Origin of the sequence: Chromohalobacter sp. 48-RD10 (assembly GCF_029889785.1) — a bacterium.
GTDB lineage: Bacteria > Pseudomonadota > Gammaproteobacteria > Pseudomonadales > Halomonadaceae > Chromohalobacter.
The window spans coordinates 56,843-114,513 of record NZ_JARANX010000004.1 but is presented as its reverse complement, the minus strand read 5'-3'; the positions used below and the strand labels follow the sequence as shown (position 1 = coordinate 114,513).

The window sequence follows — 57,671 nt, the reverse complement described above, 5'->3', positions numbered from 1 at the left end:
TTACGGTCGCGGGCCGTGCGCCGAATCTGCTGTTCGACCGAGGTTGCCAGATACACCACCGCGCCCCGCTCGCGCAGCGCCTGGCGGTTATCCTCGCGCATCACTGCGCCGCCGCCGGTGGCGAGAACAATGGCCTCGCGGCCGGCCAACTCCCGCAGCATGAGAGTTTCACGATCACGAAAGCCGCGCTCGCCCTCGACATCGAAAATCCAGGCAATATTGGCACCGCAGCGCGCTTCGATTTCGTCATCGCTATCGAAAAACTCGCGCTTCAACTCGGCTGCCATCAGGCGTCCGATGGTGCTTTTCCCCGCGCCCATAGGGCCGACGAGAATGATCGTGGGCAGACCCTGCATCAGCGATTCGCCTATTTGTCTCCGATGATCTTGGGGGTAATGAAGATCAACAATTCTACCTTTTCGTTGGATTCCTGGGTATAGCGGAACAACGAACCGATGAACGGCAAATCACCGAGCAGCGGTGTCTTGTAGAGATTGCGCAATTGCTCGGAGGTCAGTATGCCGCCCAGCACCACCGTTTCGCCATCGTTCACCAGCACCTGGGTCTCGATGGAATTGGTATCGATCGCCGGCGCACCGTCGCCGTAACTAGTATCGGAAACGGTATCGTTGTTGATCAGCAAGTCCATGACGATACTGCCGTCGGGGGTGATCTGCGGCGTGGCCTCGAGCGACAGCACGGCCTCCTTGAATTCCACATTGGTCGCCCCGGAGGACGTCGACTCTTGGTAGGGAATCTCCTGGCCTTGCTTGATCACCGCCTTCTTCTGGTTGGCGGTGATGATCTTGGGCTGGGAAATGGTCTGGCTCTTGCCCTCGCTTTCCAGAGCGCGCAATTCCAGGTCGAGCAGCACATCGCCGGAAAGATAACCGAAACTGAATGCCGAGCCGCTGCCGTCGCTATCGCCCAAGTCGACGGACAGACCGGCGGAGGCGCGGTTGGCACCGCTGGGGTTGCGATCGACCACGCTCCCCACGCCATCTTCATCGAAGGTGACACCCTGGCGTTGCGAAACACCCCAGTTGACGCCCAACTCCTGAGAGGCGGTGTCACGGGCAATGACGATACGCGCCTCGATCTGCACCTGGCGCACCGGCACATCGAGTTTGTCGAGCATGTCACGAATACCCGCCAGTTGATCAGGCGTGTCACGCACCAGCAAGGTATTGGTGCGCTCGTCGACCGTCACGCGGCCACGCTCGGAGAGCAGCCCGAACCCTTCGCTGCCACGCAACATCGTAGCCAGGTCGGTGGCCTTGGCGTAACGCACCTGCACGTATTCCATCTTCAACGGCGCCAACTGCTGGGACTGGGCACGATTCTCCAACGTCTGGCGCTCCATCTGCGCCAGCTCATCAGCAGGCGCGACCACGATCACATCCCCCTCGCGACGACTCGCAAGACCATGACTCTTGAGGATCAAATCGAGCGCCTGATCCCACGGCACCTGCGTGAGATTGAGCGTCACGCTGCCCTGGACGCTATCGCTGGCGACGATATTCACCCCACTGAAGTCGGAAAGCACCGATAGTACTTCGCGCACTTGTATGTTCTGGAAATTGAGGCTGACCGGCTCGCCGTCATATTCCTGCGTATCGCCCTCTAACGCACGTGCATCATCATCGCGCGGCTGCACCTCCACGATCAGTTGATCGCCGCGCTGCGTGACCAGATGCTGAAAAGCCTCGCGATTGTCGAGCGTCAGCGTCACACCCTCACCACTGGAGCGTGGCACGATGCGCGACACTGGCGTATCGAAATCGCTGACATCGAGAATACTGTTCAACTCTTTAGGCAGTCGGACACCGGACAACGTGACCGTCAAGGTGTCACCTTCGGTGTCCGTTTCGGGCGTCACGCCACCGTGGTCGAGCGTGACCACCAAGCGCCCACCGCCGTTCGTGCCGCGCCGAAAATCGAGATCGCGGATGCGCGTCAACGCAGCGGAGCGCTCAGCGGCATCTCCGCCCAAGCGCACGCGAAGCTGCTCTCCCTGACGCTGGGTCGAATAAGGCAAGGGCTCATCAAGACCGAATACCAGGCGCGTGCGCTCGCCCGTCTCGGCCACGCGGACTTCCTGCAGGCCGTCACGATCGATACCGAAGCGACGCTGCTCGAGCTGGTTTTTCGTTTCCGGCAGGTCGACGACGAGCTGCGCCGGCGAATCGCTTCGGTAGCTATGCGGCTCGGGTGCCGGACCATCGAACGCCAACCGTGCATCGATTCCGCCATCCCCGCGCTGGGCGAACTCGAGCGATGTCAACGTCGCCGCCTGTGCTTGAGCACAGACGACCAGCCCCACGAGGCAGAGCCCGCCCATCAGCCAGTCGCACAGCGTTCGCATCATGTGGTTCTCCAATACCTGTACATACCGCCATCACTCGGCGGCTTGCGATGAATCGTTGAATTCCAGGGTACGCTGTCGCTGACGCCAGGTGCCGCCCTCGCGCACCTGCTCGACCAGCTCGACGCCGGCGTCCTGAATCGCCGTGACACGTCCGAAATCGGTCCCCAGATAGTGACCTTCGAAAAGACGGTAGACGTTGCCGTCGGGCGCACGGATCAAAGCCGATGACTGACCGCCTACCGTCAAGGTTCCCACCAGCTCGAGTTGTTCCAGCGGAAAGCGTTCCAGGGGCTCACGCGGACGCTGACGGTCTGGGCCATCGCCCTGCGAGGCTGTCACGGCACCTTCCTGCGTGCGGTGCTCGGCCCTGAACGGACTACGCTGCTGGGCCTGCGAATAATGCGCCGTGCGATACACCGGCGCAGGAGGAAGCGACTCGATGCTACCCTCCGGCTGCTGGCGCAGGGCATCCAGGTGCGCGTCCAGCGCAGTCATCTCGGCATCGCGACAACCGCCTAGCAACACCACCCCGACCAGCCCCGCAAGCAGGACACGCCAACGCCGGGAGATCGTCAGCCCTTCAGTCATCGCCACGCCCCTCAGCCTTGGGATCAGTATCTTCGCGATAGCTGTAAGTACGTGCCAGTAGCGACAGGCGCAGCGTATCGCCACCGTCCACCGGCGACAGCGAAAAATCATGCAGGGTGACGATACGCGGCAACGCCGCCACGCTGGCCAGGAAAGCGGCAATGTCGTGATAGCCGCCCCGTACCTGGATATCGAAGGGCTGCTCGATGTAGAAGTCTTGCGGCACCGGCGAGCGCAGCCGGATCGATTCGATGGCGAGACGATGGGCCTGCGCTGCATCGCTGATGTCATCCAGCAGCGCAGGGATCTCTGTGTCGGCGGGCAGCATTTGCAGCAATGCCTGCATGCGCGTGTCGAGCTCCGACATCTGCATGCGCATCTGCTCGAGATTGGCCGCCTGATAAGCGCGGGTTTCGTATTCCTGGAGCAGCTCGCCCTCGCGCCCCTGCAAGCTGGCCAGGGTTGCCTGGCGCGGCGCAGCGACGTACCACTGGGCTACCCAGAAGACGGCCAGAAACAGCGCCACCAGGCATATCGCCTGCAGCAACGCCGGCCACGTACCGGCTTCCTTGAGGTCCAGGTCGCGCCACTCGACCTCGCGCAACTGTCGCCACTGTGAGCGCAGACTCATGGCGCCTCCTCGGCATCACGGCGAGGCGTAAGCGCCTCGACACTGAGGTTGAAACGCTTCAACGTCGCATCGCCGCCACCCGACTGCACATCGGCAAGCGCTGGCGTGCCGAACACAGGCGAGGCATCGAGCTGCCGCAACAGCTCGGACACACGTCGATTGGAATGCGCCAGACCACTGAGTTCGAGCCGGTCCCCCTCCCGCACCAGGCGGTCGTAATGCACGCCGTCGACCAGTGTCGCCGCCAACTGATCGAAGATGCGCACCGTCTGCGGACGGCTGAATTGCAGCTCGCGAATCAGGCCGATCTGTTCGAGCATTCGCCCCCGCAACCCGCGATAGTCCTTGACCGTGTCGATATCCTTTTCCAGCGCCTCCATACGGCGCTCGATCAGGGCCAGGCGACCACGCTCGGCGTCGATCCCCGCCTGATACCAACGCGACACCCCCAAGGCGCACAGCAGTGCCAGTGCCGCCACGCCCACCAGAGCTATGTAAAAGCGCCGCGTGCGCCGTTGTCGATGCGCTTCACGCCACGGCAACAGGTTGATTTCGATACTCATCGCCGCCCCCTCATCGCCAGGCCGCACGCAGTGAGCATCGCCGGTGCATCGCTGGCAAGCGCCTGCACGTCGACGCGTGACGCCACCCGCATACGCTCGAACGGGTTGGCCATCACTACCTTCAGCCCGCTTTGCGCCTCGAGGCGTTCACGCAGCCCCGGAATGACACTCGAACCACCCGCCAGAATCAGGCGCTGGATATCACGCGGCTGTCCCGAGGTATGATAAAGCTGCAGCGAGCGGCCGATTTGCTGAATCAGCATGTCGATGAACGGCGTCACCACCTCATGCCCGTAGTCTTCGGGCAAACCACCGCGTTTCTTGGCCAGTCCCGCCTCTTCGAGGCTCAGGCCGTAGCGCTTTCGGATCTCCTCGGTCAAGTGACGACCGCCCAGCACGTTGTCGCGGGTATAGGCGATGCGCCCGTCGATGAGCACATGGAAGGCGTTCATGTTGGCGCCGATATCGACCAGCGCAGCACACTCTCCCGCCTGGCCAGACGGCGTCTCGTCACGCAGCAGCTCGCTGGCCGCACGCTCCATGGCAAAGGATTCCACGTCGACCGCGGCGGGCTCGAGGCCGGCACGGCGAAGAACGTCGGCAAGATGGTCGACGTCCTGCAGGCGACACGCCACCAGCAAGACATCTTGCTGGTCGGGGTAGCGAGCGTTGAGTCCCACGCGCTGGAAATCGAAGGCGACTTCATTGAGCGGAAACGGGATATGGCGCTCGGATTCGAGCTGAATGCGGGCCTCGACCTCATCGTCGCTGAGGGTCACCGGGTAGGTCAGCGTCTTGGTGATCGTGGCACTGGCGGGCACTGCCGCCACCGCGTGCCGTGAATACGGACGCGCATGCTCGACCGCACGCGTCAACGTCGCGGCCACCTCGTCGAGATCGCGGATGCGCCGCTCCACTACCGCGCCTTCACGCAATGGGCGCACGGCGTAACTGGCGATACGCTGGCCCGCCCCCGCATGATCGAGCTCGATCAATTTGACGGTGGCCGAGGTTATATCCACCCCCACCAGGCCCTGCTGGGATTTTTTAAACCGCCACACTGTCATACCCCTGCAATATTCTTCGGCATGGCGTGGCGCTCGGTATTGTCGTTCATCGAGCCAACCCGCTGCCCCTGTAACGGGCAAGCCGCTTTGTTATCAGCGTGCCACACTATCGTATGAGGCACGCCACATTGCGTAAGGTTACATTATGTATACTGCCGTGACAGTCGATTTGCATCAACGCTAGCCCCCATGCGGCTGCGTTCTTATAATGCCAATGGCAAAGGATTGCACCATTCATTGCGGCCAGACCGCCACCCGAGACGACGGAAAACGCCTTTTCATGAAGCTTTTCAAACGCTTGTTAACGTCCATCCTATGGCTAATTGTGTCTTTGGGGCTGGGCTGCGTACTGGCCATCATCGGCGCCGGTATCTATTTCGCCCCGGGCTTGCCCGATGTTCGTCAATTGCAGGACTTCGAACTGCAGACACCGCTACGCGTTTACACGCGTGACGACAAGCTGATCGGCGAGTTCGGCGATCAACGCCGCATGCCGGTCAGCTACGATGACATTCCCCAATCCTACATCGACGCGCTGTTGGCGGCCGAAGATGCCAGCTTCTTCGAACACCCCGGCATTGACCCCAAAGGGCTTGCTCGCGCGGCGATGGAGCTTGCCACCAGTGGCAACATTCAATCGGGGGGTAGCACCATCACCATGCAGGTAGCGCGTAACTACCTGTTGACGCTGGACCGTACTTTCACGCGCAAGATTCGCGAGATCCTGCTGTCGCTGCAGATGGAACAGGTACTCGACAAGCAGGAAATTCTCGAGCTCTACGTCAACAAGATCTATCTCGGGAATGCCGCCTACGGCATCGGGGCGGCCGCCGAAGGCTACTACGACAAACCGCTTGCTGAGCTCGACTTGCCGCAACTGGCCATGCTCGCCGGCCTGCCCAAGGCCCCCTCGGCGCTCAATCCCCTGAACAACCCCGAGCGCTCGTTGATTCGCCGCAACTGGGTATTGCTGCGCATGCGCGAACTCGGCTTCATCGACCCGATTCAGTACCAGGCCGCCGTCAAGGCCCCGGTCACGGCTCACCGAGCGCATTCGCAGTTCGAAGTCGAGGCTCCCTATGTCGCCGAAATGGCGCGCCAGTATGCCGTGGAACGCTTCGGTGACGATGCCTATACCGACAACTACCAGATCAAGACGACCATCGACAGCCGCATGCAGGCCGACGCGCGCGACGCGTTGGTCAACGGGCTCATCGATTACGATACTCGCCATGGCTGGCGTGGCCCCGAAAAAACCGACATTCCCTCCAGCTTGGTGGAAGCCCAGGACCGCACGGATTCTCAAGGGCTCGAAGAAGAGTTATCCGAATCTCCCGAGGTCATGGAAACCGCACGCCAGGCTGCCAAGAGCAGCGAAGAGTCGGTCGAGGGAATCGACGGGGATGTCAGCAACTGGGTCAAGGTGCTCGACCGCACCTCCCGGCATGGCCCACTGGAGCCGGGTATCGTCGTGGAAACCGAGGGTCGCCAGATGCGCGTCCTGACACGCGAGGATGGCGTGGTAACACTCGGCTGGGACGGGCTAGACTGGGCGCGCACGTACCACAGCGCCGAGTGGCGCGGCGAGACACCGGACAACGCCGAAGCCATCGCCCAGCGTGGCGACCTGATTCGCGTCATGCACACCGAGGATGGCGACTGGCGTCTCTCCCAGGTACCAAGCGCCCAGGCCGCGATCGTCATCATGGATCCTCAAACCGGCGCTATTCGTGGCCTTCAGGGTGGTTTCAGCTTCTCGTCGAGCAAATTCAATCGCGCCATCCAGGCGCAGCGCCAGGCAGGCTCGATCTTCAAACCCTTCATCTATCTCGCCGCACTACACAACGGGATGAACGCCGCCACGATCATCAACGATGCGCCTGTGGTCATGTCCGATGTCGGCGGCGACTGGCGTCCCGAAAACGCCGAGGGCAAATTCCGCGGCCCCACACGATTGCGTGTCGGCCTCTACCAGTCGCGCAACCTGGTCACGATTCGTGTGCTGCAGTCGCTAGGCCTGGATAACACGCTGGAATTCCTGACGAACTTTGGCTTCTCCAAGGACCGGCTGCCACATGGCCTTTCGCTCGCCCTGGGCAGCGCGTCGCTGACACCGCTGGAAATGGCCAATGCCTATGCCGTGCTGGCCAACGGCGGCTTCAAGGTCGCGCCGTGGTATATCCAGTCGGTTACTCATGGCAGCAAGAACGCGTTGGTTGAAGAGGCCAACCCCGTGGTGGCATGCCAGGAGTGCGACCCCGACCAGAAGACCGTCGCACTCGACGGTGAAACCCGCCGCATCGCCGAGCGCGTAGCCACGCCCGAAGAGATGTACATCATCCGCGACATGATGCGTGACGTCATCGAAAAGGGCACGGGACGCGGCGCATTGGATCTCAACCGTCCTGATATCGTCGGCAAGACCGGCACCACCAACGATCAACGTGACGCCTGGTTCTCGGGCTTCAACGACGACCTGGTGGCCACCGTTTGGGTCGGCAAGGACGACAATTCCACGACCGGTGAATACGGCTCGCAAGCCGCCTTGCCGATCTGGAAGTCGTTCATGGGGCAGGCGCTTCAAGGCCAACCCGAAAGCATGCCCTCGCGCCCCGACGATATCGTCAAAGTCCGCATTGATCCCGAGACCGGACTGCGCCTGCATAACGACCAATCGGGCGGCATGCAGGAAATCTTCCGCAAGGACAATCTCCCCGACTACAAGCCGCGTTCGATCCAACCCGAACTCGAGGACAGCAGCGGCTCACAAGGTACCGGCACTTACGATGCCATTTTCTAGTCGACACTCCATGGGTGGCCTTGCAGGCCACCCCCATGAACGCGCCAGCTCCCACGCCACTGACCGACAACCGTTTTTGAAAGGGAGTCCATCATGCTCGTGTCGCGAGACTCGCGATGGCTATTGCTGATCATGCTGTTCGGTTGTGCCATTCCGGTGCACGCCGATCTGTTCTACGCACCGCCTGCACCGCAGGACGATGCCCCCAAGATGAGCGGCGAGGCCGAACTCGGCTATACGCACCTCTCCGGAAACAGTAACAGTCAAACATTGCTCGCCAAGGGACGCCTCACCTGGCTGACGGGTCGCCATACGCATACTCTGCGTGGCGAGACGCGCAGCGTTCAGGAAAACGATGAAACCAGCACCGAGCAGTACCTGCTGGGCGGCCGCGAGCGTTATGAGCTGGAGGGCCCTCACTACCTGTTCGGTTTCGGACGCTGGGAAAAAGATCGTTTCAGCGGTTACGACTTCCAGTTCACAACTATCGGTGGCTATGGCCGCCAGTGGCTCGACGGGCCGACGCACACACTGTCCACGGAATTCGGCCCAGGCTATCGTCACGATGCCTACCAGGACGGCGATGAAGACGATCTGGGCTTGGCCTATGCTGCACTCGACTATCGCTGGAACATCTCGGAAGGCGCCTACTTCGAGCAGGCAGTTTCTGTAGAGGCGGCCGAACCCAACACCACGACGCGCTCGATTTCGTCGCTGACCTCCCAGCTCAATTCGCACCTGGCGCTCAAGATGTCTTTTGAGGTCAAGAACAACACGAATCCACCGGATGGCGCCGAAGCCAACACCGATCGCACTACCTCGATGTCACTGCTCTACAGCTGGTGACACCGACCAACGCAGCCCCACAACTACTAAGGGCCGCTCCCCTGAGCGGCCCTTAGCTATCATGCCTGTTCGGCGCGCGACTATAGCGGCCCGTAAACGTCCTTGATGCTGGTCAACGGATAATGTGCCGGATAGGGTTTGCGTGCCACGCCGCTATCTACCGCCGCTTGCGCCACTGCCGAAGCGACTCTGTCGAGCAACCGGGAATCCAGCGGCGTGGGAATGATGTAACCGCGCCCGAACTCCAGCGATTCGATGCCATAGCCATCCAGCACCTCGCGGGTCAACGGCTCACGCGCCAGGTCCTTGAGGGCATGCACGGCCGCCACTTTCATTTCTTCATTGATACGCGTGGCGCGAACGTCCAACGCGCCACGGAAGATGAAGGGAAAGCCCAGCACGTTATTGACCTGGTTAGGGTAATCGGAACGTCCGGTGGCCATGATCACATCATCACGAGTCTCGTTGGCCACGTCCGGATGAATCTCGGGGTCGGGGTTGGAGCAAGCAAAAACCACCGGACTTACCGCCATTCGCTCGAGCTGCTCGGGCTTGAGCAGGTTGGGACCGGACAGCCCCACGAAGACGTCGGCGCCCTCGATGGCATCATCCAGCGTACGCCGCGACGTCTCGGTGGCGAACATTCCCTTGTACTGGTTGAGATCGTCACGCTCACTGTGCACCACGCCTTTGCGATCGAGCATATAGATATGCTCGGCGCGAGCGCCACACGAGACCAGCAGATTCATGCAGGCGATGGCCGCCGCGCCCGCGCCCAGGCAAACGATCTTGGCATCTTCGAGGGGCTTGCCAGCAATATCCAGGGCATTGAGCAGCCCTGCGGCCGTGACGATGGCCGTGCCGTGCTGATCATCGTGGAAGACCGGAATATTGCACTGCTCGATCAACGCTTGCTCGATCTCGAAGCACTCCGGCGCCTTGATATCCTCGAGATTGATGCCGCCCCAGGTATCGGCGATACGTGCCACGGTATCGATGAAGGCCTGCGGGCTCTCGGCATCGAGCTCGATGTCCACGGAGTTGATGCCCGCGAAGCGCTTGAACAGCACGCCCTTGCCTTCCATGACCGGCTTGCTGGCCAAGGGGCCTAGATTGCCCAGACCAAGGATTGCGCTGCCGTCGGAGACCACGGCTACCAGATTGCCCTTGCCGGTATACAGATAGGCGTTTTCCACGTCCTTGGCGATTTCGCGACACGGCTCGGCCACCCCGGGGCTATACGCCAGGGCCAGATGTTTCGATGTCTCGGTGGGCTTGGTCAGTTCGACGGATAACTTGCCGGGAGTTGGCTTGGCGTGATACTCCAGCGCTGCCTGTCTTTTTTCGTCACTCATGAGCTTTTTCCAATCGTCTGCATGGAGGCATGATCGCCAGAATATAGAAAAAGACTTCGCCAAACAACTTGTGCCAAGTTCGCGACATTAAAGACTTTTAAGCGAACTTTTGAAGCAATTGCCATCCATTTATTGAAACTTATGCCCGACTAACCAGGCATAAAACAAACCTTATCAGAGCGTCGTTTTCGACTTTTCAAAAATAAAAAAACCCGCCATTTGGCGGGTTTCTCGAACGTCGGCGATAGCGCCTACATAACGGCTTCTTGAATCAGCCGCGCTTGATCGCTGCACCGAAACGCTTGTTGAAGCGCTCGACACGACCACCGGTGGTCGCCTGCTTCTGCTTGCCAGTGTAGAACGGGTGGCACTGCGAGCAGACATCCAGGTAGAAGTCGTCTTTGGCCGTGGAGCCCAGCTCGAAGGTCGCGCCACAGGAACAGGTGGCGGAGACCTTCTTGTATTCGGGATGAATCGCTTGTTTCATTTTGCTGCCTCACGCTATGGTGCGCCGCCACCTGGTCGATGCCAGGCACCGCACACGGGTTGATAAAGATGCAACCGATTGATTCGGCATGCGACCCTGACGATACTCGCCTTGGCCCACAGCCGAAGGGGCACATATTATAGCAGCGCCTTGACATCGCTGAAAAGGCACGTAGCGCCTGCAACGCCATGTGCCGCCACCCTTTCGGAGGACTCTTGTCGAGCACCGATCATACGCCGCGACTACTCAGAGTTGCCCTGCCCACGCCGTTGCGACGCCTCTTCGACTATCGCCCCTGTCGCGAGACTCCCGCCTGTGGTTGGCGCCCAGGGCTTCGCGTCAAGGTGCCATTCGGACGTCGCCAGCTCATCGGCGTAGTGGTCGAGTGCCCCGAACGCAGCGACGTGCCGGACGCACAGCTCAAGGCCGTGCTGGCGTGTCTCGACGATGCTCCCCTGCCCGGTGACTGGTGGTGGTTGTGTCGCTTCACCGCACGCTACTACCAGCATCCGCTGGGCGACACCATCACCCAGGCACTCCCTGTCGCCTTGCGCCAGGGACGGCCACTGCAGGCCCGTCACCAGGAGCGCTGGATAGCGCGCGACGGCGATACCGGCACGCTCGAACGCGCGCCTCGCCAGGCCGAACTGCTGGCGATGCTGCGCCAGCACCCACGCGGCTTGATAACTCGCGCGGTCACCGCGCAAGGCTTCACCCGCGCACAGCTCGAAGGCCTGCAGGCCAAGCATCTCGTCGAGTGCCACGAAGAGCGACTGACGACCACCGAGGAAGAATCCAGCTCGCAGCTCGCCGAACCCTCGTTGCCACTGACCCGCGAACAGGCGGGCGCCCTTGCCGAGATTCACGAAGGTCTCGAGCGTTATCATCCGTGTCTGCTGTACGGCGTCACCGGCAGCGGCAAGACCGAGGTCTACCTGCAGCTCATCGAGGCGGTGCTCGCGCGAGGCCGCCAGGCGCTGGTGCTCGTGCCGGAGATCGGCCTGACACCGCAAACACTGACCCGTTTCCGGCAACGCTTTCGAGTCCCGGTGGTCGCTCTGCATTCGGGACTCACCGACCTCGAACGTCTGGATGCCTGGGATGCCGCGCGTACCGGCCGAGCCCCGATCGTCATCGGCACCCGCTCGGCGGTCTTCACTCCCCTGGCCGCTGCCGGGGTGATCATCATCGACGAGGAACACGACGGCTCCTTCAAACAACAGGAAGGCCTGCGCTACCACGCCCGTGACTTGGCCATCGCCCGCGCCCACCGCGAGAACATCCCCATCGTGCTGGGCAGCGCCACACCAGCACTGGAGACCCTCGCCCAGGCCCGTAGTGGCCGCTACCGCCATCTGCGTCTGACGCAACGCGCCAACCGGCATGCCCCGGCACGTCTGGAGCTGACCGACCTACGCGGACGCCATCGTCAGGGCGGCTTGATCGCCCCCGCCATCGAGGCAATCCGCCAGACCCTTAACGCGGGCAACCAGGTGCTGGTTTTCATCAATCGGCGCGGTTTCGCTCCCTCTCTGGCATGCCACGCGTGCGGCTGGCTAGCCGAGTGCCCACATTGCGATGCTCGCATGACGCTGCACCGTCAGCCCCAGGAACTGGTCTGCCATCATTGCGACTTTCACCGCCCGCTGCCCGATGCCTGCCCGGAGTGCGGCAGTGGCGACCTGCGCCCACTGGGCAGCGGCACCGAACGCACCGAGGAAACGCTGGCCGCCTTATTTCCCGAGACGCCCGTGCACCGCATCGACCGTGACAGCACTCGGCGCAAGCAAGCCTTCGAGGAGATCCTGCGCGAGATTCGACGCGGCGAGCCCAGCCTGCTGGTCGGCACCCAGATGCTCGCCAAAGGCCATCACTTGCCGCATGTCACGCTGGTGGTCGTGGTCAACGCCGACGCTGGCCTCTACGCCAGCGACTTCCGCGCCCTCGAACACAGTACTCAACTGCTGGTGCAGGTCGCCGGTCGCGCTGGCCGCGCCGAGCATCCTGGACGCGTGCTGGTCCAGACCCTGCATCCCGACGACCCCAACCTGCGCCTGCTCGCCGACAGCGGCTATGAAGCGCTCGCCGGCCAACTGCTGGAAGAGCGTCGCCTGGCCGGCCTGCCCCCCTACCGCCATCTCGCCTTGGCACGTTTCGAGGCGGCACGCGAGACGCACGTCGCCGACGTCGCCGGCAACGCCGCCGAGGCGCTGCGTGAATGGCTGGCCGCCCAGGGATCGACCGTCACCTGCCTGGGCCCGGTACCTGCGCCCATGGAGCGCCGCCAGAACCGCTACCACATGCAAGTGATGCTCTCCGACACGCGACGCAGCAGCCTGCACCGCGCCTGCGCCTGGCTCGTGCAATGGCTGGAGAATCATCCCGATGGCCGACGCGTGCGCGCCTCGCTGGACATCGACCCGCAAACCTTGAGTTGAGCCACCCCCGACAGTGCGTCTGCCTCCGCCGGCGGGTATGGCGCGCTTGGGTTTAAAGGCGGCGGCCAATCGCCGATAATGACCGACCCAACGCTCTTAGCGCAGCCTGGCGCTCGCCGGCCTGTCGCGCGCCAGACACAGGACATCGGAATTTCATGAAAGAGACCATCATCGAGCTGCTCGAGGCCGCCGGCACGCAGCTCAAGCAGCAAGGCATTCTGCCCGCGGACACCCCGCTGACCGTCAAGGTCGAGCCTACCAAGGACAAGGCCCATGGCGACTACGCGAGCAACCTCGCGCTGACGCTGGCCAAGCCAGCCGGCCGCAAGCCACGCGAGCTGGCCGAGGCGCTGGTCGCAGCGCTGCCGGAAAGCACCGCCATACGCCAGGTCGACATCGCCGGCCCCGGATTCATCAACTTCTTCGCCGCCACCGAGGCCATCGCTCAGGTCGTGCCCAGCATTCTGGATGCTGGCGATACCTTCGGGCGCAGCCTGAGTGGCCAGGGCCAACAGGTGCAGGTGGAATTCGTCTCCGCCAACCCCACCGGGCCGCTACACGTCGGCCATGGGCGTGGTGCCGCCATCGGCGACTGTCTGTGCCGGCTTCTGGAAGCCACCGGCTTCGATGTCACTCGCGAGTTCTACTACAACGATGCGGGTGTCCAGATCCACAATCTCGCCCAATCGGTGCAGGCCCGCGTGAGAGGTCTCACGCCAGAGACCGCCGAGTGGCCCGAGAACGGCTATCGCGGCGCCTACATTGTCGATGTCGCCAAGGCGTATCTGGCCGGCGAGACGATTACTGCCGATGACCGAGAAGTCACCGGCAAAGGAGATGCCGACGATCTCGATGCCATCCAGGACTTCGCCGTTGCCTACCTACGTCGCGAGCAGGACCTCGACCTCAAGGCGTTCGGTGTCGCGTTCGATGTCTACTTCCTGGAGTCCTCGCTGTACAACGACGGCAAGGTGGACGCCACGGTGAAAGCGCTCGTTGACGGCGGCCATACATATGAAGAAGACGGCGCGACCTGGCTGCGCACCACCGACTTCGGTGACGACAAGGATCGGGTGATGCGCAAGAAAGACGGTGATTACACCTACTTCCTGCCGGACGTCGCCTACCACCACGACAAGTGGCAGCGTGGCTTCACCACCGTGATCAACGAGCAAGGCGCCGATCACCACTCCACGGTCACCCGGGTGCGGGCCGGCCTCCAGGCGCTGGAAACCGGCATCCCCCAAGTTTGGCCGGACTACGTGCTGCATCAGATGGTGCTGGTCACGCGCTCCGGGGTCGAGGTCAAGCTCTCCAAGCGTGCCGGCAGCTACGTGACCCTGCGCGATCTAATCGATGAGGTGGGCCGCGATGCCACCCGTTTCTTCCTCGCCGCACGGCGTGCCGATTCGCAGTTGACCTTCGATATCGATCTTGCCCGCTCACAGTCCAACGACAATCCGGTCTATTACATCCAGTACGCTCATGCGCGCGTGTGCAGCATGATGCGCCGCGCCGAATCCGACGCCAAGGCCTTCGATCATGCGCTGGGCATGCAGCATCTGAATCGGCTCGACACCGGGCAGGAGAAAGAGCTGATGAACCGCCTGGCACGCTACCCGGAAGTCGTCGAACGGGCCGCCCAGACCCGCGAGCCACAGCAGGTTGCCCAGTACCTGATGGACCTGGCCTCCGATTTCCACACCTGCTACAACGCGGTCAAAGTCATGGTCGACGACGATGAATTGCGCAATGCCCGATTGGCACTGGGCCTGGCCACGCGGCAAGTGCTGCGCAACGGCCTCGACCTGATGGGCGTCAGTGCACCCGAGGAGATGTAAGCATGGCTCGTCGCCCTGCCCAGAAAGGAAAAAGCAATTCTCGCGCTACGTCACGCGGCGCCACCAGTCGCAAGCGCCAGACCAAGTCATCGCGCGCGGGACTCCCTGGATGGCTATGGGGCGTAGTCGGCTTGATCGCCGGCTTCGCGCTCGCCCAATACTTCCAGCAGTCGGCCCCGGAACCGGTCGCCACGGTAATGCCCAAGTCCTCCAATAGCGCCTCGTCCGGCAGCGATTCGGCGGGTAATACAGGCGATGGCGCCTCATCAAGCGGTACTGCCAACGAGGACGCCGCCGAGTCGCGCATGCCGACCTTCGAGTTCTATACCTTGTTACCGGAATCGGAGGTCATCGCACCCAAGGTGGATAACACCGCAGTGCCCAGTCGCGATGGCGAGAGATCGCCGGACACCAGCGACGACCGTGCTGACGACCGTGCTGACGAGGTGGTGGCCGATCCTTCAGCCGATGGGCTCAAGTACATGCTGCAGGCGGCCTCGTTTCGCAAGGTCGCCGATGCCAAGCGTCTCGCAAGCCGGCTTCAGGATCTCGGACTGATCGCCAAGATCACCGAAGTGCAAACCTCCAACAACGAAACCTGGCATCGTGTTCAGGTCGGCCCCTACCAAGACACGAATGAGCTGACGCGCGCCCAGGATCTGATGGTGACACAAGGCATCGAGCCACTGCTGATCAAGCTGCAGAACTGAAGGAGTGACCGGGCGGCTTGATTTCCCTGTTTGCCGCCCGCATTACCGTAAGCACAATGGCATGCGTCGCCACCGTTTTATCGCCTGGGGGCCACAGGCGCCTCGGCAATCAAGTCATCGGGTGCCCGACACCCCACAAGGAGCTCCCATCCATGACCACGATCGTATCCGTACGTCGCGGCGAACATGTCGCCCTCGCCGGCGATGGTCAGGTTTCGCTCGGCAACACGGTGATGAAGGGCAACGCCAGCAAGGTACGCCGCATTCACCATGGCAAGGTGCTGGCCGGTTTCGCCGGCGGCACGGCCGACGCCTTCACCCTGTTCGAGCGCTTCGAGGCCCAGTTGGATAAGTACCAGGGACATCTGGTCAAGGCCGCCGTCGAGCTTTCCAAGGAGTGGCGCACCGACCGTGCCCTGCGGCGTCTGGAAGCGATGCTCGCCGTGGCCGACAAGAACGCTTCGCTAATCCTCACCGGCAATGGCGACGTCGTCGAACCCGAACGCGGAATCATCGCCATCGGCTCCGGCGGCCACTACGCCCAGGCCTCCGCACGCGCCCTGCTCGAGAACACCGAGCTCGACGCGCGCGCCATTACCGAGAAGTCGCTCGAAATCGCCGGCGATATCTGCGTCTTCACCAATCAAAACATCACCCTAGAGGAGCTGTGAGTCACGCTCACCGCTCCCGGGCAGCATAGGGCTTCGTCATGACACAGATGACTCCCCGCGAGATCGTCCACGCACTGGATCAGTACATCATCGGCCAGCAGGAAGCCAAGCGCTCGGTGGCCATCGCCCTGCGCAATCGCTGGCGCCGCATGCAGCTCGACGACAGTCTGCGCGGCGAGGTAGTGCCCAAGAACATCCTGATGATTGGCCCCACGGGGGTCGGCAAGACAGAGATCGCCCGCCGCCTGGCCAAGCTGGCCGGGGCGCCATTCATCAAGATCGAGGCGACCAAATTCACCGAAGTGGGCTATGTCGGCCGCGACGTCGAGTCGATCGTCCGTGACCTGGTCGAGATGGCCATGAAGATGGTCCGCGAGCAGGCCAAGGAAGAAGTCGCTCACAAGGCCGAGGACGCCACCGAAGAGCGCATTCTCGACGCACTTTTACCCCGGCCGCGCGGCAGCGAGTACGACCATGCCCACGACGACTCCTCGACACGTCAGACCTTCCGCAAGAAACTTCGCGAAGGTCAGCTCGACGACAAGGAGATCGACATCGAGGTCACGCCTCAAGGCGGTAATGTCGATATCTCTGCGCCGCCGGGCATGGAAGAGATGACCAATCAGCTGCAAAGCATGTTCTCCAACATGGGCAAGCAGACGTCGGAGTCGCGTCGCGTGACCGTCGAGGAAGCAAGGCGATTGCTGCACGACGAAGAAGCCGCCAAGCTTGTCAACGAAGAGCAAATCAAGAACCGCGCCATCGAGGCGGTCGAGCAGAACGGCATCGTCTTCCTCGACGAGATCGACAAGGTCGCCAAGGGGGGTGACTCAGGCAGCGGCGGCGATGTCTCCCGCGAAGGCGTACAGCGCGACCTGCTGCCGCTGATCGAGGGGTCGACGGTGTCCACCAAGCATGGCATGGTCAATACGGACCATATCCTGTTCATCGCCTCGGGAGCGTTCCACCTCTCCAAGCCATCGGACTTGATCCCCGAATTGCAGGGGCGCCTGCCGATCCGTGTGGAACTGCAAGCGCTGACGCCGGATGACTTCAAGCGCATCCTCACCGAGCCATCCGCAGCACTGACCCGACAATACCAGGCGCTACTGGCCACCGATGGCCTGGAGGTGAACTTCACCGATGAAGGCATCACGCGCATCGCCGAGATCGCCTGGCAGGTCAACGAAGGCACCGAAAACATCGGCGCCCGGCGTCTGCATACGGTGATGGAACGCCTGCTCGAGGAGCCATCCTTCCAGGGAGGCGACATGGCAAGCCCGCTGACCATCGATGCCGCCTATGTCGACGAGCAACTCGGCGAACTAGCCACCGACGAAGACCTGTCGCGGTACATTCTCTAAGACGCGGCTACGCCGCTCGAAGTCGGAAGACCGGCGCTTCGCGCCTCGGAAGAAGGAAGAGGAACCTCTACCCTGACGTACCTCTTCCTTCTTGCTTCTTCCGTCTTCCTTCTCACCGGAGGTGTTCATGTCCGCACCCGTTCCCACACGCATCCATTACCACAAGCAAGCTCGCGAGCTAGAGCTCGGCTATGCCGATGACACATCCTACCGTCTGCCGACGGAGCTGTTGCGCGTGTTCTCGCCCTCCGCCGAGGTTCGCGGCCACGGCCCGGACACCGCTGTCCTGCAGGTTGGCAAGAAGGATGTCGGCCTCCAGAACATCACCCAGGTCGGGCGTTATGCCCTCAAGCTGCACTTCGATGATGGCCACGACAGCGGCCTGTACAGCTGGGACTACCTCTATGAAATGGCCCACCATCAAGAGCAATGGTGGGCCGATTACCTGCGCCGTCTCGAGGAAGCCGGTGCCTCACGCGAGCCTTCCACCATCACCATCAAGGAGTTATAAGACACCCCGGCGTGGCGACAAACGCCGGGGCCGACGTTACAATACAACTCCACTTCCACGCACCGCGCGGGCACTCCACGCCTGCCCAAGGAAAGGTCATGGACAAGCGCACGACCCACTTCGGTTATCAGGAAGTTCCGATCGAGGAGAAAGCCGACCGGGTGGCGCAAGTCTTCCATTCGGTCGCCGCCCGCTATGATGTCATGAACGATCTCATGTCGTTCGGCGTGCATCGCCTCTGGAAACGCCTGACGCTCGAGCGTGCCGGTGTCCGCCCCGGCCATCACGTGCTCGATATCGCTGGCGGTACCGGCGACCTTGCGCTCAAGTTCTCGCGCCTGGTCGGTCCTCGCGGTCGTGTGGTCCTCGCCGACATCAACGCCTCGATGCTGCATGTGGGCCGCGACAAGCTGCTCGATAACGGTGTCGGCGACAATGCCGAATACGTGCAGGCCAATGCCGAAGCGCTGCCCTTCGCCGACAACAGCTTCGACTGCATCACCATCGCCTTCGGCCTACGCAACGTCACCGACAAGGAGGCCGCGCTGCGTTCCATGGCGCGCGTGCTCAAGCCTGGCGGCCGCCTGTTGATACTGGAATTTTCCAAGCCGGCGAGCGCTGCGCTGTCGCGCCTCTACGACGAATATTCCTTCCGCGTCTTGCCGCGTATGGGCGAATGGGTCGCCCAGGACGGCGAGAGCTATCGCTACCTGGCCGAATCGATTCGCATGCATCCCGATCAGGAAACCCTCAAGGCGATGATGGAAGACGCCGGGCTCGAACGTGTCGAGTACACCAACATGACCGGGGGCGTCGTCGCCCTGCACCGTGGCATCAAACTATGAGGCCGTCATGCCGGTGATGCTCACTCCCCTGCTGGCCAGCGCGGAAACGTTGATCAACGGGCTGCTGGCACACGATCCCGCTTCGCCCTCGCGCTTGGAACAGCTTGCCGGACAGTGCATATCGCTGCGTCTGGAACGCCCGTCCCTGGCGGTGCTGGTGTGTTTCGACACCCACGGCATCACCCTGCTCGCCCAGCACGATCCCGACGAGGCCGATAGCGACGTGGTCGTCGAGCTGGATGTCGAGACCCTGGGCGCGCTGCTGAGTGGCGAACGTGTCGAGGCGCTGATGTTCGCCGGGCGGCTGTCGGTGCGCGGACGCACACATGTACTCGAACGCGCCAGTCAGTTGCTCAGTGATCTGGAAATCGACTGGGAAGCCGAGCTCGCAAACTGGCTAGGCGACATGCCCGCGCATAGCCTGTCGCAAGGCTTGCGACGCCTGAACCGCTTCGGCCTGCGCACACGCGGCGAGTTGCGACGCGACGTGCATGAATACCTGACCGAAGAAGCACGGCTACTGCCCAGTCGTACGCAATGGGAGATCGCCCGCGAGCATCTGACGCAACTAGGCCTGGCCACCGACCGACTCGAAGCGCGCCTGGACCAGCTGGTCCGCGAAATCGAACGTCGCCGACAGGAGGAGCACGCGTCGTGAGTTTGCGGTTGTTTCGTATCGGCTGGGTGATCGCGCGTTTCCGCCTCGACACCCTGATTCCCGCAGCGCGCCTCCCCGGCATACTGCGCGTGGCGATGAAGCTCTCGCCACTGCGCTTGCTGCCCACCGGAGCGCATACTCGGGGCAAGCGCCTACGCCTGGCGCTCGAAGACCTGGGCCCGATTTTCGTCAAGTTCGGCCAGATGCTATCCACCCGCCGTGATCTTCTACCGCCGGATATTGCTGACGAACTCAAACGTCTACAGGATCAGGTACCGCCGTTTCCCGGCGAGCAGGCCCGTGCGCTGGTAGAAGAAGAACTCGGCATGGACATCGATGCCGCCTTCGCCGAGTTTACTCGCGACCCGCTTGCCTCGGCCTCGATCGCCCAGGTGCACGGCGCGCGCCTGCACAGCGGCGAAGAGGTAGTGGTCAAGATCATTCGCCCCAACATCGATGGCGTGATACGCAAGGACATCGGCCTGCTGTATACCTTCGCGCACCTGCTCAAGCGTGTTCCCGAAGCCAAGCGTCTACGTCCCGTCGAGGTCGTTGCCGACTACGAGGCCACGCTGTTCGATGAACTGGATCTGCACAAGGAAGCGGCCAACACCTCGCAACTCAAGCGCAACTTCCGCGATTCGCCGCTGCTTTACGTGCCGGCGATTCACTGGTCGCTGACACGCAAGCAGGTAATGGTTCAGGAGCGTATCCACGGCATTCCGGTGGCCGACATGGACGCCCTGCAAGCGGCCGGCATCGACTTGCGCCGACTCGCCGAGCGCGGTGTGGAGATCTTCTTCACCCAGGTGTTTCGCGATAACTTCTTCCATGCCGACATGCACCCCGGCAATATCTTCGTGTCCGCCGACAATCCGCACGATCCGCAGTACATCGCCATCGATTGCGGGATCGTCGGCAGCCTGACCCGCGAGGACCAGGATTACCTGGCCCGCAACCTGCTCGCTTTCTTCCGCCAGGACTACTACGAAGTCGCCGTATTGCACATCGAATCGGGCTGGGTCGGCGAGGACACCCGCGCCAACGAGTTCGCCGCCGCCATTCGTGCGGTCTGCGAGCCGATTCTCGAGAAGCCGCTCAAGGACATTTCCTTCGGCCAGGTGCTGCTGGGGCTGTTTCAGACCGCGCGGCGCTTCAACATGGAAGTCCAGCCGCAGTTGGTGCTGTTGCAGAAAACGCTGCTCAACATCGAAGGGCTCGGCCGCCAGTTGTACCCGGACCTGGACTTGTGGAGCACCGCCAAGCCTTACCTGGAACAGTGGATGAAGGAGCGCGCCGGGCCACGCGGCTTCTGGGACGCCTTGACCAAGCACGCGCCCGAACTCTCGCGACAGTTGCCCGAGCTGCCCGTGCTAGCCCACCAGGCCCTCACCCGCAATGAAGACAGCCACCGCCAGCAGCGCCAGCAAACCGAGGCGCTCAATGCCTTGCGGCGGCGCTTGCGCGGTGCCGGAACACGGGCGCGACGGCTACGCTTCGGAACGCTGTTGGTTGCCATCGCTTTAGCTTGGCAGCCTCTCTGGGAATGGGCGCATAATCAGCCCTGGCCAGTGCTCACCGCCGCCGCGCTCGGCCTGCTATTGATTGCCTGGCGTTAACATCCCCTCTCAGCGCGCAATGTTGCTGCTATCATCTACCCATCATCCTCTTTGTCTCGGAACCGTCACATCATGAGTGATACGCTTTCCCAGCTATCGGACGTCCTGGCCGCACGCCGCCATGCCGCCCCCGACAGCTCGTACGTTGCCAAGCTCCATGCCCAGGGCCTCAACAAGATCCTGGAGAAAGTTGGTGAGGAGGCTACCGAAACCCTGCTTGCCGCCAAGGATGCCGAACACGGCGACGATAAAACGCGTCAGGCATTGGTCGCCGAAACCGCCGACCTGTGGTTTCATAGCCTGGTGATGCTGTCGCATCTGGACATCGATCACCAAGCCGTTCTGGACGAGCTGGCCCGTCGCTTCGGCGTCTCCGGCCTGGACGAGAAGGCGGCACGACAATCACGCTAATCGGCTCGGCCACATCCGAGCATGAAGGAGAGCTCCCATGTTAGGTGGAATCAGTATCTGGCAACTGCTGATCGTTCTCGGCATCGTCATCCTGATCTTCGGTACCAAGAAGCTCCGCAACCTCGGCAGCGACCTGGGAGGCGCCGTTAAAGGCTTCAAGAGCGCCGTCGGCGAAGAGGAACAGCAAAAAGCGCAAGACGACGAGGACACGAGGCAGCAGCGTGTCGAGCATGAGGCAAACGACGAGACGCTCGACACCCAATCGAAAGCCTCTCCATCGTCCAAGGCCGACGAAACCTCCGAGCGGAAGTAACCGCCATGTTCGATATGGGCTTTCTCGAACTGATGATCATCGGTGTCGTGGCCCTGTTGGTGCTAGGGCCCGAGCGTCTGCCCACGGCGGCGCGCACCGTGGGCCTATGGATCGGCAAGATCAAGCGCACAGTGTCCGGCATGCAGCGTGAAATCAACGCACAGCTGGAAGCCGAGGATCTGCGCCAGAAGCTCAACGAGCAACAACGCAAGCTCGATGCCGGTCTGCACAAGGTCCGCGACGGGGTCGAACGCCACGCCGACGACACCGATACGCATCACGCCAGATCACGCCGGGACCCGGCGGCACCTGGACCGGATGATGACGCCTCGGCGGCACGTCCTGCCACCTCCCGTGAAACACCCGATGCCTCGTCCGCCAAGGATTCCAACACCCCATGAGCGATACATCGTCTCGCGAGCCGGAGGAGCACGCCCAGACACCCCTGGTCGAACACCTGATCGAGCTGCGCTCGCGGCTAGTCAAGGCGGTAGCCGTGATCGTCGCCATCTTCGCGGCGCTTTACGCCTTCTCCAATGACATCTACAGCTTCGTTGCCGACCCGCTGATGGCGCTCTTGCCAGAAGGCGCGCAGATGATCGCCACCGAGGTGGCCTCACCGTTCCTGGCGCCTTTCAAGCTGACGCTGTTCACGGCCTTGTTCATCGCCGTTCCCTTCGTGCTCTACCAGGCCTGGGCATTCATCGCGCCGGGCCTCTACCGGCACGAGAAGACGTTGGCATTTCCCCTGCTCGCCTCGAGCATCCTGTTGTTCTACGGCGGCGTGGCCTTCGCCTATTTCGCGGTCTTCCCCCTGTTGTTCGACTTCTTTGTCCACACCGGGCCGGAGAACGTCACGGTCATGACCGATATCAATCAGTATCTCAATTTCGTGCTCAAGCTTTTCTTCGCCTTCGGTGCGGCCTTCGAGATTCCCATCGCCACTTTCCTGCTGATCTGGACCGGCGCGACCAGTGTCGAGAGTCTCGGCAAGAAACGCCCCTACGTGCTCGTCGGCTGCTTCGTGGTCGGCATGCTGATGACACCCCCGGATGTGGTCTCCCAGAGCCTGCTCGCCGTCCCCATGTGGCTGCTGTTCGAGATCGGCATTCTCTTCGGCCGCCTGGTTCCGCGTCGCCGGCACGACACTGATGACGAGTCACATAGCGAAAGCTGATATCCCGATAGGTGGACCGCTCTTCTAGCCCGCCGCCACTGTCATATATCTGTCACAAAGGAGCGTCATACTGTCGCCCCAATAGTTGGTCACCCCCGACGACAGGGAGCTCATGATGGACGGTACGCGCTCTTCCGATGTTCCCCTCGGTAGCGACAACGTCACCTCTCAGGAGGGCGGTGAAACACCCCCGCTTCGCGTCAACCGCACGCGCACGGGCATTCACGCCAAGCCCGCGCCATCCCCCGGGGCCGATCTCGACGATCCAGTACTGTACTTCAACCGTGAGCTCTCGCACCTGCAGTTCAATATCCGTGTACTCGAGCAGTCCCTGGACCCTTCGCATCCGCTGCTCAACCGGCTGATGTTCCTGCTGATCTTCTCTTCCAATCTGGACGAGTTCTTCGAGATTCGCGTGGCCGGACTCAAGCATCAGATCGCCCTGGCCCGCGAGGAAAGCGGCGCCGATGGCATGCCGCCACGCCAGGTGCTGACCGAGATATCGCGCATCGCCCACGAGCAGGTCGAGCGGCAATACCACATCCTCAACGAGACGTTGATTCCCGCGCTCGAGGAACAGGGCCTACGCTTCCGGCGCCGTACGCAGTGGACCGAGGCCCAGGCCGATTGGGTACGCGAGTATTTTGCCGAGGAGATCATGCCGGTGATCAGCCCCATCGGCCTCGACCCTTCGCATCCCTTTCCGCGCCTGGTTAACAAGAGCTTGAACTTCATCGTCGAACTCGAAGGCACCGATGCCTTCGGTCGTGAAGGGGGACTTGCCATCCTGCCCGCACCACGCTCGCTGCCACGCTTGATGCGCCTGCCACGCGAGCTGAGCGAGGCTGGCTATACCGAATATGTCTTCCTGTCGTCGATGATCCACGCCCATGCTCAGGAGGTATTTCCCGGCATGCAGGTGCGCGGTTGCTACCAATTCCGCCTGACGCGCAACGCCGATCTGGCCGTTGACCCCGAAGACGTTTCGGACCTGGCCTCGGCCTTGCGCGGGGAACTGCTGGCACGACGCTATGGCAGCGGCGTACGCCTCGAGGTGGCCGATAATTGCCCCGACCGGTTGACGCACTTCCTGCTCACCCAGTTCGAACTCGAGGCGGCGGATCTGTACCGCGTATCCGGCCCGGTCAACCTTACCCGGCTGATGTCGGTACTCAGCGACGTCGACCGCCCCGATCTTTTGTATCGCACCTTCACGCCCGGTTTACCGCGTCAGGTCAAGAGCGACGTCAGCCTGTTCTCGCAGATCGCCCAGAACGACATTCTGCTGCACCATCCCTTCCAGTCGTTTGCACTGATCGAGGACTGGCTCCAGGAGGCCGCCAGCGATCCGGACGTGCTGGCGATCAAGCAAACCCTGTACCGAACCGGCGCCGATTCGCCCATCGTTAGCGCCCTGGTCGATGCCGCACGCAACGGTAAGGAAGTCACCGTGGTCATCGAGCTGCGGGCGCGTTTCGACGAGGCCGACAACCTCGCGCTGGCATCGCGTCTTCAGGAAGCCGGCGCCATCGTCATCTACGGCGTCATGGCCTACAAGACCCATGCCAAGATGCTCCACATGGTCCGCCGTGAACGCGGTGCGCTGCGCTACTACGCGCATCTAGGCACCGGCAACTATCACTCCAAGACCGCCAAGTTGTACACCGACTACAGTCTGCTCACTGCCAACGAGACGCTGTGCGAAGATGTTCACAAAGTCTTTCAGCAGCTCTCGGGAATGGGCAAACCGCGTCAGATCGATACGCTCCTGCACGCGCCGTTCGTGCTGCACGACCGCCTGGTGTCGATGATTGATCGCGAAGCGCGCTACGCGGAAAAGGGTCACAAGGCACAGCTGATCATCAAGTGCAATTCGTTGACCGAGCCGCAGCTGATCCGCGCGTTGTATCGCGCTTCGCGCGCCGGCGTGCAGTGCGACCTGATCGTTCGCGGCATGTGCTGCCTGCGCCCCGGGATCGAAGGAATCTCCGACAATATCCGGGTGCGCTCGATCATCGGCCGCTTCCTGGAGCACACCCGCGTTTTCCACTTCCACAATGGCGGCAAGCCCGAAACCTGGTGCTCCAGCGCGGACTTCATGGAGCGCAACATGTTTCGCCGCGTGGAGACCTGCTTCCCACTGCTCGACAAGAAGCTCGCCCAGCGCGTGCGCAAGGACCTGACAACTTACATGGTAGACAACTGCCAAAGCTGGGAGCTACAAACCGATGGTCGTTATCGCCTCCTCGACGCCGGCGATGCCGAACCTGTCAGCACCCAGGAAACCCTGCTCTACGCCTACGCCGCCAAGCCCTGACCTCGAAGCTCGAAGCTCGAAGCTCGAAGCTCGAAGCTCGAAGGCAGCCTAAAACAAAACGCCTCCGCCGCAATAAGCGACGGAGGCGTTGTTTCTTTTCAGCGTCCAGCCAAGTAGCGGCGCTTGTATCGCTTTCAGTTATACCCCGACCTGGCCACCATCGTCTTTCTGGATCACGACCGTGGCCGCCCGTGGACGCACGTTGTCAGCGGCAGCGCGCGTGGCATCCTGCGTCGCGGCATCGGGGTTCGCCGGCCAATTGCCGGGGTGCTGGATATTGATAAATAACGCTGTCTTGTCGGGCGTAGCGAAGATCCCCGTTACTTCGCAGCCATTGGGGCCGACCGCGAACCGCTTGAGATGCTGCTGATTGCCGGCATCCACCACCGAGGCTTGGCCACTATCGTGTGATAAGGCATTCGGCACCACCGCCAGCACTTGGTCGTTGGTCTGCTCGGCGACGCCATCGTAGCCATTATCGGTCTCGATCCAGAGGATGCCCTGGCCATCGCCCCGCGCGTCATACCACAGTCCATCGGGGCTGGCGAACTGGTTATGTTCGGTCAGCCCTGAGAGGTTGGTCGTGTCGTCCGCGGCGGCACCGAACACGAACACCTCCCAGTCGAAACGCGTGACATCATCGCCTCGCTCCCGCCAACGCAGAATCTGACCACTTTCGTTATCGGCCCGTGGATTGGCGGCATTGGTGGGAGCCGTGGCATAGCCAGCACCCGCAGCATCGATATCGCCGCCGTGGGTGTAGGTCGGCTGAGTATTCTCCGCTGTACGGTCGGCGTTGTTGGTCAACGTCATGTAGACCTCACCGGACACAGGGTCGACGGTCCCCCATTCGGGACGGTCCATCGGCGTAGCACCGAGCAGATCGGCGGCGTCGCAGGTATGCACGATGACGCCTGCCCGATCGTCCTCCGCCAGCGATAGGGCCTGCGCCAGCGTGCGCCCGTCTGCCACGCGCGCATCCGGTTCGAGGGGCAGCCACTCACCACTGCCATCGGCGTTGAATCGCGCGACGTAGAGCGTGCCTTGGTCCATATATTTGGCGCCCAAGGCCAAGCGATCGTAACCCTCACCGGGACGATTGGCATCCGTCGGATCCCATTTGGCATCGGAGACGAACTTGTAGATATATTCATTGCGCGAGTCGTGCCCGGAGTAGAAAACTACCGGCTCTCCCGCGGTTAGTTTGCCAGGCCAGCAGCCCTCGTGGCGAAAGCGTCCCAGCGCGGTGCGCTTCACCGCCCGGGATTGACCAGCGTAGGGGTCGATCTCCACGACATAACCGAAGGTGCGTGTCTCGTTACGATAGTCGTTCCGAGGCTCCTCACCCTGCGGTGTGACATCGAAACGCGCGAACTCGTCCTCGCGCTCGCCATCGGTGCCGGCGGCGGTCTCCCAGCCATAGCGGCCGCGTTCGGTGGGCAGCCCCAGGCGCGCATCATCGATATTCAACTCGCCTCGGTTGACGAAGACCTCAGGCCAGTTTTCCTCGCAGGTCAGGTAGGTGCCCCATGGCGTGAAGCCATTGGCACAGTTGTTGTTGGTGCCTCGCGTGCGCGTGCCATCCGCTGAATAACGGGTTCTGACATAGTCGCTGCCGGCCACGGGCCCTGCCAAGTCCATCGGCGTAGCGCTGGTGAAGCGGCGATTGTGGGCGTCGCCGAGCACATGTACCCAGTGGCCATCTTCCTGCTTGCGAACCCGCACGATGGTGACGCCATGGGCGTTGATCTCGGTGCGCACCTCGTCGGCGGGACGCTGGCCTGCATCGGCATTCGTCGGCCCACCGCGCGGCGCCCAGAGCGCCTTCTGGTCGATGTACTCGTTGTTGAGGGCCAGCAGGAAGTCTCGCGAGGCATTATCCTTGCCCAGCGGGAAGGCATGCATGCCGTCGTGATGCATCCCCACGCTGCGGGCCTGTGTCTCGGCGGTCATCTCCTGCTCGTGATGCCAAGTCGGCCCTTTCTCATCCAGCGGCGTGCCCCAGGGAATCAACACCTGGGCGGTATAGCCCTCGGGCACTACCACGGCATCAGTGCGCGAGCCACGCAGCGATTCGAATGCCAGCGCCAGCGGCGTCTTCTGGGCACCGCTTTCCTGCGCCCTGGCCATATTGAGACCGCCGAAGCCACCCAACATACCCAAGGCGGCCAGGCTCAGGCCGCCGCGCATGATGTCGCGTCGCGACACATGGCGTGCCATCACCGATGAAAACGGCTCGTTATTGCTAGGATTCAGGTTGCTGTGATTCTCGATTTCCTTGCTCATGGTCTCTCCTCACGGCGATCGACCGACAGGATCGTCGGGCACAAGTTATATGTGCCTTACCTTAGAGAGACGATATGACAGAAGGATGAAGTCCTTCAGGCTCGTGAGTCACGCAATCGCTCGGCGGCCAATGTCAGCAGGTGCTCGGTACCTTCCCAACCCAGGCAGGCATCGGTGATGGAGACGCCATAACGCATGGCCCCCGGCTGCAACGGCTGTTTGCCTTCGTGCAGGTGGCTTTCCAGCATCACGCCGATCACATCGCGATTGCCAGCCAGACGTTGTTCGAGCACATCGAACATGACCTCGATCTGGCGGCGATGGTCCTTGCGTGAATTGGCATGGCTGCAGTCGATCATCAGGCGCGGCGCGATGCCGGCGTTGTGTAGCTCGCGGCGACAGGCATGCACCGAGTCCGCATCGTAGTTGGGCTTGCCATGTCCGCCCCGCAGCACGATGTGGGTATGCGGGTTGCCCTCTGCCTCGCGCATCGCCGGGCGCCCGGTATCGTCGAGGGCGAAATGACGGTGCGGGTGCGCAGCGGACTGCATCGCAGCAATGGCGACATCGACGCTGCCATCAGTACCGTTCTTGAAGCCTACTGGGGCGCGCAGGCCACTGGCGAGTTCACGATGGATCTGCGACTCGGTAGTACGCGCCCCGATGGCCACCCAACTGAGCAGGTCCTCCAGGTATGGCGCGGCCATCGGCTGCAGCAATTCGGTGGCCACGGGCATGCCCAGGGCAGCGATGTCACGCATCAAGCGCCGCGAAACCTCCAGGCCCTGCGCCATGTCGTCACTGCCATCCAGATGCGGATCATAGGCGAACCCCTTCCAACCCACGGTGGTACGCGGCTTTTCGACATAGACGCGCATGACCATCAGCAAGCGGTCATCAAAGCGCGCGGCAAGCTCGCTAAGCTTTTCGGCGTATGCCAGCGCCGCGCGCGGGTCGTGAATCGAGCAGGGCCCCACCACGACCAGCAGGCGATCATCGCGGCCATCGAGAATGGCCTGGATCTCGCCACGCTGGCGTTCGATCTGCGCCTCAAGATCACTTTCCAGAGGCAGGCGCTGCTTGAGTTCACCCGGTGTGGGCAAGGGCTGATGAGAGGGTGCCGTAGCAACCTCGGAGTGTTGGGGCATCGTCAAGGGTGCGTTCATGTCGAGTCTCTTGTCTGGGCTGTCCGTCACGGGCAGACAGCGGAACTTCGTGTTCGGTGGATACCACCCAGCGTTTCACGGTCGGAGGTGGCCGCTAGAGCCGACCGGACGTCGCTAAATCGCCAATAATATAGTGCCTGCGTGCTCTGCCATGCGCCGCCGATCTCGAACATGTTTCGCTCCTATGCCATTCGTCAAAAAGGGATGGATTAAACGCAAAAACCCCCGATCGGGTTGCCGACCGGGGGTTCGAAGACGCTGGAGGCAACCCGGGGTGGGGCGTGCCTCACGGCGTATCAGGTCATGAGACCCTATCGCCGGGCACGCCGGGGCTAAACCAATACCAATAGCTAAAGCCAAAGAACGCGCGCACGGCACTTTCCGCTGCCTGAATCGGCAGGGAATGCATGCTTGCGGTGGCTGATGCTATCGACATGGGTTGACTCCTGAACATGCCCTCATCCTACACGGCTGTCGCCATTTGACAAGCCCGCGGCAGGGCTATCGCTCATCGCAAGTGACGGCCGCCGTCGACAGGCAGTATCGCACCGGTCACGAAATCGTTGTCGAGCAGATAACGCAGCGTCTGATAAATGACCCCCGGCCCCGGCACCTTGGCCATCAACGACTTAGCCTTGGCCTTCTCGGCATAGGCTTCGTCGTCACCGTCGCCCAGCATGATCAAGGCCGGCGCGATGGCGTTGACCTGAATACTCGGCGCGTACATCGCGGCAAACGACAGGGTCAGATTGTCCAGCCCCGCCTTGGTCGCCGCATAGGCGGCGTGCTTGCGTGAGCCCTTCTGGCTGACGTAATCGGTCATGTGGATGATGTCGCGCTGCGGTTCCTGGCAGGCATCCAGCAGCTCGCGGGCATGCAGGTTGATCAGGTACGGGGCCTGCATGTGCACGCGAAACAGGCGTTCGAAATTGGCGCCGGCATCGTCGTCTAGGCTGTCCGGCGCCCAGTCGCTGGCATTATGGACGATGGCACGCAGCGACGAGGTCTGTGCCTTGAGGCGTGCGAGGAAGTCGTGAATGCCCGCCTCGCTGGAAAAGTCCGCCGGCAGGGTCACCGCCCCACGCCGACGCAATCCCTCCAGAGACTCACGTTCTCGACGGTAGCTCATGATCACCGGCTGGCCATCGTCGAGCAGGCGCTCCACACAATGGCGCCCCAGGCGCTGGGCGCCACCCGTGACGAGAATCGGTGATTGGCTCATGCGTCGTCCTCCGCGCGGCGCTCCCCGGGCGATAGCGGCACGCGCTCGGGCGTATCGTCCGGCAGTGGAATCAGCGGCACACGCGGGGCATAGGCAAAGACATCCGAGAAGACTCGTTCAGGATCAAGCCCCAATGGCGCCAGCGTATCGACACACGCATAGACCATGCCCGGAGAGCCGGAGAGATAGACATCGTCACCGGACACGTCCCCCAGCGCGTCGGCAAGGATCGCATCGATACGCCCGACGTGGCGTGTCACGCCCGTTGGCGTGCTCAATCCGGGGTCGCTCTCCTCGCTGACGGTGTGCATCTCGACATGCGTATGCTCGGCGGCCCATTGCAGCGCCAGGCTTTCCAGATACAGATCCCGTGGATGCTTGACCGCCCACCACAACCGAATCGGGCCCGGATGCTCGTTGGCCAGCGCAGCCTCGACGATGGCCTTCATCTGAGCGAAACCGGTGCCTGCCGCAATCAGGGTCAGCGGCCGCCGGCTGTGCGTATCCAGTACGCAGCCGCCATTGGGCAGACGCACCGTCAACTGGGCGGCATGCACTAAGATTTCGCGCAAGCGTGCCGAGTTGCTGCGTTCCGGCCAATGCTGGACGTGCAACTCGATGATGCCGTCGTCGACATGGGCGTTGGCGATGGAGAACGGCACCCAGGTATCGTCGTCCAGCTTGAGTTCCAGATACTGGCCAGGGGCATGCGCGATCGCCTCGCGGCGCCCCGTCAGATGGACGCGAAATACGTCGGTCGTCAGGTCCTCGACCGACTCGACATGGCAGCTCAGCGTCTTAGGCGTCATCGTGTCCTCGTTCGTCGCTCTGGGGCGAATGGCGGGGTGCCGGTGGCGGCGTCGTGATGCCGTATTCCTCCCAGCGCGCGTCGACACGCTGCTTGACGGCATCATCCATGACGATGGGCGTGCCCCACTCGCGGTCGGTTTCGCCTGCCCATTTGGTAGTGGCATCGAATCCCATCTTCGAGCCCAGGCCTGGTACCGGCGAGGCGAAGTCGAGATAGTCGATCGGCGTGTTCTCGACCATGACCGTATCGCGCGCCGGATCCATGCGCGTGGTGATGGCCCAGATCACGTCTTCCCAGTTGCGCGCGTCGACATCGTTATCGAGCACGATCACGAACTTGGTGTACATGAACTGGCGCAAGAAGCTCCAGACGCCCATCATCACGCGCTTGGCGTGGCCCGGGTACTGCTTTTTCATGGTCACCACCGCCATGCGGTAGGAACAGCCCTCCGGTGGCAGGTAGAAATCGACGATCTCAGGAAATTGCTTGCGCAGGATCGGCACGAACACTTCGTTGAGTGCCAGGCCAAGGACGGCGGGTTCGTCCGGCGGCCGCCCCGTATAGGTGGAATGATAGATCGGGTCGCGGCGATGCGTGATGCGCTCGACGGTGAAGACCGGGAACGTCTCGACCTCGTTGTAGTAGCCGGTATGATCGCCATAAGGGCCTTCCGGCGCCGTATCGTCGGGGTAGAGGTAACCCTCGAGAACGATTTCGCTGGACGCAGGCACTTCTAGATCGGCATGGCCGCACTTGACCAGCTCGGTGCGCGAGCCGCGTAGCAAGCCGGCGAAGGCGTATTCGGAAAGACTGTCCGGCACCGGCGTCACCGCACCGAGAATGGTCGCCGGATCGGCGCCCAGCGCTACCGCCACCGGGAACGGTTCGCCCGGGTGGGCTTGCTGCCATTCCTGAAAATCCAGCGCTCCGCCGCGATGCGAGAGCCAGCGCATGATCAGGCGGTTCTTGCCCAGTTTCTGCTGGCGGTAGATGCCCAGATTCTGGCGCTCCTTATGGGGCCCCTTGGTCACCACCAGCGACCAGGTCACCAGCGGCGCCACATCGCCCGGCCAGCAATGCTGGATCGGCAGTTGGTCGAGATCGACATCATCGCCTTCGCGGATCACTTCCTGGCATGGCGCCTTACGCAACGTCTTGGGCCCCATGCTCATCACCTGCTTGAAGATCGGCAGCTTTTCCCAGGCATCGCGGAAGCCTTTGGGCGGCTCAGGCTCCTTGAGAAACGCCAGCAGTTCGCCGACCTCGCGCAGCGCGGCTATCGAGTCCTGTCCCATACCCAGCGCAACACGTTCAGGCGTCCCGAACAGGTTGCCCAGCAACGGCATGGCATGTCCCTTAACGTTCTCGAACAGCAACGCCGGTCCGCCCGCGCGCAGCGTGCGATCACAGATCTCGGTGACCTCCAGGTAAGGATCGACCTCCGCCGTGATTCGCTGGAGCTCGCCACGTTCCTCCAGCGCCGCGATGAAATCGCGCAAGTCCCGATATTTCATGTGGTTTTCCGTGCCAGAACGCGAAAAGGGCAGCATAACATGCCGCCCTTTCATTGACCGCCCATCGGCCTTCAGTCCGGCGATATCTTGCACGCGTCAGCCGAGGCAGGCCAGCATCAACGTTTTTTCATGGCCTCGAAGAACTCGATATTCGTCTTCGTATCCTTCAAGCGATCGATCAGGAACTCGGTCGCGGCCACGTCTTCCATGGGATTGAGTAACTTGCGCAAGATCCACATGCGCTGCATTTCTTCCTCGGAGGCAATGAGGTCCTCGCGCCGGGTACCGGAACGTCGAATGTTGAGTGCCGGATAGACGCGCTTCTCGGCCAGCTTGCGGTCCAGATGGGCTTCCATGTTACCCGTACCCTTGAACTCCTCGAAGATCACTTCATCCATCTTCGAGCCAGTGTCGACCAGCGCGGTGGCGATAATCGTCAGACTGCCGCCCTCTTCGATGTTGCGTGCCGCACCGAAAAAGCGTTTGGGCTTCTCCAGGGCATGGGCATCGACACCACCGGTCAACACCTTGCCGGAAGACGGCACCACGGTGTTGTAGGCCCGGGCCAGGCGTGTAATGGAATCAAGCAGTACCACCACGTCGCGCTTGTGCTCGACCAATCGCTTGGCCTTTTCGATGACCATCTCCGCCACCTGGACGTGCCTAGCGGGAGGTTCATCGAAGGTCGAGGCCACCACCTCACCACGCACGGTGCGCGCCATCTCGGTGACCTCTTCGGGACGTTCATCGATCAGCAGCACGATCAGATGGCATTCGGGATTGTTGCGCGTGATCGACGTCGCGATGTTCTGCAGCATCAGCGTCTTGCCCGCCTTGGGCGGGGACACGAGCAGACCACGCTGGCCCTTGCCGATGGGCGACGTAAGATCGATTACCCGCGAGGTCAGGTCCTCCGTCGAGCCATTACCGACCTCCATCACCATGCGTTCCTGCGGGAACAGCGGCGTCAGGTTCTCGAACAGGATCTTGTGCTTGGCGTTTTCGGGCCGGTCGAAGTTGATCTGGCTGACCTTGAGCAGCGCGAAATAACGCTCCCCTTCCTTCGGCGGTCGAATCTTGCCGGCGATACTATCGCCCTTGCGCAGGTTGAAGCGACGGATCTGCGACGGCGAGACATAAATGTCATCGGGGCCGGCCAGATAGGAGCTGTCAGCACTGCGAAGAAAGCCGAAGCCATCCTGCAGGATTTCCAGCACACCATCGCCATAAATGTCTTCACCACTTTTCGCATGCTTCTTGAGAATGGCGAAGATGATGTCTTGTTTACGCGAACGTGCCAGATTGTCGATGCCCATTTCCCGGGCAATATCCAGCAGTTCGGGAACGGTTTTTTGCTTGAGTTCGGTAAGATTCATCGGTTTCGTCAGAGATTGCTCGTGTCGGCGAGGCAATGGGATTGCCGGACAAAAGACAGGAGGCGGTTGTGCGCCGCGCGGTGCGTTCAGAGGGCCCCAGGACATCCGTTCCACTCGCCGCATTCATGCTTCAAGGCATCGCCGCGCGAGGGATTGGCGAAAAACGGTATTGAGAGATTCGGTTCGCGTCGCCTGGCGCCATGCCTAGCTCCTCATCGGGAGGCTTGGCGAGACAAGAATACTTGGGGCGATCTGACGACTTGGAGGACCGCGACGGCTATGCCGCGTTAACGGTCAGGAAGCATTCGGAACAGGCGAACGTCTCGATGGTAGTCAAGGCGTCAGCCAAACGCAAGCCCACTTTGCTCATGCGTGATGCCGAGGCGCAACGACGCGTCTTATCGGGAATTGGCCATCTCCATGACACGGCCTCAATTCGCGAGCTGGTGATCGAGCCATGTCTCGAGTTGCGCAGCGGACAGCGCCCCCACGCGCGTAGTATCCAACCCCGCATCGGTAAAAAGCGCCAGGGTCGGCATGCCGCGCACACCGTACTTTTGGGCCATGGCCGTATTGAGGTCGACATCGCACAGCGCGACCTGCAACGTCGTCGCACGCGCGCCGGCCAGGGCGGACAGGCGCGGGCGCAATTCGACGCAAGGGCCACACCAGGACGCCACGAAAGCCACCAGGGTGGGTGTAGCTGCTTCCAGAACGCGGGCCTCGAAGGTGTCGTCCGTCACCTCGAATAGCTGTTCGGACATGCGCCGTCTCCTGGACATTAGGCCAATTCATCATTCCCCATTGGACGCCGCATGGCGACAATTGACAAGCCTCGGGCGCCCCCGCAACCTTGCCATACTTCTGTGAAAAGGATCCTCGCATGAGCAGCCGCCATCCGGCGCCAAGGCGTCTTGCCGCCATCGACCTCGGCTCGAACAGCTTCCACCTGCTGGTCGCCAATCATTACGCCGGTCAGCTCCAGGTCGTCGCCAAGCTCGGCGAGAAGGTACAGCTGGCAGCCGGGCTCGACGCCGAAGAGTACCTCGATGACGCCGCTTCAGAGCGAGCCCTTGCCTGCCTGGAGCGCTTCGCCCCCTACCTGAGTGGCCTCGACGCTGGCGACGTGCGCATCGTGGGCACCAACGCCTTGCGCGCGGCATACAACCGTCAGACGCTGATCGACCGAGCCGAGGCGCTGATCGGCCATCCCATCGAGATCATCGCCGGCCGCGAGGAAGCGCGCCTTGTCTATCTGGGCGCCGCACATGCGTTGGCGGAAGTACACGGACGCCGACTCATCGTCGACATCGGCGGCGGCTCCACCGAGCTCATTATCGGCGAGCGTTTCGAGCCCCTGGCGTTGGAAAGCTTGCACATGGGCTGCGTGGCCTATACGCGACGCTTCTTCGCCGACGGCGCGATCACCGAGCGGCGCTTTCGCGATGCCGAACTCGCCGCGCGTTCGGAGCTCGCCAACATTCGGCGCCCCTATCAAGAGCTCGGCTGGCAGGACCCGGTCGGCTCCAGTGGCACCATCAAGGCCATCGCCGCCGTGCAGGCCGCGAGCGGAGACGCGCCGGAAGGTATGATCACGCGCCAGGGACTACAGAACCTGCGTAGCCGACTACTAAAGTGCAAGAAGCTCGACAAGGTCGTCATGGAAGGGCTCAAGAGCGACCGAGCCCGGGTATTTCCGGCGGGCGTGGCGATTCTGTGCGCCATCTTCGAGGCCTTCGAACTCGAACGCATGCGCTACTCGGATGGCGCCCTGCGCGAAGGCGTGCTGTATGATCTTCTCGGCCGCAATACCGCCGAGGATTCCCGAGCCTCGGCGCTACTCACGCTGCGTCGGCGTTTTGACGTCGACACGCGTCAAGCAAACAATGTGCGCGCCACTGCCGTGCAACTCTGCGAGCACGTCGCCGACGTCTGGCCGTTGAGCCAGGAGCAGCGTCAGTTCCTGGCCTGGGCCGCCGAGTTGCACGAAGTTGGCCTCGCGGTCTCACACAGTCAGTTTCATCGCCACGGCGCCTATCTGCTCGAAAACTCCGACCTGGCCGGTTTTTCGCGTCCCGAGCAACAGTCTCTGGCCTTTCTGGTGCGCGCCCATCGACGCAAGTTTCCCGCCAAGGAACTCGATGCCCTGCCTGCCGCCACGCGATCGACCTATGCACGACTAGCGCGACTTCTGCGCCTAGCGGTGGCCCTCAATCATTCGCGCCCCGAGGCGCCCGTCCTCGATGTCCGCCTCCAGGCCGATGGCGAGACCCTATATGTGTATCTCGATCAGGCCAGCGACCGACCGCTGTTGATGGCCGACCTCGATCAGGAAGCGCGCTATCAACGCAATGCCGGCTTTTCGCTGGTTATCGATGCCTAGACGCATCAGCATCATCAGGCATCGCCCGCAGCCGCCAGCCTTCGGCGGCGGCGATGCCCAGCACCCCGACCAGGGTATCGTCCTCCCAGGCCAGCCACAGGCGTTCGCGCTGCCACGGTGGGACGCGGCGCTCCTGCAGCAAGCGCTTGAGATCGCGCCGCCCGCGCCCTGGGAGACGCAGCGTCTCGCCACCCCGACGCAAACGCAGCGTGAGACTGACATCACGCGGAGGATCGGGAAGCAGTTGCCACGCCAGCGGACCCAGCGGTGTCACCAGGGGCGCGCGGCCATCCCAGGTCAGGAAGGTATCCGCCACCGGTGGTGCGTCCAGCGGTGCCAGCAGATAGAGATGCCCTCGCCAGCGCCTGGCCTGCGCGCCTGGCCAATCGATATGGACCTGGGCATCGTCGCGGGCCTGCAATTGATCGAGCAAGCTTTCGAGGCGCGCGCGCGGTGGCGTGGGCAGGGAGAGTCGCCGACAGGCATGGCGTACCAGCAGACGCTGGCGGGGCCGGGAAAGCGCCAGGAGATCCGCCACCGGCAAGCAGGCAGCATCGTCTCCCAATGCCTGCAAGGTGTCTTCGGCCAGTTCTTCCAGCAGCGCATCGCTCTCGCCTAGGTGCTCGGCGGTGCGCGCCAGCGATGTCGCCGCGCCCGGCCAGCGTGCCGCCAGCGCTGGCATGACCGTGTGGCGCAGATAGTTGCGATCGAAGCGCTCATCGGCGTTGGACGGATCCTCGACCCAACGTAAATCGCGTGTCGCGGCTTCACGCTCCAGCGCTGCACGCGCCACGGATAGCCACGGCCGGACCATGTAACGCTCCTGCCACTCGCGCCTCTCCGGCATGCCCGCCATGCCGCGCAAACCACTTCCGCGCAGTCCCGCCAGCAACAGGCCTTCGGCCTGATCGTCGGCATGCTGTGCCAGCAGCAGGGTGTCGCCCGGTGGGACACGGCGCGCATACGCTGCAAGCCGCGCCTCACGGGCATGAGCCTCGAGGCCGTGCTCACCACGTACCACCGTGACACGTTCGACGAAGAGCGGCACGCCCAGGCGTGAACAAAGCGCTCGACAATGACGCTCGAAATCCTCGGCGGCCGGCTGCAGGTGATGATTGACGTGCACCGCATAGAGCGGCCGTGGGTGACGACGACACGCCGCCACCGCCAGCATCAGCATCAAGGAGGAATCCAGGCCGCCTGACAGCGCCACCCAAACGCAACGCCCCGGCGAGGTCATCGCCAGGGCGTCGTCGACAAGGGCATCGGGGGAAGACGATGTGTTATTGGGGCGCGCCATAACTCATCAGTCGCTCATAGCGACGCGACAACAGGGCGTCCGTCTCCATGGCCTCCAGCCGCTCGAGGCTCGCGCCGAGGGCGTCCTTGATGCCATCGGCCATCTTCTGCGGATTGCGGTGCGCGCCCCCCAGCGGCTCCTTGATCAGGGTATCGACGAAGCCCAGCTCCTTGAGGCGCTCGGCGGTAATACCCATCGCTTGCGCCGCCTCGGAGGCCTTTTCGGCACTCTTCCACAGGATCGAGGCACAGCCTTCCGGGGAAATGACCGCATAGGTCGAATACTGCAGCATCTGCAGCTCATCGCAGACACCGATCGCCAGGGCGCCACCGGAGCCACCCTCGCCCACGACGGTGGAGATGATCGGCGTCTTGAGGCGCGACATGACCGCCAGATTGTATGCTATGGCCTCGCTCTGGCCGCGCTCCTCGGCGTCGATTCCCGGATAGGCGCCGGGAGTATCGATGAAGGTCAAGACCGGCATCTGGAAGCGCTCGGCCATTTCCATCAGCCGGCACGCCTTGCGATAGCCTTCCGGGCGCGGCATACCGAAGTTGCGCCGCACTTTCTCTTTGACATCACGCCCCTTCTGATGACCGATGACCATCACCGGTTTATCATCGAGGCGCGCCACGCCACCCACGATGGCGGCGTCATCGGCAAAGTGACGATCGCCATGCAACTCGTCGAAATCCTCGAACAAGTTGTCGAGGTAATCCAGCATGTAAGGACGCTGAGGATGACGCGAGAGCTGCGATACCTGCCAGGCGCTGAGGTCGCGAAAAATCGATTCGGTGAGCTTGTGATTCTTGTCTTCAAGCTTGCCGATTTCGTCGCTCAAGCTGATACGGCTGTCGTTACCGACCAGACGTAGTTCATCGATCTTGGCTTCCAGCTCGGCGATCGGCTGTTCAAAGTCCAGGTAGTTGGGATTCATAGAACGTCTACTTTGTGGTCTTGGGCAGCCCGGGGCCGCACGTCCGATGTCGCGCGAGGCGACGCTGTGACGGACAGGGCATGGCGCCAACCGGCCGTAAACCGGCATTATCGCACCCTGAACGCATCACGCAAGACACCACGCGCCAGCACCATGGCCAGCGATGACGGAATCACCCACGATAACGCAGCGTAACCGCCTCCTGTCCCTCCACTTCGCGCAGGGCGATAAGTAAGTCGTCGCTGGGCGATACGCGCCAGGGCTCACCCAGTTCCAGCACGCCGCTGGCCTGGGGGTTGCGGTAGCGCACGCGTACCGGCAGCCCCTGAGGATCCCGCCACCGCGTCAGGCTATCTTGCAAATTGCGCGCGAAACGTCCATTGAGACGCGTGCCGTCCACCGCGAGTTCCACGGCCTCGCCATAGCGCGTGCGCGCATCGACCATCGGCGTCACTTCCTTGCCACGCAGGCGCAGCCCGCCTGAATAATCATCGGTGCTTACTTCGCCTTCGATGATCAGGACGTCATCGGCGCCGAGCTTGCCACGCATCTGCTCGTACATCTCGCCGAATAGCGAGGCCTCGATACGTCCGGTACGGTCATCCAGGGTAATGAAGGCCATGGTGTCGCCGCGCTTGGACTTCATGGTGCGCATGGCCACCACCAGCCCCGCGACACGCTGCGACTCGCCGCGTTGGGGTTTGAGATCGACGATGCGTGTCGACACGAAGCGCTTGAGCTCGCTTTCGTACTCGTCGATGGGATGGCCGGTCAGGTAGAGGCCCAAGGTATCTTTCTCGCCGGCCAGGCGCTCTTTGTCGGTCCACTCGCGGGCATGCTGATAATCGGCGTATACATCGCCACTTTCCGGTTCGACGAAAGCATCGCCGAACATGTCGATCATCCCCGCGCTGGCATTGGCATTGCTCTGCGACGCCGCCTTGAGCGCGGCATCCAGCGACGCCACCAACACCGCGCGGGTCGGCCCCAGATTATCCAGCGCACCGGAGCGGATCAACGCCTCCAGCGTACGCTTGTTGAGGCGCTTGGCGTCGACACGGCGACAAAAATCGAACAGATCGTCGAAGGCGCCGTCGGCTTCGCGCGCTTCGACGATCGCACCGATGGGCCCTTCACCGACGCCGCGAATCGCGCCCAAGCCATAGACGACACGGTTTTGTTCGTCGACGGTAAACTTGTAGCTGCCCATATTGACGTCCGGTGGCGTGACCGTCAGTCCCTGCTTACGACACTCCTCGATCAGCGGCACGACCTTGTCGAGGTTGTCCATCTCGGTGGACAGCACCGCCGCCATAAAGGGCGCGGGATAATGCGCCTTGAGCCACGCCGTCTGGTACGAGACCAGGCCATAGGCGGCCGAGTGCGATTTGTTGAACCCGTAACCGGCGAATTTCTCCACCAGATCGAAGAGGTTGCCGGCCAGGTCCTTGTCGATACCGTTGGCGGCGCACCCTTCCATGAAGCCGGCGCGCTGCTTGGCCATTTCCTCGGGCTTCTTCTTGCCCATGGCACGCCGCAGCATATCCGCCTGGCCCAGGCTGTACCCCGCGATCACCTGGGCGATCTGCATCACCTGCTCTTGATAGAGGATGATGCCATAGGTGGGACCAAGCACCGGCTTGAGCAACTCGTGCTGGTAATCCGGGTGTGGATAGGCGACCTCGGCGCGACCATGCTTGCGATTGATGAAGTCGTCGACCATGCCGGATTGCAGCGGCCCCGGACGGAACAACGCCACCAGGGCGATCATGTCCTCCAGCGAGTCAGGCTCCAGACGCTTGATCAACTCCTTCATGCCGCGCGATTCGAGCTGGAAGACTGCCGTGGTCTCGGCCTTCTTGAGCATATCGAAGGTCGGCACGTCATCGAGCGGGATCGACGCGATATCCAGCGGCCCCTGACCTTCGCGGGCGCGCACCGTATCGACCATCTCCAGCGCCCAGTCGATGATCGTCAGCGTGCGCAACCCCAGGAAGTCGAACTTGACCAGCCCGGCTTCCTCGATGTCATTCTTGTCGTACTGCACTACCAGCCCGCTGCCGTCTTCCTCACACAGCAGTGGCGAGAAATCGGTCAGCTTGGTGGGCGCAATCACCACCCCGCCGGCGTGCTTGCCGGTGCCGCGCGTAATCCCCTCGAGCTGGAGCGCCATGTCCCAGATTTCCTGGGATTCCTCATCGTTGTCCAGGTATTCCTTGAGCGACGGCTCCTGCTCGATGGCCTTGGTCAGCGTCATGCCAACCTCGAAAGGGATCAGCTTGGATAGTTTGTCGCCCATCGAATACGGCTTGCCCTGGGCACGGGCCACGTCGCGCACCACGGCCTTGGCGGCCATGGTGCCGAAGGTCACGATCTGCGAGACGGCGTCTCGCCCATAACGGCTGGCCACGTATTCGATGACCCGGTCGCGCTTCTCCATGCAGAAGTCGACGTCGAAGTCGGGCATCGACACGCGTTCCGGGTTGAGGAAACGTTCGAACAGTAGATCGTACTCGAGCGGGTCCAGGTCGGTGATCTTGAGGGCGTAGGCGACCAACGAGCCAGCTCCCGAGCCACGCCCTGGCCCCACCGGAATGTCGTTATCCTTGGCCCACTGGATGAAGTCCATGACGATCAGAAAGTACCCGGGGAAGCCCATCTCGAGAATGATATTAAGCTCGAAGTCGAGCCGCTCGCGATAGCCCCCCTCGTACTCACTGAGGTCGCGCCCGGGATAGATCGGCGTCTCGCCGGTAAAGAGTTTTTCGAGCCGCTCGGTGAGGCCATCGTGGGAGATCTTGCGGAAGAAGCTCTCCATGCTCATGCCATCCGGCACCGAATACTCGGGCAGGAAGATTTCGCCCAACGGTACATCGACGTTGCAGCGCGCAGCGATCATCACGCTGTTCTCCAGCGCTTCGGGAAGATCGGCGAACAGCTCGGCCATTTCTTGCGGGCTCTTCAGGTACTGCTCTTCACTGTAGTGGCGTTCGCGTCGTGGATCGTCGAGCGCCTTGCCCTCGCCGATCGCCACTCGCGTTTCGTGGGCCCAGAACCCCTCGCGGGTCAGGAAACGGACGTCATTGGTCGCCACGACCGGTGTCTGGGTATCGGCCGCCAGTGCCACCGACAGATGCAGGCATTCCTCATCGTGTTCGCGCCCGGTGCGCTGGATTTCCAGATAGAACCGCCCGGGGAAGGCGGCGTTCCAGGCATCGCACAGCTCGCGGGCCGCCTGGCCGTGTTCGGTCAGAAGATGACGCCCGATCTCTCCTTCACGGGCACCGGACAAAGCGATCAACCCCGCGCTGCGCTCGAATATCCACTCCTTCTTGAGGATCCCCTGACCACGCTGCTGCCCCTCGCTCCAGCCCTGAGATATCAACTCAGTGAGATGGCGATAACCGTCGTTGTCCATCGCCAACAGCGTCAAGCGGTAAGGATGCGCCTCGTCGTGAGGGTTTTCCATCCACAGGTCGGCGCCGATGATCGGCTTGAGGCCCGCGCCTTGCGTGCCCTTGTAGGCCTTGACCAGGCCGAACAGGTTGGAATCGTCGGTCACGGCCACGGCCGGCATGCCGCTTTCGGCCGTCGCCTCGATCAGCGGCTTCAAGCGCACCAGGCCATCGACCAGGGAATATTCACTGTGCACACGCAGATGAACGAAAGGCGTAGTCATGACGAGCTCTTGAGACGCAACGGACGATGCCGTCCGGGCGACACCTTCCTGAATGAATTGGGTAACAGCGTGATGTGGCGCTACGCCGGCAGCAGCTGCTTGACCGGCGCAAACGAGCGGCGATGCTCATCGAGCGGCCCCAGGCGCTCGAGCGCCTCGCGGTGCTCACGGGTAGGATAGCCCTTGTGGCGCGCGAGTCCATACTCGGGATGGCGCTCGTGCAGAGCGAGCATCTGAGCGTCGCGCGTCACTTTGGCCAGAATCGAGGCAGCGCCGATGGCGGCATGGCGCTGGTCGCCCTTGACCACGCACTGCCCTGGCACATGATGCCCCGGCATCCGATTGCCGTCCACCAGCAGATATTCCGCCGCCACCGGCAGGGCATCGATGGCACGCCGCATGGCCAGATGCGTCGCGTGGTGGATGTTGTGCGTGTCAATCTCGGCGGGCGACGCTTCGCCTATCGCGAAGGCCGTCGCGTGTTGGCGAATGGCCTCGGCCAATGCCAGGCGGCGTTTTTCGCTGAGAGTCTTGGAGTCGGCCAGCCCCTCGATGGGTCGCGCCGGATCGAGAATCACCGCGGCCGCGACTACGCTGCCCACCAAAGGACCGCGTCCCACTTCATCGACGCCCGCCAGACACGCGCCCTGATAATCGATCACCAACGGTGGCAGCTCCGTCATGCGTTCTCCTCCTGTCGCGGCAAACGACCGTGCGTGATCAAGCCGTCGATGGCCTCGGCAGCGCGCTCGCTGGCACCACGCTGGAGCGTAGCGTGCAAGTCTGCAAAACGCATCTCCATCGCCTGGCGCTTGGCGTCGTCACCGAGCCATTCGAGCAACGCCGCGCCGATCGCCTCACTACTGGCGGCGTCCTGTACCAGCTCGGGCACCAGGGTCTCCTGGGCAATCAGATTGGGCAGCGAGATCCAGTCGGTCTTGACCATGCGCTTGGCTAACCAGTGCGTGGTTGGCGCCATCTTGTAAGCCACCACCATGGGACGATGACAGAGCATGGCCTCGAGTGCGGCGGTGCCAGATGCGAGCAGCACCGCATCGGCGGCAGTCATTGCCTGACGCGATTCGCCATCGCACAGGACGACGATATCGCGCACCGGATGATCGGCCAGCAGTACCTCGAGTTCTTCGCGACGTGCCGGAGACGCCGCCGGCACGATCACCTGCAAGTCGGGGATACGCTCACGCAACCAGGCGACGCTCTCCAGAAATGTAGGTCCCAAAAAGCGGATTTCGTTACCGCGTGAGCCTGGCAACAACGCCAGCAACGGCGCTGTGGGCGACAACCCCAGTGCCGCGCGTGCCGCCTGACGATCGTTGACCAACGGCAGTTCATCGGCCAGCGGATGGCCGACGAAGGCCACCGGCACATCATGGCGCGCATAAAAAGCCGCCTCGAAGGGCAGGAAGGTGAGCATGGCATCGACCGACTGGGCAATACTCTTCACTCGGCCCTGGCGCCACGCCCAGACCGAAGGGCTGACGTAATGCGCAGTAGGGATGCCGACAATACGCAATTGGCGCTCGAGCCCCAGATTGAAGTCGGGGGCATCGATACCGATCATCGCGTCCGGCTGCCAAGCCAGGGCATCACGCCGCAAATGCCGTCGAACCTTGATCAGGCCAGGCAAGTGCTTGAGCACCTCGACCAGCCCCATGACCGATAGCGTCTCCAGTGGGTACAGCGAGTGCAAGCCTTCGGCGAACATGCGTGGACCGCCGATACCGCGAAACTCAGCGTCGGGATAGCGACGCTTCAGCGCCTGCATCAAGCCGGCGCCGAGGATATCGCCCGATAGCTCTCCCGCGACCAGGTAGATACGCATGACGTGCCTCGTTCAGCGCGTGATACCGCGCTGGGAATTCTTCAGCGACGCCAGGAACGTCGCGACTTCCGGGCCTTCGAAATCGTTTGCGAGACGCTCCAGCGCTTGCTCCATGGTCAATCCCTGGCGATAGACGGTGCGGTAAGCTTCTCCCAGCGCGCGCAGGGCCTCGCGCGAGAAACCGCGACGTTTGAGCCCCACCAGGTTGAGCCCATGCGCCTGCGCAGGATTGCCATTGACGATGATGTAGGCCGGGACATCCTTGGTGATGATCGACCCGCCACCGCACATGGCATGCGTACCGATATGGCAAAACTGATGGATCGCCGAGAGCCCCCCGAGGATAGCGTGATCGCCGATGGTGACATGTCCGGCCAAGGTCGCCTGGTTGGCAAGTATGCAATCATCGCCGATGACGCAGTCGTGCCCGACATGTGCGTAGGCCATGAAAAGATTGCGCGAGCCGATGACGGTTGCCTCTTTATCCTGCATTGTCCCGCGATGCAGGGTAACCCCTTCGCGCACGACATTGTCGTCACCCATCTCCAAACGAGTGGGTTCTCCGTCGTACTTCTTGTCCTGACAATCCTCGCCAACGGAGGCGAACTGGAAGATCCGATTGCGTTTCCCCAGGCGCGTGGGCCCTTTGAGCACCACGTGCGGACCGATCACCGTGCCTTCCCCGATTTCAACGTCGGGGCCGATCACGCAGAACGGGCCGATGTCGACGTCATCGGACACACGCGCACTGGGGTCGACGATGGCGTTGGGATGAATCAAGCGACTTTCCTCTCGGCACAGATGATCTCGGCTTCGCAGGCCAGCTCGCCATCGACCGTGGCACGGCAGGCGAATTTCCAGATCCCGCGCTTGCTCATGATGACGTTGGCTTCCAATCGCAGTTGGTCGCCCGGCATCACCGGACGCTTGAAGCGCACGTTATCGCTTCCTACGAGATAATAGACATAACCGTCGGCGGGCATCTTGTCGACGGTTTTGAACCCGAGGATACCGCATGCCTGCGCCATGGCCTCGATGATCAACACACCGGGCATGATCGGATGATGCGGGAAATGTCCATTGAAAAATGGTTCGTTGATGCTGACATTCTTGTTGGCGACGATCGACTCGCCGACCGTGATGTCCATGACGCGATCCACCAGCAAGAACGGATAACGATGCGGTAAATACTCACGGATCTCGTTGATGTCCATTACCATCGATACAACCTCTGAAATAACGAAGTGCCTGCCGTGAAGGCAGGCACACGAGGACGGAGTACTCCGCCTATCTGGATGGGCAGGGATTATACAGACCCGCCTAGCTGGCAGCCATCAGCCTTGGGCGGCGTCCGAGGCATCCCGTTCCAGACGCACCAGACGCTTGGCGAGATCGTCGAGCTGTTTGAAACGCACCGCATTCTTGCGCCACAAGCCATTGGGCATGGCACCCGTTCCCGAGGAATAAACCCCGGGCTCGTAGATGGAGTTGGTGACCAGACTCATGCCGGTGACCTGAACGCCATCGCAAATCGTCAGATGCCCCGAGAGACCCACACCGCCACCCAGCATGCAGTGGCGTCCCACGCGGGTCGAGCCGGCGATTCCTACGCACCCTGCCAAGGCGCTATGATCGTCGATCTGCACGTTATGCGCGATCTGCACCTGGCTGTCGATCTTGACGTCATCGCCAATCAACGTGTCTCCCAAGGCGCCACGGTCGATGCTCGAGCAGCTACCGATTTCGACGTCATCGCCTACGATGACACCACCCAACTGCGCGATCTTGTGCCAGCCCTGGCCATCATGCGCAAAACCGAAACCATCGGCACCCACCACACAACCGCTGTGCAAGATGGCACGCCGTCCGACACTCACGCCGTGATAGACGGTGACATTAGCATGCAGGCGAGAGTCGACGCCGATTTCACTGTGGGCGCCGACGATGCTACCGGCGCCGATCACGCAGCCATTACCAATGACAGCGCCGTCTTCGATCACACACTGTGGGCCGACCGAGACGCGAGCCCCAAGAAGTGCGCTTTCGGCGACCACCGCACTGGGGTGAACGCCTTCCGGCGCCTGGCCGGCCAGCGGATCGAACAGCCTCGATAGCTCGGCGTAACCGAGATAGGGATTGTCGAGTTCGAGCCGTGCACAAGGCACCTCGGCGCCATACGCGGGGTGCACCAGCACGGCAGCCGCGCGTGTTTCGGGCAAGTACTTCAGATAGGTCTTGTTGGCCAGGAACGTAATGTCGTTCGGGCCCGCATCAAGCAAAGTAGCCAGGCCAGTGACACGATGATCGCTATCGCCGACCAAGCGGGCCTTGAGACGTTCGGCCAGTTCACCGAGCGTGAAGGCGCAAGGAGTAAGGGTCTTCATGTGCGCTTGGAACCGCTAACCATGGGGCGCCACCGGCGCCCCATGGGCTCAATTGAGCGAGTTAAAGATGCGAGTGACTTCCTCGGTAACGTCGAGGCCATCCTCCGAATATACCACCGCATCGCGATCCACCACGAGGTCCAGGTCATGCTTCTCGACGACCTGCTCGACGGCGCGATCGAGTTTGGGCTTGGCCGACTGCATGAAGGACTGTTCCTTCTCCTGTTGCATGCTCTGAATCTGCTGGCGCAACTGCTGGAACTCGGACCCCTTGCTACGCAGCTCCTGTTGAGCGCTGTTGCGCTCAGCATCGGACATCACCGCGCCATCTTGCTGGAGCTTCTGTTGCAACTGCTGCAGTTCCTGGCTGAGCGATTCGGCGCGCTGCTTCTTGTCGCCGATCTGATTCTTGAGCTCGTTCATGGAGCGCTGGGCGGCATCCGAATTCAACAACGCCTGACGCCAGTCGATCACGCCAACCTCGTTCGCCATGGCAGGCATGGACATCACACTCATCACCCCAAGACATAGGGCACCCGTCAATTTGCGCATCACACCCTCTCCTTGATTCGTTATGGTCACTCGATGCGGCGGTCACGTCGCCGCACCTGGCGCATGACGCTGCGTCAGCCTGCTTTAGAAGGTCTGACCCAGCGAGAACTGAAAGACCTGAGTATCGTCGTCTTCTTCGTCGCTGATCGGCTTGGCGACACTGAAGGTCAACGGCCCCACCGGGGTCAACCAGGAAAGTCCTAGCCCGACGCTATAGCGCAGGTCTCCCATATCCACGCCACTGCTACAGCTAGAACTTCTACCTTCCGGCACATCGTAGCAATCGGTCAGGTAGGTATTGCCGGCATCGAAGAACACACTGGTCTGCAGCGAGCGGCGATCCTCGACCCACGGAAATGGGTAGATCAACTCGGCGGAACCTTCGACGAGCACGTTACCTCCCAGGGTATCGTCGTCGCCATCGCCACCAGGCGTGGTCTTCGGCCCCAGCGTATTGCTGGAAAAGCCGCGTACCGAGCCTAGGCCACCCGCGTAGAAGTTTTCGTAGAACGGGTAAGCGTCGTCTCCGACGGTGTCTGCATAGCCAACGTTGGTGCTGAATTTCAGTGACCATTCGGGACGGAATTCAAACAGCTTCTGACCTTCGTAACGCGTCTTGTAGTACTGCGTATCGCTCCCCGGCACTGCGGTCTCCAGCGACAATTTCTGATAGCTGCCGTCGGTGGGCATGATGCCGCGATTGAGATTGTTACGCGTCCAGCTGGCGGTGAGCTTGTAGTTCAGGAAGTCGTCGCCCTCGTCTTCCGTGTACTGAACAATTTCCAAGGGCGTATCGCGATAGGTATCGAGTGACAGGTCCTCGATACCGACGCCGAAGTTGAGGCGTGACAGATCGTTGATCGGATACCCGAAGTTGATGCTGCCGCCAATGGCATCCGAGGAGTAGGTCGAGATGTCATCGAAGTCTTCATAGTTGGTTTCGCGATAATAGAGGTTATAGCCGCGCGAAATGCCGTCCAACGTCCAATAAGGGTCGGTATACCCGAAGTTGAGATTGGTAAAGTAATCACCTTTCTGCGCATTGACGTTGACGCGGTTACCGGTACCCAGGAAGTTACTCTGGGACAGCGACGCACCATAGATGACCCCGGCGCTTTGCGAAAAGCCCAAGCTGGCCGAGACCGAGCCGGACGGCTGCTCCTCGACGTTATAGGTCACATCGAGCTGGTCGGACTCATCGGAGACGGGACGTGTTTCGACGTCGACCGAACGGAAAAAACCCAGTCGCTGCAGGCGCTCGCGGGATTGACTGATCTGATCGGTGGAAGCCGGCGCGCCTTCCATCTGGACCATCTCGCGACGCAGCACTTCGTCCTGAGTCGTCGTATTACCCTCGAAATTGATGCGTCGCACATAGGCACGCCGCCCCGGATCGACCTGGAAAGTCACAGCCACGGTATCGCCGTCGGCATCGACCTCGGGCACGCTGTTGATCTCGGCGAAGGCGAATCCTTCGGCGCCAAGACGCTTGCGCAAGGCCTCGGCGGACTCGGTCATTGCGCTTTGTGAGTAATATTCGCCGGGTTCGGCGGTCACCAGCTTACGCGCCTCGCTTTCGTCGATCTTGAGATCGCCTGCAAAGCGAATTTCGTCGAGCTTGTAACGCTTGCCTTCATCGACGTTGATGGTGATGAAGATATCGGACTTGTCTGGGCTGATCGACACTTGGGAAGAACTGATGTCGAAGTTGACGTAGCCGCGATCCAGGTAGAAGGAGCGTAGCGTCTCAAGATCGCCCGAGAGCTTGTCTCGAGAATATTCATCGTCGGAAAACCAGCCAAAGAACCAACCCGGCTTGTCTTCCAACGCGAACAAGTCACGCAGGGTGTCATCGTCGAAGTCTTGGTTGCCGACGAAGTTGATCTGGTGAATCTTGGCGACCGCGCCCTCGTTGATGTCAATATGGACTTCGACGCGGTTGTTGTCGAGCTCCTCGACGCTGGTCTCGATATTGGCGCTATAACGCCCTTGAGATTGATAAAGCCGCTCGAGCTCACGCTGCACCTCATCGAGCGTCGAGCGCTGCAACACCTGGCCTTCATCGAGCCCGGCCTCGGTCATCCCCTTTCGAAGATCCTCATCGGCCACCTGGGAGTTGCCGTTGAGCTCGATGCTGGCGATGGTGGGGCGCTCGACCACATTGACAATCAATACATCGCCGTCACGCGACAGTTCAATGTCGTCGAACAGGCCCGTATCGAACAGCTCCTGCGACGCCTCGGCCAATTCACGGTCATCGACCTGGTCACGTGCGCTGACTGGAAAGGCATTGAACACCGATGCCGGCGATACGCGCTGCAGCCCTTCCACGCGAATATCTGAAATCTCGAAGGAGGCCGCCAGTGCCGCGGGAGTCGCGGTCAGCAGCAGCACCGCCAATCCGATGGTCTTGATCTTCATGCAGTCGATTCGCTTTTGTCGAGTCCGCCCGCTCATGGAACAGGCACCTTATACATTTCCCTGGGTGACTGGCAAGGTCGTACCCCGCCTCGCCGTTTCACCCGGGTCGCTCATCCTTGCGGCCGATGGCCGCTTACGACATGCCATTGATGGCCCACATTAAAGCCTGCTGGCGAGCTGCCCCGCAACGACGCCTCTACAAACGCATCAAGTCGAAATACAACGCCATCAACATCAACGAGCCCACCAAGGCGACACCGATGCGCAACCCAAAGGCTTGTACCGCCTCGGGCACCGGACGCCCCCGCACCGCTTCGATCAGGTAATAAACCAAGTGACCGCCGTCGAGCACGGGAATCGGCAAGAGATTGAGAACCCCCAGGCTGATCGATAAATAAGCCAGGAAGCTGATGAAGCTTTCCACGCCATTGCGCGCGGAATCACCCGCGATGCGTGCAATCGTCACCGGCCCCGACAGATTGGAGGGCGAGATCAGCCCCACCAGCATCTTGCGGATCGAATCCAGTGTGAGCAAGCTCATCTCGCCGGTCTTGCTCACCGCCTCACCGACGGCATCCAGCGGCCCATAACGAATCTCGCGACGGTAACGCTCAGGCCACTCGGTGGTTTGTACCCCTACGCCGATGTACCCCATCGCCGTGCCGTCTTCCTGCTCGCGCGTGGCCGGCGTCAACATCACGTCGCGTCGCTCACCGTCCCGCTCGACTCGCAGCGCCAGCGTCTTACCGGGGTTGTCACGCACACGTTCGACGAATGCCATCCAATCCTCGACGCCGGCACCGTCGACGCTGACGATGCGGTCACCGCTTTGCAGCCCGGCCTGCTGGGCACGCCCGTCATTCAGCACCTCTCCCAGCACGGCGGGCAGCTCGGGACGCCACGGCGTCACCCCCAACGTGGCCAAGGGGCGCGGCGGATCCTGGCGTACCAGCCAGTCACTGACCGGTACGCGATGACGCTCCGGCGAGGCCGTTTCAGACTCACGCGTCGTGACCTCGAGCTCGCCATTGGCGCCAATGGCCGCCACCAACTTGAGATTGACCTCCCCCCAGGAAGGCGTACGTTCGCCCTCGACGGCCACGATCTCCTGCCCGGACTGCAAGCCGCCCCGGGCGGCCGGCGAGTCTGCAGCGATATCGCCAATCACCGGCGCCACCGTGGTCGTGCCATAGACGAACAGCGCCCAATAGGCGACGAAGGCAAGCAAAAAGTTCGCCAGCGGTCCAGCCGATACGATGGCGATGCGTGCCCAGACACTCTTGCGATTGAATGCCTGCGCTTGCTCCTCCGGCGCCACCGGGCCCTCACGCTCGTCGAGCATCTTGACGTAGCCACCCAGCGGTATCGCCGCCACGGCGAACTCCGTGCCATGGCGATCGACACGCGACCATAGCGGCTTGCCGAAGCCCACCGAGAAACGCAGCACCTTGACACCACAACGTCGCGCAACCCAGAAATGGCCGTATTCGTGAAAGGTGATCAACAACCCCAGCACCACGATCACTGCCAGCAGATTCTCAATCACGCCCATGGGGTCGCCCTCCTTCCTGCGGCTTGCCAAGTCCGCACATCATGACGTGAACCGCGTCAATTGCCGTTCGGCCTCGCGTCGCGCCGCCTCGTCCGCAGCCAGCACCGCGCTCAACTCATGCGCCGAATGTACCTCACAAGCCTCACAGACCGCCGCCACCAGGCGTGGAATATCCACGAACCCTAGCCGTGCGTCGAGAAACGCTTCCACCGCTACTTCATTGGCGGCATTGAGCGTGGCCGGGGCAGTACCGCCCACCGCCATCGCCTCACGAGCGAGACGCAGACAAGGGAAGCGTGCTTCATCGGGCGCCTCGAAATCGAGCCGCGCCACCTGAAACAGATCCAGCGGCGCCACGCCGGCATCGATGCGCTCGGGCCAAGCCAACCCATAGGCGATCGGCGTACGCATATCGGGATTGCCCAACTGCGCGATCACCGAACCGTCACTATAGGCGGCCATGGAGTGAACGACGCTTTGCGGGTGCACCACGACTTGAACCTGTTCCGGCTGCGCATCGAACAACCAGCATGCCTCGATCAGCTCGAGCCCCTTGTTCATCAGGGTGGCGCTATCCACCGAGATCTTGCGACCCATCGACCAATTGGGATGCGCACACGCCTGCTCCGGGGTCACGGCTTTCAATTGCGCCTGGGACCAGTCATGAAAGGGCCCCCCGGACGCGGTCAACAACAACTGAGTCACGCCCTGGCGCGCTAACCCACCACGATGCTCGGTGGGTAGACACTGATAAATGGCATTATGTTCAGAATCGATGGGCAACAATATCGCGCCATGACGTTCGACGGCCTCCATGAACAGCGCGCCGGACATCACCAGGGCTTCCTTGTTGGCGAGCAGCACGCGCTTGCCGGCGCGTACCGCAGCCAGTGTCGGCATCAAGCCGGCCGCCCCCATGATGGCAGCCATCACCACCTCGCTGTCGGCACTTCCAGCGACTTCCGATAACGCCGCCTCGCCGGCGCGCACTTGGGTATCGATGCCGACCTCGGCGAGCGCATCACGCAACCAGGCAGCGTCGCGTTCCTCGCCAAGCACCGCGACTTCGGGGCGATGAACCAAGCACTGATCGCGCAGCGTTTCGCGCGAACGATAGGCGGTCAAGGCATGCAGCCGATAACGTTGGGGATGACGGGCAATGACATCGAGAGTGCTCTTGCCGATGGAGCCGGTGGCTCCAAGCACGGTCACACGTTGTATCCGAGCGCAATCGGCATATTCCATGCGTCACCTCAGCCCAACCATGGGCGCAACAATACGAAAAGCGGAATCGCGGCAATCAAGCTGTCGATGCGATCGAGCACACCACCATGCCCGGGCAGCAGGCAGCTCGAATCCTTCAAGCCGCGCTGACGCTTGAGCATGCTTTCGAACAGATCGCCCAGCACCGATATCAACACCACCGGCAGCGCCAACACCATCAGCCACAACGCATCACCGGCGGCCATTCCCTGCCACTGCGCGAAAACCAGAGCCAGCACCGCCACCGCCGCCATACCGCCATAGACACCTTCCCAGGACTTTCCGGGGCTCACGTGTGCGGCCAGCTTGCGGCGCCCGAACGCACGCCCCGCGAAGTAGGCACCGATATCCGCCACCCAGATCAACAGCAGCACGAACAGCAGCCATGCCGCGCCGTCGCCGCGCAATTGAATGAAGCCGACCCAGCACGGTAGCAGCACCCACAGGCCCATGCCCAGGCGCACCGCACGACCTTGCCATTGCGCGTATTGTTGAGGATAGCGCACCACCCAATAGAGATTGGCCAGCCAACCCAGCATACCCAGCCACAACGGCCAGGACTGATGCACTGCACCACTCAGCCCTAGAAGAAGCAGCGCCACGGCACAGGCAGCGGCAAAGGCTAGTCGCGGCACCTGGCGCTCGAAACCAGCCAGGTTGGCCCACTCCCAGGCACCGATCAGTACGATCGCGCCCGTGAACAAGGCAAAAGGGAGACCCGTAAGCCCAAACAAGCCAAGCAGTGCCAATGGCGCCAGAACCAACGCAGTAAGAATACGTTGCCTAAGCACCATGCGCCTCGACTTGTTCAGGGGACATGCCGAAACGGCGCTGGCGCTCTGTGTAGGCGCTCAGCGCGGCATCGAATGCCTCGGCACCGAAATCCGGCCACAGCTCGGGAGTGAAATAGAATTCCGCGTAGGCCAGCTGCCACAACAAGAAGTTGGAAATCCTTTGTTCACCGCTGGTGCGGATGCACAAGTCGACGGGTGCTTCATCGGCCAGACTGATTTCAGCGCCAAGTGCTTCCTCGTCAATGGCGTCGGGTACCAACTCCCCCGCCGAGACCCGTTGCGCCAACCGCCGCGCGGCACGCGTCATGTCCCAGCGGCCGCCATAATTGGCCGCGATCACCAGGTGAAGCCCCTGGTTGTCACGGGTCATGGTCTCGGCACGTTCGATATATTGCTGAATGGACGTGGAAAATCCCTCGCGCTGGCCGATCACCGATAAACGAACGCCGTGGCCATGAAGCTTTTTAACCTCGCGCTTGAGGGCGATCAGGAACAGCTCCATCAGCGCGTCAACCTCGGAGGCAGGGCGTTTCCAGTTCTCGCTGGAGAAGGCGAACAAGGTCAGTGTACCGATACCACGCTCGGCGGCACGGCGGATCACTGCACGCACCGACTCGACACCCGCGCGATGTCCGCGGATGCCGGACAGCCCATGTGCACGCGCCCAGCGATTGTTACCATCCATGATGACCGCCACATGGCGTGGCAGTTCGCCCGTACGGGGTGGAGAAAACGGCTGTGAGGTCATGGGATCCCGTATCATGGAGGTCGACGGAAGCGCGTCCCGACGGTCACCTCTCAGACCTGCAAAAGGTCGTGTTCCTTATTTTCCAGAAGCTTGTCGATCTCAGCGACATACTTGTCGGTCATCTTCTGGATCTCATCGATGGCGTGATGTTCATCGTCTTCGGTGACCTCTTTCTTCTTGAGGAGCCCCTTGAGATCACCGTTGGCATCACGCCGAACGTTGCGGATCGCGACGCGCGCGTTTTCCGCCTCGCCACGCGCCTGCTTGATATAATTGCGGCGCGTTTCCTCGGTCAGCGGCGGCAAAGGCACACGAATCACGTTACCCGCAGCGGCGGGATTGAGGCCCAGATCGGCGGTCATGATGGCCTTCTCGACCTTGGGCACCATGCTCTTTTCCCACGGCATTACCGCCAGGGTCCGCGCGTCTTCCACATTGACGCTCGCCACCTGATTGAGCGGCATGTCGGCGCCGTAATAATTCACATGCACCGCATCCAACAAGCTGGGATGCGCGCGCCCGGTGCGGATCTTGTGAAAATTGGCGTTCATCGCCTCGACGCTTTTCTTCATGCGCGCGTCGGCGTCTTTCTTGATATCGTTGATCACTGTTTCAACCTCTATCTACCAGCGTTCCTTCCTTGCCCCCAACCACGAGGTTGAGCAAGGCCCCCGGCTTGGTCATATCGAACACGCGCACCGGCATGTCATGGTCCCGCACCAAGCAGATAGCGGTCAAATCCATCACGCCGAGCTTCTGATCGAGCACGTCGTCGTAGGAGAGACGTTCGTACTTGGCGGCATCGCTTTGCTTGACCGGATCCTTGTTGTAAACGCCATCCACCTTGGTAGCCTTGAGCACCACATTGGCATCGATCTCGATACCGCGCAGGCAGGCCGCCGAGTCGGTAGTGAAGAAGGGGTTGCCGGTGCCGGCAGAGAAAATCACCACGTCACCCGACGTAAGGTGACGGATGGCGGTACGCCGATCGTAATGCTCGACGACGCCACTCATGGGAATCGCCGACATTACCCGCGAGCGAATATTGGAACGCTCCAGAGCGTCGCGCATCGCCAAAGCGTTCATGACAGTGGCCAGCATGCCCATGTGATCGCCGGTAACACGCTCCATACCCGCAGCGTGTAGCGCCGCCCCACGGAACAGATTGCCGCCGCCGACCACGATCCCCACCTGGACCCCGATCCCGACCAACTGGCCGATTTCCAGCGCCATACGGTCGAGCACCTGGGGATCGATGCCGAACTCGTGCTCGCCCGTCAGGGCTTCGCCGGACAGTTTCAACAGAATGCGCTTGTACTTCGACTTCTCGTTACGCTCCTGGGAAGCGGCGTTACGATCGGTGGGAACAGACATTCGGACTCTCCTCGTCTCAGCGGACTGTATCGGCGTGGGTAGGAATGGCTCGGCCAGACAACGGCCGGATACGCGAAGGCGTGCGCAACCGCGCACGCCAACGACAGTACAAGCACATGGCAGCTTAGCTGCGACGCGCCTGATCCATGACTTCCTGAGCGAAGTCGACTTCTTCCTTCTCGATGCCTTCACCCACTTCGAAGCGAGTGAAGCTGACCACTTCGCCACCTGCGGCCTTCACGTATTCGGCCACGGTCTGATTGGGATCCTTGACGAAAGACTGCTGCGTCAAGCTGTTTTCGGCCAGGTACTTCTTCAAGCGCCCCTGGACCATCTTTTCGGCGATTTCCGCCGGCTTGCCGGCCATGTCCGGCTGCGCCAGGATGATCGCCTTTTCGCTGTCCAGCTCCGCCTGGGGCATATCTTCCGAATGAGAAACACTCGGATTGATTGCCGCCACGTGCATGGCAATATCCTTGGCCACATCGGCATTGCCGGCACTGAGGACGGTCAGCACGCCGATGCGACCACCGTGCACATAGGCACCCACGACACCGCCTTGCGGAGCATCGATGACCACCGCACGGCGCACGCTGATATTTTCGCCGATCTTCTGCACCAGCTGTTGACGCGCGTCTTCCAGCCCACCTTCCATCAGGCTCGCCACGTCCTCGCTCTTGGTTTCGAACACCTTGGCGATGACCTGGTCGGTGAAGGCGGTGAAGTTATCGTCACGCGCCACGAAATCGGTCTCGGAGTTGACCTCGAGCATCACCCCGTAAGAACCGTCGTCGGCGACACGCGTCACCACGGCCCCTTCGGCTGCCGTACGGTCGGCTTTCTTGGCCGCTTTAAGGCCGGAGTTCTTGCGCAGGTTTTCGATGGCGGTTTCGATTTCACCGTCAGCTTCGGTAAGCGCTTTCTTGCACTCCATCATGCCAAGGCCGGTGCGCTCGCGCAGTTCCTTGACCAGAGATGCGCTGATAGCTGCCATGGTAAATACCTCTGAATGTGGTTCGACGTCTGGTGGAAACGCTGCCTCGTCGCCGGTACGGCTTGAGCGTGAATTGGCGTGAAATGCACGCGCGGCGCACGACCAGCATCTCCTTTGAATGAAGAATTTCTTCAGGGTTCACCGCCCTTGCATCCGGACGGTGAAAAGGGGGCTTGAGCCCCCTTTTAGTCCGTACTGCGCCGCCTTCACGGGCTGTCTAGTGTCTCGTCGCTCGCGTGCGAGCGTCAGCACGGACCCGCCACCATCACTCGGCAGCGGCTTCGTTCGCTTCGCTTGCCTCGTCGGTCACTTCGACGAACTCGCTAGCGCTGTTGCCCTTGGCCTGCACGCAGGCGTCGGCGACGGCCTGAGTGTAGATCTGAAGAGCGCGAATGGAGTCGTCGTTGCCCGGGATCACGTAGTCGACACCGTCCGGATTGGAGTTGGTATCGACGACACCGATGACCGGAATGCCCAACTTGTTGGCTTCGTTGATCGCGATGCGCTCGTGATCGACGTCGATCACGAACATCGCGTCGGGAAGACCGCCCATGTCCTTGATACCGCCGACGCTACGCTCGAGCTTGTCTTGCTCGCGGGTCGCCATCAGGACTTCTTTCTTGGTCAGCTTCTCGAACGTGCCATCTTCATGCATGGCTTCAAGCTCGCGCAGACGCTTGATCGATACGCGAATGGTCTTGAAGTTCGTCAGCATGCCGCCCAACCAGCGATGGTTGACGAACGGCTGACCAGCACGACGCGCCTCTTCCTTGACGATCTTGCTGGCGGCACGCTTGGTGCCGACGAACAAGATCTTGTTGTTGGACGCCACCATCTTTTCGACCACCGCGAGCGCGTCGTTCAGCGCCGGCAGCGTGTGCTCGAGGTTGATAATGTGGATCTTGTTGCGTGCACCAAAGATGTACTTGCTCATCTTCGGGTTCCAGTAACGGGTCTGGTGACCGAAGTGAGCGCCTGCCTTGAGCAGGTCACGCATATTGACTTGTACCATGGATGACTCCTGAATCGGGTTAGGCCTCCATACACCCCATGGATCCGACCACGGCGGCACGCCTGCCGCCCCGGCACCCGGGACCATGTGACGGTGCATGTGTGTTTTCAAGGCGTTATCTTTCACCTACTATCTTCACCGCGCCAATGTTTCGGTCGAGCCGAACACGCTAGGCGGCGATTGCAGTAAAGCGCGCGGCTTTATACCATAGATCGACTCCAAGATGAAGTCGCTCCCGGTTACCGCGCTTGATGACTGCGCGCATATACCGCGTCTCGCGCCAGCCTGAGCGCCGAGACTATAGGCCAGGAGCCACCCCGACGCCAGACCCGAACCCTCCGAATTCGAGATCGCATGAACATTCACATCAAGACCGCCGACGAAATCGAAAAAATGCGTGAAGCTGGCCGCCAGGCCGCTTCGGTACTTGAAATGATCACGCCGCATGTGGTGGCCGGCATCAGCACCGGCGAAGTCGAT

At 61.8% G+C, this 57,671-nt stretch carries 51 protein-coding genes (2 of these 51 running past the window's edge); 18 read left to right on the top strand and 33 right to left on the bottom strand.

Features of this window, described 5'->3' with window-relative positions; all coding sequences use genetic code 11:
- The 6 genes in view from aroK to pilM are tightly spaced (at most 30 nt apart) and all read right to left on the bottom strand, a layout consistent with a single transcriptional unit that may run on beyond the window.
- A protein-coding gene (gene aroK, locus OP496_RS06800) for a shikimate kinase AroK (RefSeq protein ID WP_280562757.1) crosses the window boundary here: on the bottom strand, positions 1-356 show its 5' portion. Its footprint begins 187 nt before the window's first position; 356 of the gene's 543 nt are visible here — the first part of the coding sequence; it begins with the start codon at positions 354-356; its stop codon lies off the left edge, out of view.
- A gap of 11 nt (positions 357-367) precedes the next feature.
- Positions 368-2,368, bottom strand: coding sequence for a type IV pilus secretin PilQ (pilQ, locus tag OP496_RS06795; protein WP_280562756.1), 2,001 nt, complete (start codon positions 2,366-2,368; stop codon positions 368-370).
- Between the two features lie 30 nt (positions 2,369-2,398).
- Entirely contained in the window at positions 2,399-2,956 is a 558-nt protein-coding gene (locus OP496_RS06790; RefSeq protein ID WP_280562755.1) for a pilus assembly protein PilP, read from the bottom strand.
- Positions 2,949-3,587, bottom strand: a complete 639-nt coding sequence (locus OP496_RS06785) for a type 4a pilus biogenesis protein PilO (protein ID WP_280562754.1) — start codon at positions 3,585-3,587, stop codon at positions 2,949-2,951. Before OP496_RS06785 ends, OP496_RS06790 begins: the two co-directional genes overlap by 8 nt.
- Positions 3,584-4,150, bottom strand: a complete 567-nt coding sequence (locus OP496_RS06780; protein WP_280562753.1) for a PilN domain-containing protein — start codon at positions 4,148-4,150, stop codon at positions 3,584-3,586. Before OP496_RS06780 ends, OP496_RS06785 begins: the two co-directional genes overlap by 4 nt.
- Positions 4,147-5,217: a type IV pilus assembly protein PilM gene (gene pilM, locus OP496_RS06775; RefSeq protein ID WP_280562751.1), complete on the bottom strand. Its 1,071-nt coding sequence runs from the start codon at positions 5,215-5,217 to the stop codon at positions 4,147-4,149. Before pilM ends, OP496_RS06780 begins: the two co-directional genes overlap by 4 nt.
- A gap of 280 nt (positions 5,218-5,497) precedes the next feature.
- On the opposite strand from pilM, the gene OP496_RS06770 reads away from it, so the two are divergent.
- Positions 5,498-8,017 carry a penicillin-binding protein 1A gene (locus OP496_RS06770; RefSeq protein ID WP_280562750.1) on the top strand — a complete coding sequence of 840 codons (2,520 nt, stop codon included), beginning with the start codon at positions 5,498-5,500 and terminating at the stop codon, positions 8,015-8,017.
- A 93-nt stretch (positions 8,018-8,110) separates the two neighbouring features.
- Positions 8,111-8,863 (top strand): DUF481 domain-containing protein, encoded by a 753-nt coding sequence (locus OP496_RS06765; protein WP_280562749.1) that lies wholly within the window; start codon positions 8,111-8,113, stop codon positions 8,861-8,863.
- 80 nt (positions 8,864-8,943) lie between these two features.
- On the opposite strand, the gene OP496_RS06760 is transcribed toward OP496_RS06765, so the two are convergent.
- Positions 8,944-10,218: a malic enzyme-like NAD(P)-binding protein gene (locus OP496_RS06760; RefSeq protein WP_280562748.1), complete on the bottom strand. Its 1,275-nt coding sequence runs from the start codon at positions 10,216-10,218 to the stop codon at positions 8,944-8,946.
- Between the two features lie 271 nt (positions 10,219-10,489).
- Complete coding sequence (gene rpmE / locus OP496_RS06755; RefSeq protein ID WP_280562747.1) at positions 10,490-10,705, bottom strand: 50S ribosomal protein L31; 216 nt, start codon at positions 10,703-10,705, stop codon at positions 10,490-10,492.
- Positions 10,706-10,920: 215 nt separating this feature from the next.
- Here rpmE and OP496_RS06750 point away from each other — a divergent pair, with 215 nt between their 5' ends.
- The 14 genes from OP496_RS06750 to ppk1 all read left to right on the top strand — a co-directional run bounded on the left by OP496_RS06750 (position 10,921) and on the right by ppk1 (position 25,580).
- Positions 10,921-13,143 (top strand): primosomal protein N', encoded by a 2,223-nt coding sequence (locus OP496_RS06750; protein ID WP_280562746.1) that lies wholly within the window; start codon positions 10,921-10,923, stop codon positions 13,141-13,143.
- A gap of 155 nt (positions 13,144-13,298) precedes the next feature.
- Positions 13,299-14,984, top strand: coding sequence for an arginine--tRNA ligase (argS, locus tag OP496_RS06745; RefSeq protein WP_280562745.1), 1,686 nt, complete (start codon positions 13,299-13,301; stop codon positions 14,982-14,984).
- A 2-nt stretch (positions 14,985-14,986) separates the two neighbouring features.
- Entirely contained in the window at positions 14,987-15,694 is a 708-nt protein-coding gene (locus tag OP496_RS06740; protein WP_280562743.1) for an SPOR domain-containing protein, read from the top strand.
- Positions 15,695-15,846: 152 nt separating this feature from the next.
- On the top strand, positions 15,847-16,365 hold the full coding sequence (gene hslV / locus OP496_RS06735) for an ATP-dependent protease subunit HslV (RefSeq protein ID WP_040239597.1): 519 nt from the start codon (positions 15,847-15,849) through the stop codon (positions 16,363-16,365).
- Between the two features lie 38 nt (positions 16,366-16,403).
- Positions 16,404-17,729, top strand: a complete 1,326-nt coding sequence (gene hslU, locus OP496_RS06730; protein ID WP_280562742.1) for an ATP-dependent protease ATPase subunit HslU — start codon at positions 16,404-16,406, stop codon at positions 17,727-17,729.
- Between the two features lie 127 nt (positions 17,730-17,856).
- Positions 17,857-18,240, top strand: a complete 384-nt coding sequence (locus OP496_RS06725; protein ID WP_280562741.1) for a DUF971 domain-containing protein — start codon at positions 17,857-17,859, stop codon at positions 18,238-18,240.
- A gap of 98 nt (positions 18,241-18,338) precedes the next feature.
- Positions 18,339-19,085: a bifunctional demethylmenaquinone methyltransferase/2-methoxy-6-polyprenyl-1,4-benzoquinol methylase UbiE gene (gene ubiE, locus OP496_RS06720; protein ID WP_280562740.1), complete on the top strand. Its 747-nt coding sequence runs from the start codon at positions 18,339-18,341 to the stop codon at positions 19,083-19,085.
- 7 nt (positions 19,086-19,092) lie between these two features.
- Positions 19,093-19,743: an SCP2 sterol-binding domain-containing protein gene (locus tag OP496_RS06715; RefSeq protein ID WP_280562739.1), complete on the top strand. Its 651-nt coding sequence runs from the start codon at positions 19,093-19,095 to the stop codon at positions 19,741-19,743.
- Positions 19,740-21,362, top strand: a complete 1,623-nt coding sequence (ubiB, locus tag OP496_RS06710; RefSeq protein WP_280562738.1) for a ubiquinone biosynthesis regulatory protein kinase UbiB — start codon at positions 19,740-19,742, stop codon at positions 21,360-21,362. Before OP496_RS06715 ends, ubiB begins: the two co-directional genes overlap by 4 nt.
- 72 nt (positions 21,363-21,434) lie before the next feature.
- Positions 21,435-21,773 (top strand): phosphoribosyl-ATP diphosphatase, encoded by a 339-nt coding sequence (locus OP496_RS06705; protein WP_280562737.1) that lies wholly within the window; start codon positions 21,435-21,437, stop codon positions 21,771-21,773.
- Between the two features lie 37 nt (positions 21,774-21,810).
- Entirely contained in the window at positions 21,811-22,086 is a 276-nt protein-coding gene (gene tatA, locus OP496_RS06700) for a Sec-independent protein translocase subunit TatA (protein WP_280562736.1), read from the top strand.
- A gap of 5 nt (positions 22,087-22,091) precedes the next feature.
- On the top strand, positions 22,092-22,487 hold the full coding sequence (gene tatB / locus OP496_RS06695) for a Sec-independent protein translocase protein TatB (protein WP_280562735.1): 396 nt from the start codon (positions 22,092-22,094) through the stop codon (positions 22,485-22,487).
- On the top strand, positions 22,484-23,263 hold the full coding sequence (gene tatC / locus OP496_RS06690; protein ID WP_280562734.1) for a twin-arginine translocase subunit TatC: 780 nt from the start codon (positions 22,484-22,486) through the stop codon (positions 23,261-23,263). The genes tatB and tatC overlap by 4 nt, the downstream gene beginning before the upstream one ends.
- A gap of 115 nt (positions 23,264-23,378) precedes the next feature.
- Positions 23,379-25,580 carry a polyphosphate kinase 1 gene (gene ppk1, locus OP496_RS06685; RefSeq protein ID WP_280562870.1) on the top strand — a complete coding sequence of 734 codons (2,202 nt, stop codon included), beginning with the start codon at positions 23,379-23,381 and terminating at the stop codon, positions 25,578-25,580.
- Between the two features lie 138 nt (positions 25,581-25,718).
- Here the strand turns inward: ppk1 and OP496_RS06680 are convergent, their stop codons facing one another.
- The 7 genes from OP496_RS06680 to OP496_RS06650 all read right to left on the bottom strand — a co-directional run bounded on the left by OP496_RS06680 (position 25,719) and on the right by OP496_RS06650 (position 34,719).
- Positions 25,719-27,866: a PhoX family phosphatase gene (locus tag OP496_RS06680; RefSeq protein WP_280562733.1), complete on the bottom strand. Its 2,148-nt coding sequence runs from the start codon at positions 27,864-27,866 to the stop codon at positions 25,719-25,721.
- Positions 27,867-27,961: 95 nt separating this feature from the next.
- A complete protein-coding gene (locus OP496_RS06675; RefSeq protein ID WP_280562732.1) occupies positions 27,962-29,032 on the bottom strand; it encodes a 3-deoxy-7-phosphoheptulonate synthase in 1,071 nt (356 codons plus the stop codon).
- Positions 29,033-29,540: 508 nt separating this feature from the next.
- Entirely contained in the window at positions 29,541-30,254 is a 714-nt protein-coding gene (gene folM, locus OP496_RS06670) for a dihydromonapterin reductase (protein WP_280562731.1), read from the bottom strand.
- A complete protein-coding gene (locus tag OP496_RS06665) occupies positions 30,251-31,063 on the bottom strand; it encodes an NAD(P)H-flavin reductase (RefSeq protein WP_280562730.1) in 813 nt (270 codons plus the stop codon). The genes folM and OP496_RS06665 overlap by 4 nt, the downstream gene beginning before the upstream one ends.
- On the bottom strand, positions 31,053-32,579 hold the full coding sequence (ubiD, locus tag OP496_RS06660) for a 4-hydroxy-3-polyprenylbenzoate decarboxylase (RefSeq protein WP_280562729.1): 1,527 nt from the start codon (positions 32,577-32,579) through the stop codon (positions 31,053-31,055). Before ubiD ends, OP496_RS06665 begins: the two co-directional genes overlap by 11 nt.
- A 116-nt stretch (positions 32,580-32,695) precedes the next feature.
- Complete coding sequence (rho, locus tag OP496_RS06655) at positions 32,696-33,955, bottom strand: transcription termination factor Rho (protein ID WP_280562728.1); 1,260 nt, start codon at positions 33,953-33,955, stop codon at positions 32,696-32,698.
- A 431-nt stretch (positions 33,956-34,386) separates the two neighbouring features.
- Positions 34,387-34,719: a thioredoxin domain-containing protein gene (locus tag OP496_RS06650; protein ID WP_280562727.1), complete on the bottom strand. Its 333-nt coding sequence runs from the start codon at positions 34,717-34,719 to the stop codon at positions 34,387-34,389.
- A gap of 119 nt (positions 34,720-34,838) precedes the next feature.
- On the opposite strand from OP496_RS06650, the gene ppx reads away from it, so the two are divergent.
- Positions 34,839-36,338, top strand: a complete 1,500-nt coding sequence (gene ppx / locus OP496_RS06645) for an exopolyphosphatase (protein WP_280562726.1) — start codon at positions 34,839-34,841, stop codon at positions 36,336-36,338.
- Here ppx and tilS read toward each other — a convergent pair.
- From tilS to rpsB, 18 genes are all read right to left on the bottom strand, one after another.
- Positions 36,325-37,638, bottom strand: coding sequence for a tRNA lysidine(34) synthetase TilS (gene tilS / locus OP496_RS06640; protein WP_280562725.1), 1,314 nt, complete (start codon positions 37,636-37,638; stop codon positions 36,325-36,327). The genes ppx and tilS overlap by 14 nt on opposite strands.
- Entirely contained in the window at positions 37,622-38,575 is a 954-nt protein-coding gene (locus tag OP496_RS06635) for an acetyl-CoA carboxylase carboxyltransferase subunit alpha (protein WP_280562724.1), read from the bottom strand. The genes tilS and OP496_RS06635 overlap by 17 nt, the downstream gene beginning before the upstream one ends.
- A 172-nt stretch (positions 38,576-38,747) precedes the next feature.
- On the bottom strand, positions 38,748-42,254 hold the full coding sequence (gene dnaE, locus OP496_RS06630) for a DNA polymerase III subunit alpha (RefSeq protein ID WP_280562723.1): 3,507 nt from the start codon (positions 42,252-42,254) through the stop codon (positions 38,748-38,750).
- Positions 42,255-42,334: 80 nt separating this feature from the next.
- Positions 42,335-42,937, bottom strand: a complete 603-nt coding sequence (gene rnhB / locus OP496_RS06625; RefSeq protein WP_280562722.1) for a ribonuclease HII — start codon at positions 42,935-42,937, stop codon at positions 42,335-42,337.
- Complete coding sequence (gene lpxB / locus OP496_RS06620) at positions 42,934-44,097, bottom strand: lipid-A-disaccharide synthase (protein WP_280562721.1); 1,164 nt, start codon at positions 44,095-44,097, stop codon at positions 42,934-42,936. The genes rnhB and lpxB overlap by 4 nt, the downstream gene beginning before the upstream one ends.
- A 12-nt stretch (positions 44,098-44,109) precedes the next feature.
- Complete coding sequence (lpxA, locus tag OP496_RS06615; RefSeq protein ID WP_280562720.1) at positions 44,110-44,877, bottom strand: acyl-ACP--UDP-N-acetylglucosamine O-acyltransferase; 768 nt, start codon at positions 44,875-44,877, stop codon at positions 44,110-44,112.
- On the bottom strand, positions 44,874-45,317 hold the full coding sequence (fabZ, locus tag OP496_RS06610; RefSeq protein ID WP_280562719.1) for a 3-hydroxyacyl-ACP dehydratase FabZ: 444 nt from the start codon (positions 45,315-45,317) through the stop codon (positions 44,874-44,876). The genes lpxA and fabZ overlap by 4 nt, the downstream gene beginning before the upstream one ends.
- A gap of 114 nt (positions 45,318-45,431) precedes the next feature.
- Entirely contained in the window at positions 45,432-46,481 is a 1,050-nt protein-coding gene (gene lpxD / locus OP496_RS06605; protein ID WP_280562718.1) for a UDP-3-O-(3-hydroxymyristoyl)glucosamine N-acyltransferase, read from the bottom strand.
- Positions 46,482-46,529: 48 nt separating this feature from the next.
- Positions 46,530-47,033: an OmpH family outer membrane protein gene (locus OP496_RS06600; RefSeq protein WP_280562717.1), complete on the bottom strand. Its 504-nt coding sequence runs from the start codon at positions 47,031-47,033 to the stop codon at positions 46,530-46,532.
- Between the two features lie 84 nt (positions 47,034-47,117).
- Positions 47,118-49,454, bottom strand: a complete 2,337-nt coding sequence (gene bamA, locus OP496_RS06595) for an outer membrane protein assembly factor BamA (protein WP_280562716.1) — start codon at positions 49,452-49,454, stop codon at positions 47,118-47,120.
- 196 nt (positions 49,455-49,650) lie between these two features.
- Entirely contained in the window at positions 49,651-51,006 is a 1,356-nt protein-coding gene (gene rseP, locus OP496_RS06590) for a sigma E protease regulator RseP (RefSeq protein WP_280562715.1), read from the bottom strand.
- A 39-nt stretch (positions 51,007-51,045) separates the two neighbouring features.
- Positions 51,046-52,251, bottom strand: a complete 1,206-nt coding sequence (gene ispC, locus OP496_RS06585; RefSeq protein WP_280562714.1) for a 1-deoxy-D-xylulose-5-phosphate reductoisomerase — start codon at positions 52,249-52,251, stop codon at positions 51,046-51,048.
- Positions 52,252-52,259: 8 nt separating this feature from the next.
- The gene (locus OP496_RS06580; RefSeq protein ID WP_280562869.1) at positions 52,260-53,060 is read right to left on the bottom strand and encodes a phosphatidate cytidylyltransferase; all 801 of its coding nucleotides are present in this window, start codon (positions 53,058-53,060) and stop codon (positions 52,260-52,262) included.
- Entirely contained in the window at positions 53,053-53,811 is a 759-nt protein-coding gene (gene uppS, locus OP496_RS06575; RefSeq protein ID WP_280562713.1) for a polyprenyl diphosphate synthase, read from the bottom strand. The genes OP496_RS06580 and uppS overlap by 8 nt, the downstream gene beginning before the upstream one ends.
- A 50-nt stretch (positions 53,812-53,861) precedes the next feature.
- On the bottom strand, positions 53,862-54,419 hold the full coding sequence (gene frr / locus OP496_RS06570) for a ribosome recycling factor (protein ID WP_280562712.1): 558 nt from the start codon (positions 54,417-54,419) through the stop codon (positions 53,862-53,864).
- Positions 54,420-54,423: 4 nt separating this feature from the next.
- Positions 54,424-55,185, bottom strand: a complete 762-nt coding sequence (pyrH, locus tag OP496_RS06565) for a UMP kinase (protein ID WP_280562711.1) — start codon at positions 55,183-55,185, stop codon at positions 54,424-54,426.
- Positions 55,186-55,309: 124 nt separating this feature from the next.
- Positions 55,310-56,179, bottom strand: coding sequence for a translation elongation factor Ts (gene tsf, locus OP496_RS06560; RefSeq protein ID WP_280562710.1), 870 nt, complete (start codon positions 56,177-56,179; stop codon positions 55,310-55,312).
- 265 nt (positions 56,180-56,444) lie between these two features.
- Positions 56,445-57,191 (bottom strand): 30S ribosomal protein S2, encoded by a 747-nt coding sequence (gene rpsB / locus OP496_RS06555; protein WP_280562709.1) that lies wholly within the window; start codon positions 57,189-57,191, stop codon positions 56,445-56,447.
- 354 nt (positions 57,192-57,545) lie between these two features.
- Here rpsB and map point away from each other — a divergent pair, with 354 nt between their 5' ends.
- Positions 57,546-57,671: the start of a type I methionyl aminopeptidase gene (gene map, locus OP496_RS06550; RefSeq protein WP_280562708.1), read on the top strand. 666 nt of this gene lie beyond the right edge of the window; the window shows 126 of its 792 coding nt (coding positions 1-126); it begins with the start codon at positions 57,546-57,548; the stop codon falls past the right edge of the window.

What these genes read in the sequence shown, in the direction of transcription:
- tatA (WP_280562736.1), top strand. Translation starts at nt 21,811, where the DNA reads ATGTTAGGTGGAATCAGTATCTGGCAACTGCTGATCGTTCTCGGCATC.
- folM (WP_280562731.1), bottom strand. Translation starts at nt 30,254, where the DNA reads ATGAGCCAATCACCGATTCTCGTCACGGGTGGCGCCCAGCGCCTGGGG.
- OP496_RS06760 (WP_280562748.1), bottom strand. Translation starts at nt 10,218, where the DNA reads ATGAGTGACGAAAAAAGACAGGCAGCGCTGGAGTATCACGCCAAGCCA.
- hslU (WP_280562742.1), top strand. Translation starts at nt 16,404, where the DNA reads ATGACACAGATGACTCCCCGCGAGATCGTCCACGCACTGGATCAGTAC.
- OP496_RS06785 (WP_280562754.1), bottom strand. Translation starts at nt 3,587, where the DNA reads ATGAGTCTGCGCTCACAGTGGCGACAGTTGCGCGAGGTCGAGTGGCGC.
- rho (WP_280562728.1), bottom strand. Translation starts at nt 33,955, where the DNA reads ATGAATCTTACCGAACTCAAGCAAAAAACCGTTCCCGAACTGCTGGAT.
- OP496_RS06650 (WP_280562727.1), bottom strand. Translation starts at nt 34,719, where the DNA reads ATGTCCGAACAGCTATTCGAGGTGACGGACGACACCTTCGAGGCCCGC.
- OP496_RS06790 (WP_280562755.1), bottom strand. Translation starts at nt 2,956, where the DNA reads ATGACTGAAGGGCTGACGATCTCCCGGCGTTGGCGTGTCCTGCTTGCG.
- OP496_RS06780 (WP_280562753.1), bottom strand. Translation starts at nt 4,150, where the DNA reads ATGAGTATCGAAATCAACCTGTTGCCGTGGCGTGAAGCGCATCGACAA.
- rseP (WP_280562715.1), bottom strand. Translation starts at nt 51,006, where the DNA reads ATGGGCGTGATTGAGAATCTGCTGGCAGTGATCGTGGTGCTGGGGTTG.
- lpxD (WP_280562718.1), bottom strand. Translation starts at nt 46,481, where the DNA reads ATGAAGACCCTTACTCCTTGCGCCTTCACGCTCGGTGAACTGGCCGAA.
- hslV (WP_040239597.1), top strand. Translation starts at nt 15,847, where the DNA reads ATGACCACGATCGTATCCGTACGTCGCGGCGAACATGTCGCCCTCGCC.
- OP496_RS06600 (WP_280562717.1), bottom strand. Translation starts at nt 47,033, where the DNA reads ATGCGCAAATTGACGGGTGCCCTATGTCTTGGGGTGATGAGTGTGATG.
- tsf (WP_280562710.1), bottom strand. Translation starts at nt 56,179, where the DNA reads ATGGCAGCTATCAGCGCATCTCTGGTCAAGGAACTGCGCGAGCGCACC.
- rpmE (WP_280562747.1), bottom strand. Translation starts at nt 10,705, where the DNA reads ATGAAACAAGCGATTCATCCCGAATACAAGAAGGTCTCCGCCACCTGT.
- OP496_RS06770 (WP_280562750.1), top strand. Translation starts at nt 5,498, where the DNA reads ATGAAGCTTTTCAAACGCTTGTTAACGTCCATCCTATGGCTAATTGTG.
- pilM (WP_280562751.1), bottom strand. Translation starts at nt 5,217, where the DNA reads ATGACAGTGTGGCGGTTTAAAAAATCCCAGCAGGGCCTGGTGGGGGTG.
- OP496_RS06635 (WP_280562724.1), bottom strand. Translation starts at nt 38,575, where the DNA reads ATGAATCCCAACTACCTGGACTTTGAACAGCCGATCGCCGAGCTGGAA.
- OP496_RS06740 (WP_280562743.1), top strand. Translation starts at nt 14,987, where the DNA reads ATGGCTCGTCGCCCTGCCCAGAAAGGAAAAAGCAATTCTCGCGCTACG.
- ppk1 (WP_280562870.1), top strand. Translation starts at nt 23,379, where the DNA reads ATGGACGGTACGCGCTCTTCCGATGTTCCCCTCGGTAGCGACAACGTC.
- rnhB (WP_280562722.1), bottom strand. Translation starts at nt 42,937, where the DNA reads ATGACGGAGCTGCCACCGTTGGTGATCGATTATCAGGGCGCGTGTCTG.
- OP496_RS06705 (WP_280562737.1), top strand. Translation starts at nt 21,435, where the DNA reads ATGAGTGATACGCTTTCCCAGCTATCGGACGTCCTGGCCGCACGCCGC.
- uppS (WP_280562713.1), bottom strand. Translation starts at nt 53,811, where the DNA reads ATGACCTCACAGCCGTTTTCTCCACCCCGTACGGGCGAACTGCCACGC.
- fabZ (WP_280562719.1), bottom strand. Translation starts at nt 45,317, where the DNA reads ATGGTAATGGACATCAACGAGATCCGTGAGTATTTACCGCATCGTTAT.
- OP496_RS06675 (WP_280562732.1), bottom strand. Translation starts at nt 29,032, where the DNA reads ATGAACGCACCCTTGACGATGCCCCAACACTCCGAGGTTGCTACGGCA.
- dnaE (WP_280562723.1), bottom strand. Translation starts at nt 42,254, where the DNA reads ATGACTACGCCTTTCGTTCATCTGCGTGTGCACAGTGAATATTCCCTG.
- tilS (WP_280562725.1), bottom strand. Translation starts at nt 37,638, where the DNA reads ATGGCGCGCCCCAATAACACATCGTCTTCCCCCGATGCCCTTGTCGAC.
- pyrH (WP_280562711.1), bottom strand. Translation starts at nt 55,185, where the DNA reads ATGTCTGTTCCCACCGATCGTAACGCCGCTTCCCAGGAGCGTAACGAG.
- ispC (WP_280562714.1), bottom strand. Translation starts at nt 52,251, where the DNA reads ATGGAATATGCCGATTGCGCTCGGATACAACGTGTGACCGTGCTTGGA.
- ubiD (WP_280562729.1), bottom strand. Translation starts at nt 32,579, where the DNA reads ATGAAATATCGGGACTTGCGCGATTTCATCGCGGCGCTGGAGGAACGT.
- pilQ (WP_280562756.1), bottom strand. Translation starts at nt 2,368, where the DNA reads ATGATGCGAACGCTGTGCGACTGGCTGATGGGCGGGCTCTGCCTCGTG.
- OP496_RS06715 (WP_280562739.1), top strand. Translation starts at nt 19,093, where the DNA reads ATGCCGGTGATGCTCACTCCCCTGCTGGCCAGCGCGGAAACGTTGATC.
- ubiE (WP_280562740.1), top strand. Translation starts at nt 18,339, where the DNA reads ATGGACAAGCGCACGACCCACTTCGGTTATCAGGAAGTTCCGATCGAG.
- ppx (WP_280562726.1), top strand. Translation starts at nt 34,839, where the DNA reads ATGAGCAGCCGCCATCCGGCGCCAAGGCGTCTTGCCGCCATCGACCTC.
- tatB (WP_280562735.1), top strand. Translation starts at nt 22,092, where the DNA reads ATGTTCGATATGGGCTTTCTCGAACTGATGATCATCGGTGTCGTGGCC.
- bamA (WP_280562716.1), bottom strand. Translation starts at nt 49,454, where the DNA reads ATGAAGATCAAGACCATCGGATTGGCGGTGCTGCTGCTGACCGCGACT.
- lpxB (WP_280562721.1), bottom strand. Translation starts at nt 44,097, where the DNA reads ATGCGTATCTACCTGGTCGCGGGAGAGCTATCGGGCGATATCCTCGGC.
- OP496_RS06665 (WP_280562730.1), bottom strand. Translation starts at nt 31,063, where the DNA reads ATGACGCCTAAGACGCTGAGCTGCCATGTCGAGTCGGTCGAGGACCTG.
- argS (WP_280562745.1), top strand. Translation starts at nt 13,299, where the DNA reads ATGAAAGAGACCATCATCGAGCTGCTCGAGGCCGCCGGCACGCAGCTC.
- OP496_RS06725 (WP_280562741.1), top strand. Translation starts at nt 17,857, where the DNA reads ATGTCCGCACCCGTTCCCACACGCATCCATTACCACAAGCAAGCTCGC.
- tatC (WP_280562734.1), top strand. Translation starts at nt 22,484, where the DNA reads ATGAGCGATACATCGTCTCGCGAGCCGGAGGAGCACGCCCAGACACCC.
- OP496_RS06765 (WP_280562749.1), top strand. Translation starts at nt 8,111, where the DNA reads ATGCTCGTGTCGCGAGACTCGCGATGGCTATTGCTGATCATGCTGTTC.
- rpsB (WP_280562709.1), bottom strand. Translation starts at nt 57,191, where the DNA reads ATGGTACAAGTCAATATGCGTGACCTGCTCAAGGCAGGCGCTCACTTC.
- OP496_RS06680 (WP_280562733.1), bottom strand. Translation starts at nt 27,866, where the DNA reads ATGAGCAAGGAAATCGAGAATCACAGCAACCTGAATCCTAGCAATAAC.